The sequence below is a fragment of the Marinomonas transparens genome (assembly GCF_016463975.1).
Lineage (GTDB): Bacteria > Pseudomonadota > Gammaproteobacteria > Pseudomonadales > Marinomonadaceae > Marinomonas > Marinomonas transparens.
The window spans coordinates 113,360-171,030 of record NZ_JAEMNX010000001.1 but is presented as its reverse complement, the minus strand read 5'-3'; the positions used below and the strand labels follow the sequence as shown (position 1 = coordinate 171,030).

51 protein-coding genes (2 of these 51 running past the window's edge) are annotated in these 57,671 nt (G+C 44.8%); 28 read left to right on the top strand and 23 right to left on the bottom strand.

Annotation, left to right across the window (positions count from 1 at the left end):
- The 5 genes in view from I8J31_RS00810 to I8J31_RS00790 are tightly spaced (at most 37 nt apart) and all read left to right on the top strand, a layout consistent with a single transcriptional unit that may run on beyond the window.
- Positions 1–251 carry the 3' portion of an aromatic-ring-hydroxylating dioxygenase subunit beta gene (locus I8J31_RS00810; RefSeq protein ID WP_199466286.1) on the top strand. The gene continues 232 nt to the left of window position 1, outside the view, so only the last 251 of its 483 coding nucleotides appear in the window; the start codon falls outside the window, past its left edge; it ends in the stop codon at positions 249–251.
- A 10-nt stretch (positions 252–261) separates the two neighbouring features.
- The gene (locus I8J31_RS00805; RefSeq protein ID WP_199466285.1) at positions 262–1,008 is read left to right on the top strand and encodes an SDR family NAD(P)-dependent oxidoreductase; all 747 of its coding nucleotides are present in this window, start codon (positions 262–264) and stop codon (positions 1,006–1,008) included.
- A gap of 23 nt (positions 1,009–1,031) precedes the next feature.
- On the top strand, positions 1,032–1,991 hold the full coding sequence (locus I8J31_RS00800) for a PDR/VanB family oxidoreductase (protein ID WP_199466284.1): 960 nt from the start codon (positions 1,032–1,034) through the stop codon (positions 1,989–1,991).
- Positions 1,992–2,001: 10 nt separating this feature from the next.
- Entirely contained in the window at positions 2,002–2,502 is a 501-nt protein-coding gene (locus I8J31_RS00795) for a flavin reductase (protein ID WP_199466283.1), read from the top strand.
- A gap of 37 nt (positions 2,503–2,539) precedes the next feature.
- Positions 2,540–3,835 (top strand): amidase, encoded by a 1,296-nt coding sequence (locus I8J31_RS00790; protein WP_199466282.1) that lies wholly within the window; start codon positions 2,540–2,542, stop codon positions 3,833–3,835.
- On the opposite strand, the gene I8J31_RS00785 is transcribed toward I8J31_RS00790, so the two are convergent.
- A complete protein-coding gene (locus tag I8J31_RS00785) occupies positions 3,832–4,479 on the bottom strand; it encodes a LysE family translocator (protein ID WP_199466281.1) in 648 nt (215 codons plus the stop codon). The genes I8J31_RS00790 and I8J31_RS00785 overlap by 4 nt on opposite strands.
- Before the next feature lie 81 nt (positions 4,480–4,560).
- Between I8J31_RS00785 and I8J31_RS00780 the strand changes: the two genes are divergently transcribed.
- Positions 4,561–5,472 carry a LysR substrate-binding domain-containing protein gene (locus I8J31_RS00780; protein WP_325101155.1) on the top strand — a complete coding sequence of 304 codons (912 nt, stop codon included), beginning with the start codon at positions 4,561–4,563 and terminating at the stop codon, positions 5,470–5,472.
- 37 nt (positions 5,473–5,509) lie between these two features.
- Here I8J31_RS00780 and I8J31_RS00775 read toward each other — a convergent pair whose 3' ends face one another.
- The 3 genes from I8J31_RS00775 to I8J31_RS00765 form a co-directional block, all read right to left on the bottom strand.
- Complete coding sequence (locus I8J31_RS00775) at positions 5,510–5,980, bottom strand: GNAT family N-acetyltransferase (RefSeq protein WP_199466279.1); 471 nt, start codon at positions 5,978–5,980, stop codon at positions 5,510–5,512.
- A 145-nt stretch (positions 5,981–6,125) separates the two neighbouring features.
- Positions 6,126–7,274, bottom strand: a complete 1,149-nt coding sequence (locus tag I8J31_RS00770; RefSeq protein ID WP_199466278.1) for a DUF5666 domain-containing protein — start codon at positions 7,272–7,274, stop codon at positions 6,126–6,128.
- Positions 7,267–8,082 carry a DUF6502 family protein gene (locus tag I8J31_RS00765; protein WP_199466277.1) on the bottom strand — a complete coding sequence of 272 codons (816 nt, stop codon included), beginning with the start codon at positions 8,080–8,082 and terminating at the stop codon, positions 7,267–7,269. Before I8J31_RS00765 ends, I8J31_RS00770 begins: the two co-directional genes overlap by 8 nt.
- Positions 8,083–8,386: 304 nt before the next feature.
- On the opposite strand from I8J31_RS00765, the gene I8J31_RS00760 reads away from it, so the two are divergent.
- The 6 genes from I8J31_RS00760 (at position 8,387) to I8J31_RS00740 (ending at position 13,097) form a co-directional block, all read left to right on the top strand.
- Positions 8,387–8,944, top strand: a complete 558-nt coding sequence (locus I8J31_RS00760) for a hypothetical protein (RefSeq protein ID WP_199466276.1) — start codon at positions 8,387–8,389, stop codon at positions 8,942–8,944.
- Positions 8,945–9,033: 89 nt separating this feature from the next.
- Complete coding sequence (locus I8J31_RS00755; RefSeq protein ID WP_199466275.1) at positions 9,034–9,600, top strand: outer membrane beta-barrel protein; 567 nt, start codon at positions 9,034–9,036, stop codon at positions 9,598–9,600.
- A gap of 307 nt (positions 9,601–9,907) precedes the next feature.
- The gene (locus I8J31_RS00750; RefSeq protein ID WP_199466274.1) at positions 9,908–11,332 is read left to right on the top strand and encodes a bifunctional diguanylate cyclase/phosphodiesterase; all 1,425 of its coding nucleotides are present in this window, start codon (positions 9,908–9,910) and stop codon (positions 11,330–11,332) included.
- Positions 11,333–11,384: 52 nt separating this feature from the next.
- The gene (locus tag I8J31_RS20960; RefSeq protein ID WP_267905873.1) at positions 11,385–11,519 is read left to right on the top strand and encodes a hypothetical protein; all 135 of its coding nucleotides are present in this window, start codon (positions 11,385–11,387) and stop codon (positions 11,517–11,519) included.
- A gap of 26 nt (positions 11,520–11,545) precedes the next feature.
- Positions 11,546–12,085: a M48 metallopeptidase family protein gene (locus tag I8J31_RS00745; protein WP_199466273.1), complete on the top strand. Its 540-nt coding sequence runs from the start codon at positions 11,546–11,548 to the stop codon at positions 12,083–12,085.
- Positions 12,086–12,359: 274 nt separating this feature from the next.
- Positions 12,360–13,097, top strand: a complete 738-nt coding sequence (locus I8J31_RS00740) for an oligogalacturonate-specific porin KdgM family protein (protein ID WP_199466272.1) — start codon at positions 12,360–12,362, stop codon at positions 13,095–13,097.
- Positions 13,098–13,197: 100 nt separating this feature from the next.
- On the opposite strand, the gene I8J31_RS00735 is transcribed toward I8J31_RS00740, so the two are convergent.
- The 4 genes from I8J31_RS00735 to I8J31_RS00720 all read right to left on the bottom strand — a co-directional run bounded on the left by I8J31_RS00735 (position 13,198) and on the right by I8J31_RS00720 (position 17,604).
- Complete coding sequence (locus I8J31_RS00735; RefSeq protein ID WP_199466271.1) at positions 13,198–13,869, bottom strand: 7-cyano-7-deazaguanine/7-aminomethyl-7-deazaguanine transporter; 672 nt, start codon at positions 13,867–13,869, stop codon at positions 13,198–13,200.
- Between the two features lie 166 nt (positions 13,870–14,035).
- Complete coding sequence (locus I8J31_RS00730) at positions 14,036–14,893, bottom strand: PA4780 family RIO1-like protein kinase (RefSeq protein WP_199466270.1); 858 nt, start codon at positions 14,891–14,893, stop codon at positions 14,036–14,038.
- A gap of 128 nt (positions 14,894–15,021) precedes the next feature.
- Positions 15,022–15,933 (bottom strand): hypothetical protein, encoded by a 912-nt coding sequence (locus tag I8J31_RS00725; protein ID WP_199466269.1) that lies wholly within the window; start codon positions 15,931–15,933, stop codon positions 15,022–15,024.
- A gap of 405 nt (positions 15,934–16,338) precedes the next feature.
- Entirely contained in the window at positions 16,339–17,604 is a 1,266-nt protein-coding gene (locus I8J31_RS00720) for a DEAD/DEAH box helicase (RefSeq protein WP_199466268.1), read from the bottom strand.
- 270 nt (positions 17,605–17,874) lie between these two features.
- Between I8J31_RS00720 and I8J31_RS00715 the strand changes: the two genes are divergently transcribed.
- A complete protein-coding gene (locus I8J31_RS00715) occupies positions 17,875–20,442 on the top strand; it encodes an ExeM/NucH family extracellular endonuclease (RefSeq protein WP_199466267.1) in 2,568 nt (855 codons plus the stop codon).
- Positions 20,443–20,509: 67 nt separating this feature from the next.
- On the opposite strand, the gene I8J31_RS00710 is transcribed toward I8J31_RS00715, so the two are convergent.
- The gene (locus tag I8J31_RS00710) at positions 20,510–21,640 is read right to left on the bottom strand and encodes a Gfo/Idh/MocA family protein (protein ID WP_199466266.1); all 1,131 of its coding nucleotides are present in this window, start codon (positions 21,638–21,640) and stop codon (positions 20,510–20,512) included.
- A 106-nt stretch (positions 21,641–21,746) separates the two neighbouring features.
- Between I8J31_RS00710 and I8J31_RS00705 the strand changes: the two genes are divergently transcribed.
- The 8 genes from I8J31_RS00705 (at position 21,747) to I8J31_RS00670 (ending at position 32,368) form a co-directional block, all read left to right on the top strand.
- The gene (locus I8J31_RS00705) at positions 21,747–22,562 is read left to right on the top strand and encodes an AraC family transcriptional regulator (protein ID WP_199466265.1); all 816 of its coding nucleotides are present in this window, start codon (positions 21,747–21,749) and stop codon (positions 22,560–22,562) included.
- A 134-nt stretch (positions 22,563–22,696) separates the two neighbouring features.
- A complete protein-coding gene (locus tag I8J31_RS00700; RefSeq protein ID WP_199466264.1) occupies positions 22,697–23,200 on the top strand; it encodes a cyclic nucleotide-binding domain-containing protein in 504 nt (167 codons plus the stop codon).
- A 213-nt stretch (positions 23,201–23,413) separates the two neighbouring features.
- On the top strand, positions 23,414–25,771 hold the full coding sequence (locus I8J31_RS00695; protein WP_199466263.1) for a bifunctional diguanylate cyclase/phosphodiesterase: 2,358 nt from the start codon (positions 23,414–23,416) through the stop codon (positions 25,769–25,771).
- 159 nt (positions 25,772–25,930) lie between these two features.
- A complete protein-coding gene (locus tag I8J31_RS00690; RefSeq protein ID WP_199466262.1) occupies positions 25,931–26,956 on the top strand; it encodes a LacI family DNA-binding transcriptional regulator in 1,026 nt (341 codons plus the stop codon).
- Between the two features lie 151 nt (positions 26,957–27,107).
- The gene (locus I8J31_RS00685; RefSeq protein WP_199466261.1) at positions 27,108–28,139 is read left to right on the top strand and encodes an ABC transporter substrate-binding protein; all 1,032 of its coding nucleotides are present in this window, start codon (positions 27,108–27,110) and stop codon (positions 28,137–28,139) included.
- Between the two features lie 100 nt (positions 28,140–28,239).
- Positions 28,240–30,474 carry an ABC transporter permease gene (locus I8J31_RS00680; protein WP_325101154.1) on the top strand — a complete coding sequence of 745 codons (2,235 nt, stop codon included), beginning with the start codon at positions 28,240–28,242 and terminating at the stop codon, positions 30,472–30,474.
- On the top strand, positions 30,471–31,544 hold the full coding sequence (locus I8J31_RS00675; protein ID WP_199466260.1) for an ABC transporter ATP-binding protein: 1,074 nt from the start codon (positions 30,471–30,473) through the stop codon (positions 31,542–31,544). The genes I8J31_RS00680 and I8J31_RS00675 overlap by 4 nt, the downstream gene beginning before the upstream one ends.
- A 17-nt stretch (positions 31,545–31,561) precedes the next feature.
- Positions 31,562–32,368, top strand: a complete 807-nt coding sequence (locus I8J31_RS00670) for an inositol monophosphatase family protein (protein WP_199466259.1) — start codon at positions 31,562–31,564, stop codon at positions 32,366–32,368.
- Between the two features lie 60 nt (positions 32,369–32,428).
- Here I8J31_RS00670 and nosR read toward each other — a convergent pair whose 3' ends face one another.
- From nosR to I8J31_RS00620, 10 genes are all read right to left on the bottom strand, one after another.
- On the bottom strand, positions 32,429–33,790 hold the full coding sequence (gene nosR / locus I8J31_RS00665; protein WP_199466258.1) for a response regulator c-di-GMP phosphodiesterase, NosR family: 1,362 nt from the start codon (positions 33,788–33,790) through the stop codon (positions 32,429–32,431).
- A 21-nt stretch (positions 33,791–33,811) separates the two neighbouring features.
- Positions 33,812–35,302, bottom strand: a complete 1,491-nt coding sequence (locus tag I8J31_RS00660; RefSeq protein ID WP_199466257.1) for a sensor histidine kinase — start codon at positions 35,300–35,302, stop codon at positions 33,812–33,814.
- 11 nt (positions 35,303–35,313) lie between these two features.
- Positions 35,314–35,859 carry a heme NO-binding domain-containing protein gene (locus I8J31_RS00655; RefSeq protein WP_199466256.1) on the bottom strand — a complete coding sequence of 182 codons (546 nt, stop codon included), beginning with the start codon at positions 35,857–35,859 and terminating at the stop codon, positions 35,314–35,316.
- A gap of 229 nt (positions 35,860–36,088) precedes the next feature.
- Positions 36,089–36,496: a GFA family protein gene (locus tag I8J31_RS00650; RefSeq protein ID WP_199466255.1), complete on the bottom strand. Its 408-nt coding sequence runs from the start codon at positions 36,494–36,496 to the stop codon at positions 36,089–36,091.
- 109 nt (positions 36,497–36,605) lie between these two features.
- Positions 36,606–37,799 carry a TsoY family (seleno)protein gene (locus tag I8J31_RS00645; protein ID WP_199466254.1) on the bottom strand — a complete coding sequence of 398 codons (1,194 nt, stop codon included), beginning with the start codon at positions 37,797–37,799 and terminating at the stop codon, positions 36,606–36,608.
- 139 nt (positions 37,800–37,938) lie between these two features.
- A complete protein-coding gene (locus tag I8J31_RS00640; protein ID WP_199466253.1) occupies positions 37,939–39,654 on the bottom strand; it encodes a sensor domain-containing diguanylate cyclase in 1,716 nt (571 codons plus the stop codon).
- A 411-nt stretch (positions 39,655–40,065) separates the two neighbouring features.
- Complete coding sequence (locus tag I8J31_RS00635; RefSeq protein WP_199466252.1) at positions 40,066–41,361, bottom strand: endonuclease; 1,296 nt, start codon at positions 41,359–41,361, stop codon at positions 40,066–40,068.
- 350 nt (positions 41,362–41,711) lie between these two features.
- Positions 41,712–43,640 (bottom strand): B12-binding domain-containing radical SAM protein, encoded by a 1,929-nt coding sequence (locus I8J31_RS00630; RefSeq protein WP_199466251.1) that lies wholly within the window; start codon positions 43,638–43,640, stop codon positions 41,712–41,714.
- 70 nt (positions 43,641–43,710) lie between these two features.
- The gene (gene mtgA / locus I8J31_RS00625; protein WP_199466250.1) at positions 43,711–44,403 is read right to left on the bottom strand and encodes a monofunctional biosynthetic peptidoglycan transglycosylase; all 693 of its coding nucleotides are present in this window, start codon (positions 44,401–44,403) and stop codon (positions 43,711–43,713) included.
- A gap of 78 nt (positions 44,404–44,481) precedes the next feature.
- Positions 44,482–45,180, bottom strand: coding sequence for a transposase (locus I8J31_RS00620; RefSeq protein ID WP_199466249.1), 699 nt, complete (start codon positions 45,178–45,180; stop codon positions 44,482–44,484).
- Positions 45,181–45,604: 424 nt separating this feature from the next.
- Here I8J31_RS00620 and I8J31_RS00615 point away from each other — a divergent pair, with 424 nt between their 5' ends.
- From I8J31_RS00615 to I8J31_RS00605, 3 genes are all read left to right on the top strand, one after another.
- On the top strand, positions 45,605–46,204 hold the full coding sequence (locus I8J31_RS00615; protein ID WP_199466248.1) for an antA/AntB antirepressor family protein: 600 nt from the start codon (positions 45,605–45,607) through the stop codon (positions 46,202–46,204).
- Between the two features lie 208 nt (positions 46,205–46,412).
- Positions 46,413–48,137: a sensor domain-containing diguanylate cyclase gene (locus I8J31_RS00610; protein ID WP_199466247.1), complete on the top strand. Its 1,725-nt coding sequence runs from the start codon at positions 46,413–46,415 to the stop codon at positions 48,135–48,137.
- 149 nt (positions 48,138–48,286) lie between these two features.
- Positions 48,287–49,825, top strand: a complete 1,539-nt coding sequence (locus I8J31_RS00605; RefSeq protein WP_199466246.1) for a flavin-containing monooxygenase — start codon at positions 48,287–48,289, stop codon at positions 49,823–49,825.
- A 75-nt stretch (positions 49,826–49,900) separates the two neighbouring features.
- Here I8J31_RS00605 and I8J31_RS00600 read toward each other — a convergent pair whose 3' ends face one another.
- The 4 genes from I8J31_RS00600 to I8J31_RS00585 all read right to left on the bottom strand — a co-directional run bounded on the left by I8J31_RS00600 (position 49,901) and on the right by I8J31_RS00585 (position 54,590).
- The gene (locus I8J31_RS00600) at positions 49,901–50,050 is read right to left on the bottom strand and encodes a hypothetical protein (RefSeq protein WP_199466245.1); all 150 of its coding nucleotides are present in this window, start codon (positions 50,048–50,050) and stop codon (positions 49,901–49,903) included.
- An 8-nt stretch (positions 50,051–50,058) separates the two neighbouring features.
- Entirely contained in the window at positions 50,059–50,532 is a 474-nt protein-coding gene (locus I8J31_RS00595) for a hypothetical protein (protein WP_199466244.1), read from the bottom strand.
- A gap of 108 nt (positions 50,533–50,640) precedes the next feature.
- On the bottom strand, positions 50,641–53,376 hold the full coding sequence (gene polA / locus I8J31_RS00590) for a DNA polymerase I (RefSeq protein WP_199466640.1): 2,736 nt from the start codon (positions 53,374–53,376) through the stop codon (positions 50,641–50,643).
- Positions 53,377–53,489: 113 nt separating this feature from the next.
- A complete protein-coding gene (locus tag I8J31_RS00585; protein ID WP_199466243.1) occupies positions 53,490–54,590 on the bottom strand; it encodes a GGDEF domain-containing protein in 1,101 nt (366 codons plus the stop codon).
- 222 nt (positions 54,591–54,812) lie between these two features.
- Here I8J31_RS00585 and I8J31_RS00580 point away from each other — a divergent pair, with 222 nt between their 5' ends.
- The 4 genes in view from I8J31_RS00580 to I8J31_RS00565 are tightly spaced (at most 53 nt apart) and all read left to right on the top strand, a layout consistent with a single transcriptional unit that may run on beyond the window.
- Complete coding sequence (locus tag I8J31_RS00580) at positions 54,813–55,772, top strand: homoserine kinase (RefSeq protein WP_199466242.1); 960 nt, start codon at positions 54,813–54,815, stop codon at positions 55,770–55,772.
- Positions 55,769–56,338, top strand: a complete 570-nt coding sequence (locus I8J31_RS00575) for a DUF1007 family protein (protein WP_233402520.1) — start codon at positions 55,769–55,771, stop codon at positions 56,336–56,338. The genes I8J31_RS00580 and I8J31_RS00575 overlap by 4 nt, the downstream gene beginning before the upstream one ends.
- A gap of 53 nt (positions 56,339–56,391) precedes the next feature.
- On the top strand, positions 56,392–57,027 hold the full coding sequence (locus tag I8J31_RS00570; RefSeq protein ID WP_199466241.1) for a LysE family translocator: 636 nt from the start codon (positions 56,392–56,394) through the stop codon (positions 57,025–57,027).
- A 40-nt stretch (positions 57,028–57,067) separates the two neighbouring features.
- Positions 57,068–57,671 carry the 5' portion of a MarC family protein gene (locus tag I8J31_RS00565; protein WP_199466636.1) on the top strand. The gene runs 8 nt beyond the window's last position, so only the first 604 of its 612 coding nucleotides appear in the window; it begins with the start codon at positions 57,068–57,070; its stop codon lies beyond the right edge, outside the window.

The window sequence follows — 57,671 nt, the reverse complement described above, 5'->3', positions numbered from 1 at the left end:
TTTCTGCCGGCGCGGCAAGTGCCACGGTGCGGATGATGTCACGTGTTCGAGTGCTTGAAGAAAGCACAGATCAAGTTGTCGTGCGTTGCGCGATGACCTTGAATGAATTACGTCATGGCAAATTAGTTACCTATCCTGCTGACATGGAATACATATTAACGCCAACAGATGATAGCTACCGCATTCAGCGAAAAGTGGTGAAGCTGATGCACGCCGATGGCTTCCTACGTACCGTTAGCTTTATTTTTTAGGAGATATTCAATGTCTGAATCACAGGTTGCTTTAGTCACTGGTGCTGCGCAAGGTTTGGGTTATCAGATAGCGGGTCGATTATTGGCGGCTGGGTATCGAGTCGTATTAACCGACGTGGATGGCGAAGCGGTAAAAAAAGCGGCGCTTTCACTAGATAACACAGGCAATTGTGTTTTGCCTTTAACGCTGAATATTGCAAAAAAGGCCGACTTTGAAGCCGCTTTAGCGGATGTTTTGGCTTTTTGGGGTGGATTGCATGTGCTGGTTAACAATGCAGCGGTCACTAAGGCCACGCCTGTGATGGAGATTTCACCTGAAGAATTTAACCAAGTGGTGAATGTTAATTTAGGCGGTGCGTTTGTCGGTTGTCAGGTGATAGGCAAATACATGGCAGAACAAGGTTATGGTCGCATTATTAACATGGCGTCTTTGGCGGGCCAAAATGGCGGAACCTCGACGGGTGCACACTATGCGGCTTCCAAAGGTGGCATTCTCACCATTACTAAGGTGTTTGCTAAAGAGCTGGCCGCAAACGGCGTGACGGTAAATGCCATTGCTCCTGGCCCTATTGATTCTCCGATGGTGAAAGCGCTTGTTCCTGAAGAGCGTTTACCGACGTTACTCAGCGCTATTCCAGCAGGACGCCTAGGAAATGGTGATTTTATTGGTGATATGGTGGTGCAATTTGCCAGCCCAGAAGCCTACTTCACGACAGGAACAACTTGGGACGTGAATGGCGGCCTTTTCATGCGCTAACCCTCTCAAAAGGAGAAAAAGATATGCCTGACGCATTATTAAAGGTTGTGGTGCAAAAGCGTGAAATGCACACAGACTCGATAGTTGTTTTGGAATTGGTAGACCCACAAGGCAAGTCCTTACCTGCTTTTGAAGCGGGGGCACACATTGATTTACATTTAGGGGATGAGTTGATCCGACAATATTCCCTTTGCGGAGACCCGGCAGACACTTCGGTTTATCGCCTCGGTATTCTGAAAGACCCAGATTCTCGTGGTGGCTCGATTGCCGCTCATACCAAGTTACTAGAAGGCACTGAGCTGATGATAAGTCAGCCTCGTAACTTATTCCCATTAGTGCCAGAAGCAAAGCGGTCTATCTTGATTGGTGGTGGTATTGGTATCACCCCAATGATTTCCATGGCCCATGAATTACATCACGCAGGTGGCGATTTTGACCTTTGGTATTGTGGTCGTTCTGCACAAACAAGCGGATTTCTCGATGAGCTAAAAAACAGCGCCTTTGTTGAGCAAGTGTATACCCATTTCACCTCAGAACATAATGGTCAGCGATTAGACTTAGCTAAAGTGTTTCAAGGGGCTAATGATTCAGTTCATGTCTATGTATGTGGCCCAAATGGCTTTATGGAATGGGTGATTGAAGCTGCTAAAAAACAGGGGTTTGCTGACACAAATATTCATCGTGAGTTTTTTAATGTTGAACTTGAAACTGGCGGCGACAGTTTTGAAGTGTATGCCGAGCAAAGCGATGTCACCGTCACGGTAGGTGAAAACGAAAGCATCGCCGATGCGCTAAAAGCCGCCGGCGTTAAAGTGCAAGTGGCTTGTGAGCAAGGTACTTGTGGTACCTGTTTATGTGATGTCAGTGAAGGTATTCCTGACCATCGGGATGTGTATTTAACAGACGATGAAAAAGAAGACAATGACCAAATTACCTTGTGTTGTTCTCGTTCTCTTTCTCCTCGTTTAGTGATTGATATATAAGGAAACTGTCATGATAGAAACGAAATTATTTCGAGATGGAATGGCGCTATTGGGCAGTGCTGTTTCTGTTATCACCACAGATGGTGAGGCTGGGTGTTATGGTTTTACCGCTACCGCAGTGACCAGTGTGACCGATGAACCACCAACCTTATTGGTATGTATGAATCGAAACTCGTTTGCGAACCCGCATTTTAAGGAAAACGGTGTATTGTGCGTAAACGTCTTGCAAAGCCATCACCAAGGCGTGTCTTGGGATTTTGCTAATCGTGACTTAAGCAGTGAAGAACGTTTTGCTAAACACAGTTGGCAAACATTAAAAACAGGTGCTCCGGCCTTAGATGAAGCCTTGGTTAGTTTTGATTGTGAAATACACGAAACCCATGAAATGGGGTCGCACACGGTATTTTATTGCCGAGTCAAAGACGCCAAGGTTGGCACAGAAGGCAGTGGTTTAGTGTACTTTAATCGTGCTTATCACGCGTTGGATGAAAAGTCGGTCGCTTCCGCTTAATAGCCACTCTCATACTTTATCAGGAGCTCTATACCCTATGGCAATCGCAATGAATAAGATGAGCTTAGTGCAAATGCTGCACGCAATAGAGCAAGGTGAGTACAGTGCAGAAGCGCTCATCCATGCTTGCTTTGATCATATAGAAGCAAGAGAGCCAGAGGTTAAGGCGTGGCAATATCAGCTAGATAGATCGGCTTACCTTTCTCATTATCGTGATAACCAGTCATTCTACGAAGCCAGCCAATTGAAAGGGTTGCCGATTGGAATTAAAGACATTATTGATACCAAAGACATGCCAACAGAAATGGGCTCGCCTATTCATAAAGGTCGTCAACCTATTGAAGATGCCTCTTGTGTGGCGCTGATTCGTCAAGCTGGCGGCATGGTGTTAGGTAAAACAGTGACGACAGAATTTGCCTACTTCAAACCGGGTAAAACACAAAATCCGGCAGATTTAGCTCGCACACCGGGTGGTTCGTCGAGTGGTTCTGCGGCGGCTGTTGCCGATGGCATGGTGCCTGTGGCGCTTGGTTCGCAAACGGCGGCGTCGGTGATTCGTCCTGCGGCTTATTGTGGTTCTATTGGTTATGTTGGAAGCCGAGGTGAGTATTCACTTCGTGGTGGCCAGCCCTTAGCCCAGTCCCTTGATTCCCTTGGATTGTTTTCTCGTTATGTGGAAGACATTCAACTACTGCGTGCTATTTTACTGCGTCAGTCTGCCTCTGTAGCGAACGCAAACTTTGCAGCTAAAAAGCCAAAACGTATCTTATTTTGCCGAGGTGAATTGGTGGGTGAAACCTCTCCTGCCATGAACGAAGCCATGCAAGCGTTGGCAGATAAGCTGGTTGCACAAGGCGTAGAAGTGATTGAACTAGAGGCTGGCACACGTTTACAAGAAATGGTCGACCATCATGGCAATATCATGGCTTGGGAAGTGTGCCGTAACTTGGTACTAGAATCCCAACAACCTGACTTATTGAGCGCCCCTCTTAAACAACTCATTGACGATGGTCTGTCGATGGATCGTGAAACCTATCTATCGTCTTTAAAGGCGGCCGAAGCTTGTTGCGATTGGCTGTGGTCATCGAACTCTAATATTGATGCCGTGCTTGCGCCAGCCGCGTCCGATATCGCGCCATTAGGGCACGATAAAACCGGCTCCCCTCATATGAGTCGCCCTTGGCAAGCCATGGGTTTACCTGTCATTACCCTACCCGGCATGACAGATGACAATCACCTTCCTTTAGGCATTCAACTGATCGGTAAACCCCGTACCGATGACGAGCTATTGCAAGTCGCTAAATGGGTAGAGTCTCTGTTAGTAAAGGCTTAACTCGCCAATAACCGAACGCCGAGAGTGGCTAGCAATACCCCTGTGACTCTTTCTATCCATACTTTGCAGGCGGCCACCTTGTTTTGTATGGGGGCTGATGTGAGTAGACAGGCAACGAGTCCGAACCAAAGGAAATGCACGAAAGCGATGTAGAAACCGTAGCCAAGTTCCATCACGACTGAGGTGTTAGGGGAAATTACTTGGCTAAACAGTGACACGATAAATAGCATGGTTTTCGGGTTTAACGCATTGCAGGCGAAGCCCATCCAGAAAGACGATTTATTGTTTGCCAATGGTTCCGATATTGGGCTGGTGGCTGATGGTGGCGTTGTTGTCATGAACCATCTTTTGATGTCTGGCCACAGAGCAGATAACCCCAACCAAACTAGATACAAAGCACCAAGATAACGTAGCGTGTTTAATACCCAGACGTTGTTGGCGAATACAATGCCGAGCCCCAGCAAGGTGTAAGCCAAATGCACACCGATTGCCACGCTGATGCCAAGGGCGCACAAGATACCTTCCTTTCTTCCTTTTAATAGCGACACACGGGAGACCATGGCGAAGTCTGGTCCCGGACTAATGACCGCCAGCAAGGTAATGATGGCGACCGAATAGAGTTCGAGATTGTCTATGTTGATCATGTTTATAGTCTCTTGTTTGTGAATATAAATAGTATGAGATAGTCTTTATCACAATTAAATCGATAAAAAATGGTTAATACTGTGAATAATAATCACACAAATGACTATCCTCAAAAGAGAAAACTACCACCTTTGTCTGCACTGACAGCGTTTGAAGCGGCGGCTCGGCATCAAAGTTTTTCCCGTGCGGCAGAAGAGCTACATTTAACCCATGGAGCGATTAGCCGAGCCGTAGGGCAAATGGAAGAGCGTATCGGTGTGAGTTTGTTTGCTCGCCGTAATCGTCGAGTGTATTTAACGGTGGCAGGTCAAAGGTTGTTTAAAACCGCAACTGAGGCGCTGGATGCTTTGAGCCAGACGGTAGAAGAAATTCACCGCCATGACAGCGCGTCACCATTTCTTACTGTGTCCTGTGAACCCAGTTTGGCGATGCGTTGGCTAATGCCGAGGCTAGGAGCGTTTCGTGAGCTTCATCCTGAGTTAAACATCGATTTACGTATGGCAGGCGGCCCTATCGATTTATTGTCCGAGAATTGCGACATTGCGATTCGCCGTACCGATTTCGGTATCAGTGACGATTACTGTGTAACGCCCATATTAGAAGAGGTCGCAGGTCCAGTTTGCACGCCAGATTATTGGAATAACACCATAGGGAAAGATCTGGAAAAGGCGAATTGGTTACACAGTCGTACGCGTCCAGATGCTTGGCATCATTGGAAAATCGCCAATGATATGGTGAAAGTGAAGCCAGCCAATGAGCAATATTACGATCACTTTTTTTATACCTTACAAGCGGCGCAAAATCAGCTTGGTATGGCAATTGGCTCACAGCCGTTAGTGCATGATGACCTGAAGAGTGAACGCTTAATTGCGCCACTAGGGATGGAATCGACAGGCTATGATTATGCCTTGATTACCCTAGACAGCCCCAAACATGACCCTAGAATTGCTGCTTTTTGTGATTGGATCATGGGGAATTCCACTATCAAGTGAGGCTTCTTAATGGCGTTTTGAAAAGGTTTTTTAAGCATCATTTCGCAAAGTTTACTAAAGCCTCGCCTGTTAAGCGGTAGCTTGTCCATTCGCTTTGAGGCTTAGCGCCAATACTGTCATACATATCGATGGCGCTTTGATTCCAATTCAATACACTCCATTCAAAGCGCCCGCAATTGTTCTCTAGAGCAAGCTTTGCTAGATGTTTCATTAAGGCTTTGCCTGCACCCACACCACGTTTTTTTGGTGATACATACAAATCTTCTAAATAAATGCCGTGTTGCCCTAACCAAGTAGAGTAGTTGAAAAAGTACACGGCAAAGCCTATGGCTTCTCCTTCGTGTTCACAAATGAGGGCATGGGCTTTGGCATTGTCTATAAATAAGGTGTTCTCGATGATTTCCACTGTGTTGTGTACGGCGTTGGGCTCTTTTTCATAAATAGCGAGGTCGGTAATAAAGCCTAAAATGGTTGCAGCATCGGAAATAACGGCAGGGCGAATAATCATGAAAATATCCATTTATAAGTTGAGATAAGAGTTTAATTAGCTTTTTAAAGATAAGGAAGCAATGACTATTAAGGTGTTTTCTATACGGGCATCTTTGACCACATAACATGTCTGTATAAAAGTATAGGGCAACAACGAAGGCCAGTTACCATTTACCTCCACTGGAGTGCCCTCCTTTTGAAGGCCCACCTGAATGTCCTCCTCTGGAAGGGGCGCCTCCAGATCTTGATGGTTCAAAACCTCCAGATGGTGAGCGAGAATCGGAAGGGCTATTATTGCTAAAGCCTCCTCGACTGCCGAATCCGCTCTGCTGATTAAACGCAGGGGGATTGTTGCTTTTCCCGTTGAGGTTTTCCCAATTACTACTCCAGTCGCTATTGCGTCCCCAGTTATTATTGTTCCAACTGCCGTTTTCCCAGCTGCCGTTAAACGCCGGTGGCGGGTTACCAAGAAATGTTCCTGGTCCTGTTATAGGCGAACGCTCAAAGAAATTATTATTAAAGTTGTGCTGTTTTTGTTCAAAGCTGTCCTGAGTGTAGCGTCGATTTTGTTGTGTGTTTGAACCACGATCTTCCACTATGTATTCTCTGCTTTGGCCTTTAAAGGGAATGCTTTCTTCGTAGCGAATAAAGGTTAATTCACGGCCTTTTTTCGTGTATTTGCCTTTTAGTGTGAGGGTTTGGCCTTCTTTTACTTTCAAAATGGCGTCTGGTAGAGCTTGCCCTGCAATTTCCCAACCGTCTTTTTTGTCGTAGACGACAGGGGCCGTGAGTTGCCATAAGTTATCATTTTCGGTGGGCATGATATCCGTTGCATAGAATTTATCGTCGTGGAAGTAACCACTTACTTTTACATAGTCCTTGGTAGCTAAAGTTGGCCAATGGCCGGGTATATTGGGGTCTTGGTTAATCGTCATACCCTGTATTACCAAGCTGCCATCTAATATCTTGTCGATTCGTCCAATTACGGCATGATGAATAAGAATTTCTTTTGCAAACCAGGTGTCGCCTTCCTGTTCCGCAAGAACTTTGACTTGTTGACCAAGACGCAGAGCATCTTCGTTTGATGCTATGCCATCTACTTTAATCTGGGTGCCTTTATTTAACTCGACTTCTAGGCCATTAACCCAGATGCTGCCAAAGTTTGTGATAGTGCCAATGATGCCTGTGCCGCCGATTCCTCTATCATCAATATTTGCGTATTTACCTGTACCACCAATACCACGATCTTCGCCTGCCCAAGTTAAGGAGAGGCAAGTCAATAGAACCAATAGTATCGTTAAACACCTAGTCATTCTTAGAGTCCTTTTCTTGGTAGAAATAGCTACCAAGAATAAATCTATGGTCGTTGTTTTCGTTTACATCATCTTGTTTAGCTAGGCTTTGCGCGCGTTTATTGATGCGAATCAGCAAAGCTTTTGTTTCCTCATCTGCCAGTTTTTGTAACTCTATTACTGAGGCGTGGGAGAGATGGTCGTAGAAGACGGAGCGTTCTGGAAAAGCGTTTTGTTCGCCACGGACATTGTGCTCACAAGTGGCTATGTGGTCGGCTGTATTACGAGCAAAAAAAGCGATTTTTGTAGCTAGATCTTCAGATGGGAACAAAGCCTCAGTAATTAAACAATAACCTTCATCGTTACCTTCAATTATGCCTTTTTGTAAGCAATCATCGAGCATAGTTCGGGGTCGAATATCGGAACTAACAGAGCGGACCAAAAGCTCAAATGAAGACCGAGATAAGGTAATAGGCTTGCCTTGTTCATCTAGGTATTGTGAGTCGCCAAGCCAAAGGCTAATTAAGCGCGAAGTAAGAGAAGCTTTTTCTGATCGGCTGGAATTGACCTCAGGATTTAATTCTGTGAGACGTTTTACGTCTTTTCGATGCACACCACTGACCACACTAATTCGACTTAAGGTGGTGCGTTCTCCACTACGGGTTAGCTCTTTTTGTACTTCTTCTACGTAGGCATGTTTCAGGATTTCAGTAAATTCAACGAAGGTTACGCCTTGACGCACAACAAGTTTTACCAATGGACAAAGAACCTTATGTAAGGCTTGTGCGATAAGTTGCTTTACGCTACTGGTGGCTGAGTGTTCAGACATAATTGTCCATTATAAAGTGGTTCGTTGAGTGATCTTGCTAAGAAATATTGACACTGTTTAAGTCTTTTCGCTTATCTAAAATTCCTTTTCTTGACCCTATTAGGTTACCACAAAGCCTTTCTTATCGGCATGTTTCTCCGTGGTTTCTAGCATTTCTTCTCCCTATTCAAATAGCCCATTAATCGTAAGTAAAGAAAGCTATTGGTAAAAATGTAGCAAAAAAACATTGACGTGGGAATCTTTCACACGATACTGTTTGCTCTCTACGTGGGAAAAAATCCCACAATTAAAGAGGAGGAATACCATGTTGAAAGTGTCAGTGATTCGCCTGCTGTTTGGAGCGGTGATGAGTTTGCTTGCTATGACGCTGTCGGCCACAGCCGTTTATGCCGCAAGTGCGATGGATGAAGAGACCCGTTCAACGAACAGTGGAGGCACTACGAGTAGCTCTGCGTCTGCAATTAGCGAAGAGAGCGCTTCTACTGTCGAAGCTGTTGGTTCTGGAGGGAGCAGCAATGCGATGAGCGAAGAGCAAAAGGCCACATCCAGTGATAGTAATGCCGTGGGTGTTGACCGAGCAGAAAGTACCAGTACTGAATCGTCTAGCAGGCATTTTGGAGGTTCTGATGGAAATAGGCATTCTTTTAGCGGTAATCGTTTTAGCGGTAGTCGTTCTGGAGATGGGAATATGGGTGGTCATCGCTCTAGTAGTGATCATTCGGGAGGTTCTCGGTCTGGTGGTAACCGCTCTAGTAGCAATAATTCAAGAGGTGGGAATTCTGATGCTGGCCGCTCAAGAGGTAATCATTCAGAAGGCGGAAAGTCTGGTGGTAGCCGTTCTGGAAATGGTCGATGGCATTAAAAAAAACGCCAGTAAAACCGTCTTTAAGAAAGCTCCTCAGTCAATTGAAGTGGCATTTGAGAGAAATATTAAAAAATAGGAATCAGATTATGAAAACAATGTTAATAAACACAGTGCTTATCATGGGGTTAAGTGTTTCATCCTTTAGTTTTGCAGAGATTCATGCACAAATTGGCGCCGGTTCCCGTGGCAGTGATATTAAGAATAACAGTAGTAGCTATGATGGTGATTTTACAGCCCCTGTTTTTTCTGCACGGCTATTACCCAGTAATCATTTCGTTATCGAAACGAACTATTATTTCGCTGGTGGCGGGAAGTTCAGCCAAGATTCAAATCCTACTTCGAATCCGTCAAATTTTGAAACATCTGGGTTAGAGCTTAATTTATTGTTGAGTACAGACATGGTCAGTGATGGATTCTATGCCTATGCAGGTATTGGTTATTTTAGTGAGCGCTGGAAGTCGATTACCAGTGGTAATAAGTATAATGCGAGTGGTTTGCAAGTTCCTGTTGGCGTGGGCTATAACTTCGGAAATTTTTCGGCGGACCTACAGTATGCTTATCGTGAACCTGATGCTTATAAGGGAGAGATTTTCGATACCGATAGTGATCCAGAAGCGTCTATTTATCAGTTTCGCCTACTAACTAATTTCTGACATTGTGCTATTCCAAATGGGCGTGTGTATTGAGCTGTAAGCTCTTATACATTCGCCTATTTGTATGTTTTGGCTCCTGACACTTTATTCCTTTCGCATTGTAGGGTTCTGTTTACAAAATTACGACAATATAAAGTCCTTACGTTTGTACGACCGATTTCATGAGAATAATTATTCTGTATGATTATTAGACGGTTTAATTTCATATTAAGCTTTAATTTTGTCCGGTATTGATAAACATGCGTAATAACATAACGAATATATTGTCGTTTCATGTCGTTGGCTTGGTTTAAAGAGGTATAGTCCAATGACGCAGGAAGCTAACCAACATCAAGAATGTGAAATTCAATTAGAAGACTTTCTCGATTCCACTCCGGTTGCCGTTGCTTGGTCTAACATTTCTACTGGACGCATCGAATATATCAATAAAGCATTTGAGCAGTTCTTTGGTTATACGTTAGAAGAGATTTCTGATATTGAAATCTGGTATCAACGTGTTTGTCCTGATCCAGAGTATCGTCAGACAGTGATCGAACCTTGGATCATTGATTTCCAAAAAAACGCTCCTTCACAAAAAAATCTGAAAACACGAATTCTCTGCAAAGACGGCTTTTCTCGACAGGTGAGCATTTGTTTTTCTACGGTGGGTGATATAAGGCTGTGGCACTTTACCGATATTACTGACTATTGGGTGGCTGAGAAAAGGCTCAGGGCGCGTAGTGAAATGCTTGAGATGGTGTCAAAAAGTTCTGCTTTGAAAGACATTTTGAATGTCATTGTTAAGCAGGTGCAGCTGGAAAGCCTTTCTTCTGTTTGCAGTGTCTCATTGTTTGATAGTGAAACTCAGCGCTTGATGTTGGGGGCGGCCCCAGATTTGCCTAATTTCTACAATCAGGCAATAGAGGGTATTGAGATTGGTATGAATGTTGGTTCTTGTGGAACGGCTGCCTATTTGAATGAACGAGTCATTGTTGAAGACATTCGCACTCACCCCTATTGGCAGGATTATGCTCAACTAGCTAAAGATGCTGGCGTTGTTGCTTGTTGGTCCGACCCTATTCGTTCTGCGAAAGGTGAATTATTGGGAGCATTTGCTATGTACCATGCAACACCAAAACTGCCAACGGAAAAAGATCTTGAGCTAATTAATTTTGCTAGTAGCTTAGCCAGTATTGCTATAGAAAACCATAATAGTCATCAGGAACTAGAGCGTCGAGCCTATTGTGATTCTCTCACCGGGTTAGCTAATCGTCGCTCTTTTTTTGAATTAGCGGAAAAGGCATTGTTGCAGTGTCTAATGTCTCAAAAGCACTGCTCTATGCTGATGATGGACGTGGATCATTTTAAAAGTATAAATGATGCTTATGGCCATGCTTCAGGAGATTTAGTGTTGAAACAACTGGCTAAAATGCTCGAACAAGCGCTGCCTGACGATGCTATTTTGGGGCGTATAGGCGGTGAAGAGTTTGCTATTTTACTACCTGATAGAGATGGCGATATGGCGACTAGGGTGGCGGAATGTATTCGTGAAACGCTTGCCAATTCAGCGGTAAAAAGTTTAGATAATCAATCCCTGCATTTTACAGTTTCTTTAGGCGTGTCATTCAAGGTTGGTGTTCATTGTAACATTGATGAATTACTCAGATTAGCAGATAAAGCACTCTATCAAGCAAAGGAAACAGGTAGGAACCGAGTGTGTGTTGCTAACTGTTTTCAATCTAGTTTTTCCTAATTTATTCCCTTCAAGCAATTGTCCCATGGTCGAATTCAAGGGGCTCTTTTTTGTGCATCAAGAGTATGAGCGCCGAGAATGGACAAGCTTAGACAGTGCCGCTCAGTGGTTAATGGCTTTCACTATTGGTGGGTATGCAGCGATATTGAAAAGTAACTATAATGCTTTGGTGATTTTGACGGGTTAATTTATAAGTCTTTTAGGAGATCTGAAATGGGTCGGAAGCGTCAGCCTAGTTCGTTTAAAGAGTCTCCAAAGGGCTACCTTAATGGCTATAGTGAGCAGGTTCAGCAACAGGTTATTGCTTTGCTTGATGCTGAAAAAACCGGCGACCTATTACTTAAAAAATACCCATCCGCTCACGGTTTAAATAACACACGCCAATTATATGATTACGCCATGGATATAAAAAACACCTTCATGCGTAGTTCTTCTCCCATCAGTAAAATCATTTACGACGATAAAATCCATGTGATCAATAATGCCCTTGGTCTTCATACTTATGTGTCCCGTGTACAAGGCAATAAGCTTAAAGCAAAAAATGAAATTCGTATTGCCTCTATGTTTCGACGTACACCAGAGCCCTTGCTTAAAATGATCTTGGTCCATGAACTGGCTCATCTTAAAGAAAAAGACCATAACAAAGCCTTTTATAAACTTTGTTGTCATATGGAGCCTGATTACCATCAGTTAGAATTCGATCTACGACTTTATCTTACCCATAGGGATCGTTTTGGTGATCTTTGGTGTTAAAGGGTTTTATTTTTCAGAAAATTCTGAATACATACCTTCCAGACGGTCAAAATTGCTGCTATTTAGGTTAATTCTTCCCTTTTTTTAAAATATTTTTCTTTCTCTTAATTTTGCCTTAAGCCGCATTTTTTCTCGGCTACAAGCCGTTTGAGTGTAAAAGTTTTTTAAAACATCGTTTCAAAAGTGTAAAAAATGCAATCAACCCCCTTCCAAAATGAAAAATAAGAGGTTAAATTAAAATCTCAAACCTACAATAATAAAACGGTGTTTCAAAATGAAAATAAAAATAATTTCCGCTGCCGTCCTAGTTGGGCTAAGCAGTGCAGCAGCTAATGCAACCTCAATTAACCTTCGTCATGAATTCTCTCCTGCCTATGACGGCCAATCTGCATCCCACTCTGACCGTATTGAAGTCGGCCATCGCTTTAAAAATGGTATTGGCTTTGGTGTCGAAGCGAAGTGGAAAAGTTTAAACGAAGATGCCTTTGGTGAGCAGGTGGGCAATAACCAGCAAACGAACATCAGCTATAGATATAAGGTATCGGATACGATTACTTTAACGCCACAATACAAGTGGGAAGCAAGTTCGAGTAAGTTAGATCATCAATTTAACTTAAGTCTTGGCTATAAAGTGAATAGCGATTGGTCTGTGGGCTTCCGTCATCGCTATAACTATACCAATAATGTAGGCAAGGCCAACTCTCATTATAATCGCTGGACCTTTTCTGCTGGCTACAAGGGCCTTGAAAATTGGGCGTTAGGTGCTAGCGCCGATTATACCTTTAATCAAGAAGCATCCGGGCCTAGATTTGAAGATAAGCAAGCTTGGTTCTCTGATTTTAACTTCAAGGGCGAATATAAAGGCCTGAAAAATGGTTGGAGTCCATTCGCTGAAATTGGCCTGAAGCCTTATAAATCCGGTAAGACTTACAATTATGATAATGGTGGATCAGGTTCAGTTAATGATAAGTGGCGTCCACGTTATCGCCTGGGTATGAAGTACAGCTACTAATCGTTAGGTTCTGTAGTTTGTAGGTAAAATAGCAAAGGCCTATTTTCTTCCCCTTTAAATAGGCCTCTTGCTTTAACCAATTTGATCGGTATACAAAGAGCTAGATGCTGGCTTCTTTCATTTGATTTGTTGCATTGATGGTGGTGATTTTCTTTGTTAAATACGCCAGTAGAACGCCATACATTGGGATAAATAGCCCTAGGCTGATAAGCAACTTGAAACCATAATCCGCTAATGCAATTTCCTGCCAATGCTCTGCCATAAAGGCGTCAGGGCTCTGATAAAACGCAATCCCAAAGAAGGCTAGCGTATCTAACCCATTGCCTAGCAAAGTCGATGCTGCTGGTGCTACCCACCATGTTTTTAGTGAACGAAGTCGATTAAACACCTGAATGTCTAGCACTTGTCCAAGTAAATAAGCCAATAAACTCGCTATTGCGATACGTGCCACAAACCAATTTAATGACCCTAAAGATTCGAAGCCTTGAAACTGCCCTTGATAGAAAATGACAGACAATACGTAGGATACGATTAGCGATGGAATCATGACCCAGAAGATGATTCTGCGTGCTAGCGGAGCGCCAAAAATCCGTACGGTAAGGTCGGTTGCTAGAAAAATGAAGGGGAAGGTAAACGCGCCCCAGGTGGTATGCAGACCAAAAATCGTAAAGGGAATTTGTACTAAATAATTGCTGGAAGCAATAATGAGTAAGTGGAAGGCAGCGAGATAAAGCAGTGCCTTGCTTTGTTGCTCAGGGGTAAAACTATTCATTATGTGACCTTTTTAATTTCGTTTGGGGTTAGGGAACCCAAATAGAAGCCTCTATTTTTAATAGGTTAGGCTTCCATAGTGAATTTTGATACGTTCGGTCAGATGACCGAGCGGTGCGCATTATACAGAAATGGTTTTTACTGTCTATTAATTGATCGAAAAGTTTTTAGCCCTCTTCGTCAGCATTATTGATGCGCGCGAGGCGAGCTTGTTCTTCTTCGTAGGCCTCTTGGATTTCGACTAACACAGAATCCACATCGGCTTCTTCTGTTGGTTCATCAAATAAGCCCGTGAGTTCGGTTTCGGGGGTCAACTTTCCCGCTTCATATATAGACCAGATCTCTTTAGCGTATTGGGTGTCTAATAGTTCTGGTGCAAACATGCCGTAGTAATTTCGCATGTTATTGACATCTCGCTCTAGCATCCACTCGGCATGGTTATTCGCAACGGCATCGACGGCCTGCGGTAGATCAATGATGACAGGGCCGTAGTCGTCCACGAGGACATTGAATTCGGATAAATCTCCATGTACCAAGCCAACACAAAGCATGCGTACAACGTCTCTGATGATGTCTGCGAAGTCTTCCCGAGCCTGTTCTGCTGACATAGATACATCATTCAGACGCGGTGCGACTTCACCGTCATCGTCAGTGATGAGTTCCATCAGCAATACCCCATCAAAGCAACCATAAGGTTTAGGGACACGAACACCAGCATCCGCGAGTTTGTAGAGTGCTTCTACTTCAGCGTTGTGCCAAAGGTTTTCTTGTTCATCGCGACCAAATTTTGAGCCCTTCTCCATGGCTCTAGCGCGGCGGCTATTTCTAACCTTGCGCCCTTCGCGGTATTGGACGGCCTGTTTGAAACTACGTTTAGCGGCATCCTTGTATACTTTTGCGCAACAAATTTCTGACCCACAACGCACGACATAGACTGTCGCTTCTTTGCCGCTCATGAGCTGTCGAAGAACTTCGTCGATTAAACCATCTTCAATAAGCGGTTGTATTCTTTTAGGGATTTTCATGCTGCTCCTTATACGTGGAATAGATGATAGAGGAAACCGCCGACAATATAAAACAAAGATATTAATGATTTTTAATCTTGCTCAGGCTTATTTAATGGCCTTTCATTAAACTGGCTTTAATTGCGGTTTTATTCTTTCTCTTCGACACGCTTTTTGTATTCATTACGAATAAGGAATTCGATCATTTCATTGATTTTTAATCCTTTTTCTGCTGCTAATGCATTGAGTTTTTGTTTGGTGTTGAGGGTCATGCTAATGCTATAGGGTTTTTTTCCGCTGGTTTTTTCGCGGAACTTTTTTTGACTCCAGGCTTTCTTCATTTTATCAATAACGAGGGCCTTACGATCTTGGTTGTCTGCTAGATCGAAAGTAGTGATAACCGCTGCTTTTTGATCTTCGGTTGTTACTGGTAGCCAAGCTTGTTTCAGCGGTCTTTGGGTAATGTTTTGCAGGTAGGACCATGCCCACGCCCATTGGGCTGTATTGGAGTCATCAAGCCAATTGATAACACTATTATCGAGGCGAACCTCTTTCCATTTACTTTTTATAAACTCAATGGCTTCAAGTTGTTGTTCAAGGCTTGCTTCCCCATGGTGAAAGGCATCGATAATATCGTTGCATCTGTCTAATACATTATCTCTTTCCGAGGCAAATGCTTGAACTGACAATTTTGCTAGCAAGGCTTCTTTTGTAGCGGTAGGAGAAGGGGGTGTTTCGGTTTCTTCTGTTTTACGCTTTAGATAACACCATGCCCAGTTGCAGAGCCGCTCATCTTTTTTATCAAGCCATTTAAAATCATTAGAAATAAGCTGAGTGGCCTTAAAAGCAGCGCGCATTTGAGACGTTAGATTTTTCACTGCTCGATTTTTATTAACCAAGCTATCGATTTCTATATTGAGTTTTTCTACTCGGTCGCTTTTTGAGCTTCCCCGCAAGTTTCTAATTGATACACCCTTTACATGGTGAGTGAGGTAGTCAATGTAAAAGTCATATTCTCTTTCAGAAGCTGCTTCAAGAAAGTCTGGATTTCCTCTCAACATGATTTCAATTCCTTTTTAACTAATTAATATTAGTAAAATAATATTTACTACTGCGTAGAGTGTTCTCTAAATTTACGTTTATTTTTGTAATTTATCAATAAAGTAGCAGAGTATTTTTAGTGAATTTATATATTTATTTTAAAACATAAGTTTTTTCTAATCTATCTGTAGAAACTTATTTGAATCAACAATGATTAAAATTGGTATTTTTAAATAGAGTACATAAAGGACATAGTTAGCAAACAGTGTCTTGAATAGGGCGCAAAAGCCATGTTTAGAGTGTTGTTAGGGCGTTGAAGCTATGGTTGGTGGAGGGGCGTTATAGTTAACGCAGAGATGGCTTGAAGAAGGGCCGGGGTTGAATAGGGTCTTTTGCATTATGGAGTGAGGAAGCGCTAAGCGTCGCTAGCGACGCTTTCTGCGGTTTTTATTTGATGAAGACTTATCTCGTGAAGAGTGTAGACCTAGTGCTTTAGCTCGTAAGGCTTTTTTAGACGGTTCGCGTTTCTTTGTCGTTTCTTCTGCTGTATTTAGGTCGGGTTCAAACCCTGGGAACCATTGCGGAACAAAGCTCTCTCCAAGTAGCTTTTCAATGTCGGCTAATAGGTAGTTTTCCTTTGCTGATACCAGTGAAATGGCCACCCCTTCTGATCCTGCACGGCCGGTGCGGCCAATGCGATGGATGTAGTCTTCTGCGTTATAGGGTAACTCATGATTGACCACGTACTGTAATTGTTCGATGTCTAACCCTCTGGCGGCTACATCAGTTGCCACAAGAGCACGTATTTTTCCTGCTTTGAAGTCGGCTAAAACTCGATCTCTGGCTCCTTGGGATTTGTCGCCATGGATAGATTGAGTCGCGATGCCGTCTTTTTGCATTTCTTTAGCGAGTTCATCGGCACCCTGTTTTGTGCGGGTGAAGATAAGCACCTGCTGCCAATTTTTTGAGCCTATCATGAAAGACAGTAAGGCACTCTTACGGTTTTTATCCACTGTATAGATAAGCTGCTTCACTTGATCTGCCGTGGTGTTTCGACTGTCAACTTCGATCAGTTTTGGTGCTTTTAACAAGGTTTTACTTAAGGCAAAAATTTCGTCATTGAAGGTGGCAGAGAAAAATAATGTTTGTCTGTTGTCAGTGCTTGGTAGATTTTTAAGGATTCTTTGGATATCTATAATGAAACCCATATCCAGCATACGGTCGGCTTCGTCCAATACCAGAGTCTTTAATGCACTTAAATCCACGAGTTGTTTCATGATTAATTCAAGTAGGCGTCCAGGTGTGGCAACTAGAATATCGCAGCCTTTATGTAACGCATCGAGTTGCGGATTAATGCTTGCGCCACCGTACACAACAACGGATCTAATCGCTAAGTTTTGGCTGTATTTAACAAAACTGTTATATACCTGCTGGGCCAGCTCACGGGTGGGTGTTAATACTAAGACGCTGACTTCATTTGACTTTATTTCATTGTTTGTCAGTAGCTTATGCAGCAAAGGCAAGGCGAAAGCGGCTGTTTTCCCGGTTCCAGTTTGTGCGCCTGCCATGATGTCTGCTTGAGTTAATACCGCTGGAATTGCTGCGACTTGAATTGGTGTTGGGGTGGTATAGCCCAATACTTCGACTTGATGAATGATGTCTTGATGGAGCCCTAAAGACGCAAAACTCATTTTTTTCTCGCTTTACTAATAAGAGTATTGAATAGTATGCATTGTAACATTTCAAATGACGGTTTTTATTTCTTCTTGGGGCGTTTTATTTATTAGGGACTTTATTAGGGAGGCACCCTTAGCAAGGGTGTGGAGAAATATTGTCGTCATTCAAATGTCACGATTTTATATTAGCGTTTGTAAAGTTTGGAACACATGTTGCTTGTATGAAACCCCAATAAAATGTCATTGGCATCTATATAAAAACAACCCTAATAATAGGAACTTTGAATGAAACAGACTCCTTTAGTGTTATTCGCCCTCTCAGGTTTAGCCATTACTCCTGTTGTGCACGCGGATCTTTTGATCAGTGAGTACGTTGAAGGTAGCGGTTATAACAAAGCATTAGAACTTTATAACTCGGGCTCTAGTAGCGTGAATTTATCGGACTATGAGTTAGTCCGTTATATCAATGGAAGTACAACGAATTCCGTTACTATTGAATTACCAGATACTGATCTTGCCGCTGATACAACCTATGTCTTGGTTGAAACGAACAGCAATACTTCAGCTGACTTAATTGCCAAAGCGGATTTGAGAAAAGCTTTGGGCTTTAATGGTAATGATCCCATTGCCCTAATCCGCAAAGCGGACGATAGTACGATTGATTTTTTTGGTAGCTACGGTGGTTCTAATTTTGCCAAAGACAGCACCTATGCTCGTCAGCTATTAACCCCATACGATAGCACGAGCTGGACAGCTTCAGACTGGAGCATTAGTGCAAAAAATGATTTTTCTGGGTTAGGGTTAACACCTTCTGGTGAAGACAACTCGACGCCAGTGGTTGCCTTCTCCTGTGAAGGTCAAACGCTTACACCTATTTATGACATTCAAGGCAATGAAGCGACTAGCCCACTAAAAGGCGAAACGCTTTATACCTCAGGTGTCGTGACTCAAATCGTCTCTAGTTTGTATAAAGGGGCCTTCATTCAAGACCTTGATGGGGATGGCGATAGCACCACTTCAGATGGGCTGTTTGTCTATAGCACAAGCTTACCAGCGGATGTACAAGTCGGTGATCTAGTTTGTGTAGAGGGTGAAGTAAAAGAGTATTTCAACTTTACCCAACTAGCGTTAGAAGACAGCAACATTGAAGTGCTTTCTAGCGGTAACATGGTTGAGCCAACTTATTTGTCTTTATCGGATGATGAGTTGTTACATGATCAATTAGAAGCTTACGAAAGCATGTTGGTGACAACGTCGGACAGCGGCCTTGTGGTATCAAGAAACTTTAGCTTTGATTATGACTCCTATCGCAACAACATGGTGCTTAGCTTAGGCGAGCCTTTGTATAAATCGACCCACCTCTATGTTGCTGGTTCGGATGAAGAACAGGCGCTTGCGGCGGCTAATACGAAAAGTACCTTATTTGTTGATAGCGATGCGAAAGCCAGCGATGGGGTTGTGCCTTATTTTTCCGGCTTTAATGCGGAAGACGGCTACATTCGTGTAGGCGATGAAGTAGAAAACTTAGAAGGGGTGATTGGTTACAGCTACTCTCAGTATCGATTAGTGCCGACAGTGGACGAAGATTTGGATAAATCTGACTTTGTTCATCGCTTTACTGAGCGTACCGCTTATGGTCCAGAACTGGATAAAACGGGTGACCTACGAGTGGCGAGCTTTAACGTACTGAACCTTTTCAATTCTCCTTTTGGTGGCGCTGCGAATGCCTTTGGGGATAACCGAGGTGCGACAGTACTGGAAGAGTACCAGCTTCAATTGACTAAAATTTCGAATGCAATCAGCCAGTTAGATGCTGACATCATTGGCTTGATGGAAATCGAAAACAATGGCTTCTCTGAAAACAGTGCCATTGCTGCCTTGGTTGATAGTGTCAATATGACACAACCAGCAAGTGCACATCCTTATGCTTATGTGGCGGTAGAAGGTGTTGAAGGCATTGGTACCGATGCAATCAGTGTGGGAATGCTTTATCGCCCTGCGGTTGTTCAACCAAAGCATGCTCCTAGATTGATCGAGATGCCAGAGCAACATGGTGTTGATGCTGAGGGCCAGCAATTTGATAAATATCAACGTACGGCATTGGCTCAGACTTTTGTGCATATGGCATCACACAAAAAAATCACGGTTGCTGTGAACCATTTTAAATCTAAAGGTTCTAGCTGTATCGAAGATTCGAATGCGATAGAAGCGAGCCCACAGAGTAACTGTAACGCGTTCCGAGTCTCTGCTGCGATTGCATTGGGTGATGCTCTTAAGCGACAGGCGCGTGGCAATGGCAATGTATTGATTTTGGGTGACTTAAACGCCTATGGGAAAGAAGACCCAATTCGTGTATTAACGGATTACGATGCTGCCAATACGGCACTCCCCATTTACACGGCTGAGCAGGTGACACTAAATGGTGTTGCTGTGGATGACGGCGAGTCTGTTGAAGTAACGCGCAATTACGGTTACACCAACATAGTGCCGCACTTCCAAGGAGATAAGTCTTTCTCTTACTCTTACGATGGTGAACTGGGTGGATTGGATCATGCCTTGGCGAGCCGTGCACTCATGCGCCATATCGTTGCGGCGGATGATTGGCACATTAACTCTGTAGAGTCTAATTTGTTTGAGTACTCAAGCCGGTTTACCGGTGATCTAATGAAGTCTGAAAATGCTTATTCCTCTTCAGACCATGATCCAGTGGTGATTGAACTGCAAATGAAGAAGCGTAAGAAAGTGAAGCATTTTTGGGGACACAAACAACCCCATAGAGGCTTTGCTTTTGGACATGGATACTACCATCATGACCGTTTTAACCGCTCATCAGCATGGGGCTGGTGGCGTTAAGCACAAGCTTTAAATAATGCTCGATATAAAGCCAGCAGGGTCATCTCTGCTGGTTTTTTTTCATTGCCTATTCATGGCTCAAAGATACCCAGCGAGCTTCCTGATAAGACGTCTCCGCCGCATCACAAACCTGATTAACCTGATAGGCAGCGCGAAAATCTGGCCATAGGGGAGCTTCTGTCAAAATCCCTTCAATCAGGTCTCGAACCTCGACGGCTTTCATGTCGTTATAGCCCAAACCATGTCCCGCAGAAACACAAAAGTGAGCATAATCCGGGTGGTCTGGCCCTGTCAGAATACGACGGAAGCCTTGGCGGTTTTTTGCCTCGTTTTGGGTATAAAGTTGTAATTCAGAAAGGCGTTCTTGATCGTAAATTAAGCTACCTTTGGTCCCCGTCACTTCAAACCATAAGCCATTTTTTCGCCCCCAAGCAATGCGAGAGGATTCCAGTGTACCGATAGCACCATTGGCAAAACGCACCATCATATGCACCTGATCATCATTTTCTACCTCGCCCATTTGCTCGGTCGTGCCAGCGATGGGGCGTTGCTTATGAACGGTTTGTAAATCCGCACAGACCTGAGCAATGGGGGCCACCAGATAGTGAGCCATGTTGATAATGTGAGAGCCCATATCGCCTAATGTACCTGAACCAGAAAATTCACGTTTTAAGCGCCAAGTGAATTCACTGTTAGCGTCTGCAAGGTAGTCCTCATTAAAGGTGCCGCGAAAATGCACCACCTCACCGATTTCACCATTAGAAATAATTTCTTTCGCGAGTTGCACGGTTGGATTTTTGACGTAGTTAAAACCGACCAAGGTTTTCACTCCCGCCGCCTCGGCGGCCAGCGTCATTTCTAGTGCATCCTTTGCATTTAAGGCCAGAGGCTTTTCGGAATACACATGTTTTCCCGCGGCAATCGCAGCAAGGGCCATTTCTTTATGAAGGTGATTTGGTGCGCAAATATCAACCACATCTATTTTTGGGTCATTCACCAGTTCTTGCCAGTTCCCCGTGGAGCGTTGAAAACCAAACTCTTTGGCCTTGCGCTCGGCCAGTTGAGGGTCGAGCTCGGCGACCATTTCACAGAGCAGCTCGCCGCTTAAGGGGAAAATCGCCCCAGCCGTTTTAAAAGCAATAGCATGGGCTTTGCCCATATAGCCTGTGCCAATGAGTCCAACTCTAACTTGTTTCATAATGGGTTCTCTTATTATTGTTTTAGATACCTGTTGCGAATAAAGTGGTAACGAAATTTATTCACTTGGCGTTATATAATATAGGCTTTGTAAGAGTATTTGGTACATGACTGAAATTTATAAAAAATTGTCTGAAATCACTGCCCATCATTTAACTGAAGTCTACTTTGGCTTTGCAAAATACCCTAAAGGTGGGAGGCATGGACCTCGGGTGCAAAGAGGTATCCAGCTGTTTCATCTGCTAAGTGGTCAGGTGACCTTGATGATTGATGGGACAAACTTGATTCTTAATCCGGGGGATTTTGCTTTGTTAGTACCCGGCCGACATGAATTTCATCAGTTTAGTCTAGCTGATGAAAGTGTTCATACCTGGTGTCAATTAGACTTCTCTGGACAGCAAGATAGCCTGCAATCTCATCTCGCGGGTATTCGCCCAGTGGTGGAGGCAAATTACGATATCCAAGCTTACATGGATCTAGGATTAGCTTTAACGCGGGCCCCTAGCATACCCACTGGCCATGCCCTTCTCGACCTAGGGCAATCCCTATTAAATTATTACCTTGCTTACGCCAATACTTACTCAAATAAGCATAAAGATTCACATCCAGTACCTAGGTCTGTGAGAATGGCATGCGACTATATGAGTCGGCATTTAGAGCAAACCTTGAACTTGAACACGATTGCGCAGGTGAGTCATGTTTCTACTAATCATCTGATTCTTTTGTTTAAGCAGTATTTACAGATTACTCCAAGTCGCTATTTGTGGAAATTAAGATGCCAGCATGCAGCGACGCTTTTGCGTGATACTAATATTCCGATTGCCTTAGTGGCTGAGCAAGCTGGTTTTGCCTCGGCTTTTCATTTTTCGCGTTTGTTTAAGCAAGTTTATGGCGAGTCTCCAAGAGCTTTTCGGAATAAGTAAATGATGCAGTAAGAAAAGAAGGAAAGTATTGGATTTATTATGTATTTCCAGCGAGCTTTGCTAAGTTTAGGGTATGACCTTTACTAAGGTATGAGGTGTAAAAAAGTCTTTGTCGTATTTTTACAGGGTAAAAGATGGAAACATTCAGTGTGACGCAATGTCCTTATGACCTTAGTCTTGCGAGATTAAAAACAGGGTCAATTTTTGGCGCATTGAGCGATGGTGCTATTGAGTTTCTATTGTCCGAAGGAGCATTAGAAGCGTATCGCTCTGAAGAAATCGTCTTTTCCTTAGGTGATCAAGCCGATAGTTTTTATGTTGTTTTGCATGGCTCTATTGGTTTATTTAAGCAAACCAAAGACAAGTCAACATTCATTCCGTTCGGGGAAGCTTCCATCGAATTTGGTGATGCAGTCGGTTACACCACAATGATTGCCTTAGACCCAAGAGCCGCCGATGCCCGTGCGATAACAACATCACTATTGCTTAAAGTGGATAGTTATACCTTCGGTAAATTTCACGATGAGTTTGCCTTTGATTTTGGCATCTTGATTCTCAACTTATCGAGGGATATTGCACGTAAGTTTCGTCTCTTAAGTGATGCCATGGCGGAAGCCGATTTATCGGTAAAAAGTTAACAAAATCGTGTTATTGGTTACAAAAGTGAACCAACTCTACAAAAGTCAACGAACTTATTCGAAAACATTCTGTTGGCTTCAAATATACTGAAAAGGTTCCCCCTATAAAAATGGACTTGGCTGAAGGGTTACCCAAGTTTTCAGGCTGGTGAAAAATGAAGCGTTATTTTCGAGCATTAGGACTAATGCACTTAATTAGATGTAGATATTAAAATGTTAAATACACTCAAAGGACGACTGTATCTACTCGCATTTTTGATCGTTGCTCCATGCTACGTGTTTATCTATTTGAGCTTTGATTACAGTCGTTCAATCGTCAAAGACGAATTACTACAGGTCGCCGAAGTGATTTCCAGTCAGGCGGCGGATAACCAAGAAGCTCTCATTGAATCTACTCAACGCTTTCTAATCTCCTTAGCATCTCTGCCCCAGTTACAACAACCAGACTCTACTGCCTGTCGACACTTTGTGACTGAACTCACAAAGCTGGACGAACGTTATGTCAACATTGGGGTTCCGAATGCACTGGGCATTCTAACCTGTAATGGCATGCCCCTATTAAAACCCGTGGATGTGAGTGACCGAGACTACATTCGTGAAGCCTTGGATAAACAACGTTTTAGCACCAGCGGTGTGCAAATTGATCGTGCTGTAGGTCGCCCTACTATTAACTTTGCTTATCCTGTTCGTCATTTTGAGGATGAAAATACTGTTGTCGGTGCGGCGGTTGTTGTTATTTCATTGGATTGGTGGAATAAACTTCTCGATAAAACCAGTTTACCCAAGCAGAGTGTCGCTTATATTCTCGATGCAAATGGCAATGCCATTGTGGGCTATCCATTAAGTGCCGTTTTGGATCTTCCGACAAAAATCAATCAAGTTTGGCGAGGGGAGGATGGTGTCGGACGGGTATTTACGGAACATAAAGTGTTAGATTCAGAAGGCAATCTACAGCTTACCTTTTTAATGGGAATTGGCGTAGACGACGCGCTAGCCGCGGTAGATAGGCACTACACTCTTATTATTAGTGTGTTTTCGCTGATGGTGGCCTTTGTTCTAATATTGTTCCGCTTATTTTTTATAAACTCAATATCTGGTCCTCTTAGCACCTTGTCAGAGCTGGCTTTTAGGTTAGGACGAAATGAGAATGTGTTGGCTTCGCCATTGACTGGCGTGCAAGAAATGGATGATTTACAGGATACTTTTATCGAAATGGCTGCGCTTAAGCGGCAAGCTGAGCAGAGAATTATCCAACAAACTCAAACGGATGGTTTAACCGGAATTCCCAATAGGGATGCCTTTAACCGACAACTTGCTGAATCCTTAAGTCATCTAGATGCAGGTGATCATAAACTTGGCATCATTCTTCTGGATTTAGATAACTTCAAAGAGCTCAACGATACCCGTGGTCATGAAGCTGGCGATGATGTACTTAAGGTGATGGCTACACGCTTAATTGAGCATTGTCCAACAGCCAAATGTATTAGTCGCCTTGGCGGTGATGAATTTGTTTTCTTATTTGCAGGGGATGACGCGGAAGAAACTCGGCTGTTAGAAGTATGCGAAGAGATCAGAGGCTTAGTTAAGCAGCCGATTGATGTATCACCATCCTATGGGGAGATGATAGTTACCTCTAGTATAGGCATTGCTGTCTACCCAGACGATGGAGAAAACATAAGAGAGCTGATGGGGGCCGCTGACCAAGCGATGTATCATGCTAAGAAATGCGGACGAGACTCTGTTCGTCGATTCTCGTGGAGTTTAAAAGATGCCCTAGTACAGCGAATTGAGCTGATTAAAGATCTACGCCATGCGATTAGCAATCAAGAATTTTATTTGGTTTATCAGCCGATCATAGACAGCAAGGGTAGCGTGGTGAAATTTGAAGCACTGATTCGATGGCAGCACCCTGAGAAAGGACTGATTCCTCCGGATCAATTTATTCAATTTGCAGAAGAGTCGGGACAAATCATAGAAATAGGTAATTGGGTTATCAGTGAAGCGAAAAAGGCTCTGATTGATATCCGTCGAGTTTATGGTGATGACGTGCAAGTTAGTGTCAATGTGTCGCCCATTCAGTTATCTAACCAGCAAGGTGGAATCTGTGTTTTTTTGGAAAGCTTGCTAACTGACCCTGATGGGTTAAAAGATGCACAGCAAAAAAATGGCTTGGTGGTAGAGATAACCGAACACCTTCTGATGAACCTAGATGAAAACACTCGTAAAGCGCTACTCGATTTCAGAGAAAAAGGCATTCAAGTGGCTTTGGACGACTTTGGCACTGGTCACTCCTCACTGGCTTATGTGATGAATCATGATATTGATTACTTAAAGATAGATAAAAGCTTTGTGCAAAAATTGGATGACGAATCTTCTGCATTGTCTTTATGTGAAGCCATCATCTTAATGGCCCATAAATTAGGGGTATTGGTTATTGCTGAAGGGGTAGAGACACAACATCAGGTGGATTTATTGCTGGGTTATGGCTGTGACTATCTACAGGGCTTTTATTTCTCTAGACCCATTTCACTTGAGCAAGCGCTGACTTATCAACAAAACAAGGTAATTTAATTCAATTGGCTTTTTCTAGGAGCTTAGCGTGTTGGCTCGGTTTCATACGTCCTCTTTTTTGAGCAAGGCATCATCTTAGGATAAGTGTTAATCTGTGAATAAATATAATATTTCTGGTTTACGATTAACCTAATACCCTGAAACTTCTTTGAGCAAATAATGGATAAACCGAGTGTCACTTCTGCGGATGTTGCCCGCTTAGCAGGCGTCTCCCAATCTACCGTATCGCGGAGCTTTGATTCAAGCAGTCGCATTTCCGATGGCACTCGCCAAAAGGTGTTCGCGGCGGCAGATGAATTGGGGTATCAGGTTAACAAAGCCGCGCAAACCATGATCAAGAAACGCAGCGACTTGGTTGGTTTAGTGACGGCCGGATTAGCTGACCCTTTTCGTTCAGAGTTTTTAAATAGTCTTGTTCTAGAGATCCAAAATAATGGTCTTAGGCCGATGGTGATCGACGTCTCGGATACGCATACGATTGATGTGCAATTGCAAAGTCTTATTCAATATCAGCTGAGTGGTGTCATCATTACTTCCGGTACCCCAAGTGAAGCGGTGGCCAAAACCTTTATTAAACGTGGTACACCCGTGGTGTTAGTGAATCGTGCTGATCACTCTAGCGAGGCTGACATTGTAAATTTAGATAATGAAAAGGCGGGGGCACTGGCTGCCGAAGCCTTAATGAAAGCTGGTAAGCGTAAGCTCATGGTGGTTCGTTCAAAAGTCGCGAGCTACAGCAGCGTTAAACGAACCAAAGGATTTTTAGACAAGCTTTCACCCTTTGTTAAACAAGGCTCTATTAGTCTAGAAGAAGCCTTCTGCGAGACGGGAAATTACCATGGAGGGGCTCAATTCGGTGCCGATCTCTTAGCCTCCAAGCATTACCCTGATGGTGTGTTCTTTTGCATGGATTGCATCGCTTGTGGCTTTTTAGATGCGCTGAAACAGTCAAATACACTTGCTGTCCCCACTGATATTGCCGTTATTGGCTGTGATGATATTTCAATTGCGCGCTATCAATCTTACGATTTAACCACAGTGCGACAATCGCCACAGAAAATGGCCGCTGCCGCAGTGAGCGCGTTACAAAAACGCTTAAAACAACCCAATACCAAGCCGATTCAACAAAAAGTCTCGGTAGAACTGGTATTTAGAGGCACGCTCACAGAGTCCAATACGCTTTAACTCAGAATTCTCCCAAAGGTATTTTGGAATTTATTTTCCATTTTTATTCATTTTCACTTTTTTCTTTCATAAAGCCCATATCGAGCGTATGCTTTTGTTGTTGTTCATACGTATGCACAAAAATAAAAATACATTCGGAGGCAATACAAAAATGAAAAAATCTTCCTATCTTCTCGGCCTGACACTAGCCACTGTTGCCACTTTGGGCGCAACACCTGCGTTGGCAAAAGGCAAACTTAATGTGCTTTGTTCCACCGACACCGATTGGTGTAGCTTAATGGAAACCCGCTTTGAAGCCGAAACAGGCGTCAAGGTTTCCCTTATCCGTAAAAGCTCAGGTGAATCCTACGCACAATTACGCGCAGAAAGAAAAAATCCAAAAATTGATATCTGGTGGGGTGGAACCGGTGACCCTCATCTGCAAGCTGCGGCTGAAAAACTCACCCAAGTGTATAAACCTAAAGCTTTGCCAGAGTTAAACGATTGGGCGCAAAATCAAGCTAAGGTATCAGGCTATCGTACCGTGGGCATTTACGCTGGTGCATTAGGCTTTGGCTACAATGCTGACCTACTGAAAGCCAAGGGCTTACCGGCACCACAATGTTGGAAAGATCTCACCAAGCCTATTTACAAAGGGGAAGTGCAAGTGGCTAACCCGAATTCATCGGGCACCTCTTATACGGCGCTTGCCACTTTTGTGCAAATAATGGGTGAAGACCAAGCGTTTGAGTTCTTGTCGAATCTGCATAAAAACATTAACCAATACACCAAGTCTGGATCAGCGCCGATCAAAGCCGCGGCCAATGGTGAAACGGCCATAGGCATTACCTTCATTCACGACATTGTCAAACAGGTGAAAAAGGGTTACCCAGTGAAAGCCGTTGCACCCTGTGAAGGAACAGGCTACGAAGTCGGTTCTATGAGTATCGTGAAAGGCGCTCGTCACTTGAAAGAAGCGAAAATGTGGGCCGAGTTTGCACTACGTCCAGATATTCAGACCCTAGCGGCAGAAGCTAAGGCTTATCAAGTTCCTTCTAATAAATCGGCCACCACTCCTGACGGTGCGCCAGACTTCTCTACCCTAAAACTGATCGATTACAACTTTGCCAAATACGGTTCAGCCGAAACACGTCAGCACCTGTTGCAACGTTGGGACGCGGAAATCAAATCTTTACCGCGTTAATTCACGGGTAGAGCTATTGATGACATATTGAGATCTGTTGGGCCACAAGGCCCAGCAGAAACTCACATCACTATTTGAGTCTCTCTTTGGAGTATTGATCGTGAAGCACTCTTTTATTCCTTGGTTAATATTAGGCTGGATTGGTTTTTTACTGATGCCTTGGTATTTGTTAGAGGATGGTTTTTGGTCTTTTATTTGGTTGACGGACGGTTATCCGACTGACATGGACTATGCTCCCGCGATATTACAGGGCATGCTTGCTGAGCGTCTATGGTTGTTGCCTTTGGCATTACCATTGTTACTTCCCTTACGGCTTATTCCGCTGACGAAAAATGACCCGCGTTACAGTCGCTACCTGATTATTGCCGGTGCTTCTGGCCTTATTTACATGCTTGTTCAAGGCTTTGCCATTGGCGTGAGCGGTTGGCAGTTTGTCAGCTTAGACCTTCTGTTTGGCGAGCTAGAACAACAGCAATATGGCATGGGTTATGGTGCGGTCTTGTGTGGTCTTTCATTCTTAATATTACTTACTACTGGCTTGGCCGCATCGGGTTTCTTAAAAGGCGATGTGTTTGTCACCGGTAGTATCGGTTTAGTCGTTACGCTGGTGGGTATCTTTGTTTTCTTTCCTGTTAGCCAAGTATTGTTTAGTGCGTTTGTTGACAACGACGGTAGCTTCGCGCCGGTGGCGTTTGCTAATAAACTGTTTAGCGACAACATTTGGTCGGTATCCTGTTTAAGCAGTGGTTATTCCTGCGGCATTGCTTGGAACTCCTTAGCACTAGCGATTTCTACGGCTTTCTTGACGACCTTATTAGGCTTAGCCTTTGCCTTGGTGGTAACCAGAACCGGCTTTCGCTGGAAAAAATCTCTGCGCTTATTGACCGTATTACCCATCATCACACCGCCCTTTGTTATTGGTCTGGCGCTGATCTTATTGTTTGGTCGTTCTGGCGTGGTGACACAATTTTTTGCAGATGTGTTCAATATTGAACCGGGTCGTTGGTTGTATGGTATGCCCGGTGTTTTGTTTGCCCAAGTCTTATCTTTTACACCGATTTCTTTCCTAGTGTTGATTGGCGTGGTTGAAGGCGTGAGTCCTTCCATGGAAGAAGCCTCACAAACGCTGCATGCCAACCGTTGGAAAACTTTTGTTAATGTTTCCTTACCCTTAATGCGCCCCGGATTAGCTAATGCCTTCTTGCTCGCCTTTATTGAAAGCTTGGCCGACTTTGGTAACCCCATGGTACTGGGCGGTGACTTTGAGGTACTGTCGACGGAAATATTCTTTGCCATAGTGGGCGCCCAAAATGATCAAGGCTACGCTGCGGTACTGGCGATGGTGTTATTAGCATTCACCTTAAGTGCCTTTTTTTTACAGCGCCGTTGGTTGGGTAAAAAATCCTATACCACGGTAACAGGCAAGGCCGAGTCGGGTGCTTATATGGGCTTGAACGATGGCATGAAGGTGGCTTGTTACATGGCCGCGTTACCTTGGGCCGCATTAACGGTGGTGATCTACGGCATGATCATGTTTGGTGGTTTTGTGCAAAATTGGGGCTATGACAATAGCTTTACCTTGCAGCATTACACCGATGCCTTCGCCGTTGGTTGGGGCGACTTTGGGGTGATCTGGGAAGGCGCAGCGTGGGATTCGCTGTGGACCACCTTAAGCATTTCGGCGATTGCGGCACCTTTCACCGCGTTGGTGGGTTTGCTTACCGCCTACTTGCTAGTGAGGCAGCAATTCAAATGGAAAGACACCTTTGAATTCGGCACCATGTTGAGCTTTGCTATTCCTGGTACCGTGATTGGTATCAGTTACATCTTGGCGTTTAATGTGCCGCCGTTTGAACTTACGGGTACAGGCGTTATTCTGATTATCTGTTTTGTCTTCCGTAACATGCCGGTGGGTGTGCGTGGTGGCATTGCCGCGATGAGTCAGCTAGATAAGAGCTTGGATGAAGCCTCGTTGACGCTAGGGGCAAACAGTCTAATGACCTTCCGTCGAGTAATTTTACCCCTGCTGAGACCGGCGATTATTGCTGCTTTGGTGTACAGTTTTGTGCGTGCTATTACCTCGGTCAGTGCGGTTATCTTCCTCGTTAGTGCCGATCATAATATGGCGACCTCCTATATTATCGGCTTAGTGGAGAACGGCGAATTTGGTATTGCCATTGCTTACTGTAGCGTACTGATTCTCGTCATGTTGAGCGTCATCATAGGCATCAATTTAGCGGTAGGCCAACGCCGTCTACGCCGTACCGATTCCATCTCTATCACACCGACTAAAACTTCTTTTTCTGCCCCTTCTTTAAAGGAGAAACAGGCATGAGTCTTAATTATCGAGCTGGCTCTGTGAGCTTTGAAAATGTCACCAAAACGTTTGGTGACGTCAATGCCATCGATAAGGTTTCCTTTACCATTGAGCCCGGTAATCTGGTGACCTTATTGGGGCCAAGCGGCTGTGGCAAGACCACCACCTTACGCATGATTGCGGGACTTGAGCATCCGACCTCAGGGCGCATCATGATAGGCGACAAGGAGGTGACTCACCTGCCTGCAACCGACCGTGATGTGAGCATGGTGTTTCAATCCTATGCGCTATTTCCACACATGACCGTCGCGGAAAACGTTGCTTATGGACTGACGGCCAGTGGCATTAATAAGATCGAAGCGAAAGAAAAAAGCGAAGAAGGGCTAGAACTGGTGGGCTTGGGCGGTTATGGGCAGCGCCTGCCGAGTGAGCTTTCTGGCGGACAGCAACAACGGGTAGCGGTGGCTCGTGCCTTGGTATTGGAACCGGAAGTCTTGCTATTAGATGAGCCTCTGTCTAATCTCGACGCCAAACTGCGTCGTCATGTACGAGAAGAAATTCGCGAGCTACAGCAAAAAATTGGCTTAACCGCTGTGTACGTGACCCATGATCAAGAAGAAGCTCTTGCGGTGTCGGATCGCATCATAGTGATGAATCGATCTGTCATTGCCCAAGAAGGTAGTCCACGTGAGCTTTATGAACAGCCGGCTTCGACTTTTATTGCTGACTTTATTGGCGATGCGAACTTGGTCGATGCGGATATTATCGACATTAAGGGTGACACCGCAGAAGTCGCGGTTGGTTCGTTTCGTTGTTTCCTACCGTTACGAGACTTTAGCAAAGGCCGAGTAAAGCTTGCTGTACATCCAAGCGCGATACGCCTATCAAAACGCGATAATCAATCCTCTGGCTTGACAGGGAATGTTCGTCGAGCCACTTATCTAGGCAGTCAAATGCAATATGAAGTGGACTCTGAAGTAGGCCGTTTATTTGTTGTCGATTTTCATGTTGATCAAGCCATTGCCGTTGGTTCTGATGTTGCCATTACATTTTCAGACCGTGGTCTTGCGTTCGTCAAAACCGCCTAAATGGAGAGTATGTACCTATGTTTTTAGATTCTAAATTAGTTAATGCTGACATCTTGAGTCGCTATGAACAAACTGAGCGCATCATTGGTATCGCAGGGAAGCAAGCGCTGGAGTATTTCAATAATCGGGATCAGCTGATTGTTGAAACCAAAATGGAGCCGCAAGATGTGGTCAGCATTGCCGATCGTAATGTGGAAGTGACCATTATTGAAGGCTTGCAGAAACACTTTGCGGACGATGGTTTTCTCGGTGAAGAACAAGGCATTACCGCAGGAAAGAATGACTATTTATGGGTAATTGACCCGATAGATGGTACCGCCTGTTTTCTGAATGGTATGCATGCTTGGTGCCTTTCTATTGCCCTAATGGTTAACGGCAAAATTGCATTTGGTTTGATCTTAGACCCGAACAGCAATGAGCTATTTAGTGCGATAGCGGGCAAAGGCTGTTTTGTAAATGGCCGACAGGTCAACACACTAAAGGTCAATTCAGTCAAAGAAGGTGTGATGGGGGTAGGGACTTCTCAACGAGTACCGGCCTCATTCTGTGTCAGCTTTATTGAACAATTGCTCGATCAGGGCGGCATGTTCGTGCGCAATGGCTCTGGTGCGTTAATGCTTGCCTACGTGGCAGCAGGGCGCTTAATTGGCTACTACGAGCCCCATATTAACTCCTGGGACTGTCTAGCCGGCTTGATCATGGTGGATGAAGCGGGTGGCTGGACAAATAACTTCCTTGCAGGCGAAGGCCTGTTAAAAGGCAATCCACTTCTGGTTTCTTCGACTGACCTCAAAGACCAAGTGAAAAAAATGACAGGGCTTTAACCAGTAAGACGGTGAAATAAATGGGCAGGGTGATTGTTCACCCTGCCTCCTATCGGATTGTTACTTGATTGTTGCCTTGAGAGTGTCGAGTAAGGTTTTAGAAATGTCTAGCCCATCAGGAATATGCACAGCAAAGGCAAACTGCATCTTTAGGCTTTTCTCTAATTTCATTAGTTTCGCAATTACGCCTTCAGATAGAGTGGTGCCTTTAGTAAGCAAGAAAGCGCCATTATGACCTTTCAAGTCTCTTGCCAGTACCATGTCAGGAATAAGTTGTTGAGAGTTGAGGTGATATTCAGGTATCGTCTGTTCGGTTTGCAGCGTTAATAATATCGCGGTAAGTGCCTCAACCGCGTCGGCGGCGTAGTAAGCGTTATCACCTGCCCTTGAGTCCAAATAACCAATAGCCTCTAGATGACTAAGCGGCTCTTCCAGCATACGTCCTGTTATTAGTTCTAAATAGTCATTGGCTACCGTAAGTATTTGAGCTGGCCGAGAAATAAATTTTTCCCATTCTCCATTCGGGTAGCCTCGGCCATTTAAATACTCTTTATGTTGAGAAATAATGTCTGCCACAGGACGTAGTGAAGGAATGCTGGTTAGTATCGTACTCCCGGTTAAAGGGTATTGTTCATATTCGTGCTTTTGTTCTTTAGAGAGCAAAGCATACGGAGTATGTAGTATGGCATCGGGCAAGCAAACCTGACCGATGTAGCGCATTTTTGCCGCTCCTTTTAAGACAAAATGTTGCTTTTCTGGGAGGGCTAATGCCATGGCCATTTTTTTCACTAAAACGAGAATATCGGGAACGTCTACCTCAGATTTAGGTTGGCGCATGTCCAAAAGACCGGAAAATAAATCGATGGTTTGCTTATAGTTTTCTTTCAAACTCTCATTGATTTGAATAATTTTGTGGGTGCGTTCTTTTACCGTGGCTTCTAACGTCTCATTGATCGTTTTGAGTTTTTGATTTTGTGATTTGACCACAGCTTGTAAATGTTCATTTTTTTTCTTGAGGTTGATGGTCGTAAAGGCCTCAGTTACTAGCGCCAGTAATTTTTCATCGTCCCATGGTTTTTCGACGTAATGGGAGACCTTGCCTAAATTTATCGCATCGATGATGGCTTCCATTTCCGCATAACCCGTTAATAAAATACGGATGGTGTTTGGGTATTGTTCCGCTGCTTTTGATAGGAATTCAGGCCCTGTCATCTCTGGCATACGGGCATCGGAGAGGATGACGTCAATGGATTGTTGTTCTAATATCTCTAGCCCTTCTTGACCACTGTTAGCAATGAACACATTGCAATTGGCCTTGCGAAATAGGCGCTTTAGAGACGACAAAACGTTTTGTTCATCGTCGACCAATAACAAGCCTGGAAGCGTTTCCGTCGTCGGCTTTTCTAATGTAGATGCATTCATCTAGCTCCCCTTTTTTATTTGTTAAGCGACTTTTTCGTAAGGCAACCAGATGTGAAATTCGGTGCCTTTACCTGGCTCACTTGTCACTCCAATAGTTCCTTGATGGTCTTCAATAATGCCGTGGGAAATCGATAACCCTAACCCAGTGCCAACTCCCACTTCTTTGGTGGTAAAAAAGGGATCAAAAATGGCGTCCAAATGCTTTTGATCGATACCACAACCATTATCGGCCACCTTTATGCTTACTCCTCCTGCGTTTTCAGAGACATGAATCGTTAATTCACCTTGCTCATTCATAGCATGGGAGGCATTCACAAATAAGTTTAAAAACACCTGCAAGAGTTCTCCACTATTCCCGCTAATGGGTTGTACCGGTGAGACTTCTTTGCTTACAGTGCCTTTGAACTTCAATTCATTATGGGCCAGTTTTAGCGCTTCATCTATGATTTGATTAAGGTCGCAGGACTCTTTTTTATTGTCCGATTGGCGAGAGAAGCGCTTCAAGCCTCCAACAATATCAATGATCCTTTTAATACCTTGCTGCGACTCATTTAATAGGTGCTGGCTGTCTTCTATTAAGAAGGGCATATCGACATCATTCCATATCTTGTTTAGCCCTTTGGCAGCGTTATTAACCTCGTTGTCACTGGATTGAAGAGATTGCTCTGTCAGCGTTTTCGCCGTTTCGACATAGCGAATAAAATCTGTAACATAATCATTTAAAGCGCCCATATTGCCTTTGATAAAGCCCATTGGGTTGTTAATTTCATGAGCAATCCCTGCAGACAGTTGGCCAACGGTGGCCATTTTTTCTGATTGCATGAGCTTTTTCTGGGTTTGTTTTAGGGCTGCATTGGTAGCGCTAATTTCCTCGTAGGTGGCCTGTAATTTGTCTTCTTGATACCTGTGCTCCATGATGATGGCGAGTTGCTTTATGCCCGTTCTAAAAACGTTAAGTGCCTGATTTTGTTTACTCGTTAATTCCTTCGTAAAGAGAATAATAATGCCGCTCAGCCGATCAAGGCAGATGATGGGTAGAGCAATCATGGTATCAATAGGTCTATTATCGATAACCAAGTCTAGTACTTGTAGGTGGGTTCTACCGCTTTTTCTAATAAGGGGCTCTACTTCGGTAATGAGGCCTTCAACCTCGCTGCTTTTTATTTCAAGTGTTTCTCCATTTGCTATATCAGGGTTTTGTAATAGATAAGAATGGAAGTTTCCTTGTTTTTCATCAAAAGGAAAATGACAGTAGGCAGCAAAAGGAATCTCGCTTAACCGCATCATGTCGTTGACAATAGTCGGCAGGAAGTCGCGAAGTCGTGGTCGTTCAATGCCATATCGACCAATGTGAGCCAGAAACTTATTTTCCAGCACGGAAAAGTGCAAAGAATCAATATTCTCTGTTAAAGAAAGGTTCGTAAAATGAAGCTCTCGGCTTTTTTTCTCAAGGACTGATTCCGCATTTTTGCGGGCTTTTCGTTCGCGTAGAAAGGCCGCTTCGTAATCCATAAATCCCCCAGTCACTCGATATATTCAACCAGTAATGAACAGTGATCCGCACCTTCATTCATGCAGCAGGTATGCTGAATGGTAACTGGGGTGCCGAAGCTTTCAGCGGCTTTATGTACCAACCCGATGGCCAATAAACACATCTTTCGTGGTGATTGGTAATACAGGGTGACGCCGTTATCGTGTTTTTCGGTGACAATTATCTTTGGTGTTAGCGCGTCTGGATAAAGCTTATTGACCTCCACGTGAATAACCGAATCGACGGCTTCGAGTAGTGACCAAAGGTCAGGGTAGGTCATCATAGAAGGAGGCAAGCTATTGGCTAAACCGTCATATAAATAGCGCCCAAAGGCTTCCACTAGACTTGGTACTGGGGTGTTACTGTATTCCGATAAGGCACCCACAAGCGATAAAATTTCTTGGTCGTCGTAGGTACTGGCACTGGTGTAAATGCCACCACTAGGTAGATCACACTTTTCCAGTAGCGCTTCCCAACACTCCATACCAAATTCATCTTCGATCATTTCTTGAAAATTAGTAAAAACGGCTCCTTTCATGCTTCTCCCCCTCATTGCTAAATGCTTTCTAAAGAGTAGACAAGAATGATTCAGATGCTTACAGATAATTGGTTTAGGTTAGTAATTTTTTGTGGGAAGTCGCGTTGCTTCAGGTAAAGCGCTAATTAGAGAAAGCAAAACAAGGTAGTGGTGAGCGTGGGTTGAATCTGAAAGGCGTCAAGCCCCTTTCCCTACCGATCAAAGAGAAAGGAGTGTCCTAAATAAAAACTTAACTTGGCATAGCTTCAAAAGCAGGAATGTCTGCAAAACCTTCATCCCAATTGCCTTTGCTGTCAGTAAAAATATGCGCATCAGGCGTGATATCTACATCGCAATCTAAACAGCCGGCGGGAACCACTACTAAGCCTCTTGATTTTGCATCTACGGGGACATTAGAGCCACAGCTAGAGCAAAAACTGCGTGCGAAATTGGTGTCTTCATGCCGATAAAAACTCACCTTGTCTTCACCGCTTAACCAGTTTAACTTGGCACCCGGAGCGAATAGATTGGCACAATGGGCGCTTCCAGAGGTTTTTTGACAACGGCTACAGTGGCATAAAAAGAACTTCTTAAACTCGCCTTCCAGTTCAAACCTAACGTCGCCGCATAAACAAGATCCAGTATAGAGATGACTCATAATAATGTGCTCCTGATGGTGTCATTTTAGTATAAAGTGCGGATTCCTTATCTTAAGGATTCTAGCCTATTTGTAATACTATTTTTCATCAGATGCGACTCTTTACTGATCAAACGTGCGCCAGCTTAGCCGGTGATGGATAGCGCAATAGCTTGTGGGTAAGCTTTAACAGTGAAGCGATGGTGATCACTTGAATGACAAAGAGCACAGCAATACCGACCCAATACGCAGGACTGAATGGTGTGACAATGCCTGTTTTAACCCAACCGATATGCCACCAGAACATGCCCATCACGAACAGGGCCACACCGGGGCACACCAAGCCGAAACTGATAGGGCTTTCCTTGTCTCCGTGTAGGTAAGAGGCTAAGTAGTTATTGGCTTTCATCACCTTATAACCCAATGTTAAAACCCCCAATTGCAGCATGAAAATAATCGTAAGAGGCAAGAAGAGTGAGCCAGCACTGCCTTCAACACCAAAATGATGCTCGAGCCCGTGGGACAATCGAACCCAAGTGATGCCTAACAAGGTTAAAATAGGGACAAGCATCCATAGGCTTGGAGAGGCCGGCTCCGCCAAACCGTGCTCCATCATAGCGCTGATGCCGTGACTCAAGACAATCATGCCCAGTAGCAAAGAAAAAGCTAAGAACGCGATACTCAATGTGGTTGCAATCGCCGCAGTAATCGCCGTGTGAGACATGGCAGAAGCGGCGGCAAAACCGACTGCTAACATGGCAAAAGTGAATACACTAATTAAGGCCGAAAGATGATTATGTTCGGCGCTTCGGTAGCCACCACCACGCACCATCTTTGCCATATAGCGAGCAAATTGACGAGTCGCATAAAAGGCAATTAAGGCAAATGCCGCTATTGCACCGGGGAAAAGAAATTCGACCAAATGCCACAAATTAGGGACAAATAAAGCGCCAAGGATAAAAAGCACATTGACGGTCATCGCAAGCGTAACGGGGATGGCCATGCGCTGCAGCTCTGCGGGGGTATTATCTAACGTTTCTAGATCTTTTTTATGCTGGTGGCTTTCAACAATATTCCAAGCAAGTAAGGCAAAATGCATTAACGAAAAAAGAATCACACCCACTAAAGCGACCAGAGTGATACCAGCAAGGAAACCACCAGTGTTTAGTTGAGCGCTCCAATCGGCAAAGGTCGGGATAGGCGTGTTTTTGTGAGGCACCATCCACATAAGGTACATAAAGAAACTGACCGCCGTGCCGCCGGCGCCGAGAGCAGCGAGCCAGTAACTTGGATGATAAGTCGTATTTGGGTTTCTGCGAAGCATGACATTGCCCTCCTTATTAATATTAGATAAAACTAATGTATAGGAGAAAACGACTATATGCGTAAAACAATGAGTGTTTCTTGATCGATATCAATCTTTGATTTGGCTAGGGAAGGTGGGAAAATTCTCGTATTGGCTGCTATTCGTCATGATATAAACAGGATCTATTACGACCACTGTTCTTCGCTTCATACAGGGCGTCATCGGCAAAGGCGAGCGCTTTTTCTATACCATTTTGTCGTTGCGCGACGGCAGAAACACCTGCACTGATAGTGAAGGTTAAATTATTTTTTCCTTCAACCTGCATGACCATCTCGCCTAGCGAACGACGAATGTTTTCGATAATGTTAAAAGCATCATCAGCCGCCGTGTTTGGCAATAAGACAACAAACTCCTCTCCACCGAATCGGGCAACAATGTCCTTAGTGCGACAGAGTTCTTTCAGAGATTTTGCCACTTGAATGATGACCTGATCACCCACCGCATGGCCATAATTGTCATTTACTCTTTTGAAAAAATCGATATCTAAAACAGCAATAGAAAGTGGTTGCTTTGACTGCTTAGCAAGCTCTAGTTGGAAATCGGCTTCGGTATTAAAATAGCGGCGATTATAAAGCTGAGTCATGGGGTCTGTGGCGGCTAGGAGCTTTAACTCCTCTTGATTGGCCTTCATGCTTTCTAGCAGTTTAACGCGATACGCGATAATAGTGGCGAGCACCAAGGATTCCAGCATGACACCGACACCAACACCATGACTGGCTAGGTAGCTAAACTCAGCAATGCCTTTATAAAACAAAACGGCCAAACCACTGAAAGCGACAAACAACATATGACCAAATAAGAAATAACGGGCAATAGGGTTCTTTTTAATTTGCAGAGAAATGCCCACAGAAGTGGTGACAACCATCATTAATGCCGCAAGAGAGCTTGAATAGAGCAATGCGCCACGAATATTGAATATGCCATAAACAAATTCTATGGATAACAGTGCCATCATGAGACACAGCGCCCAATGCTCTAGTGGATATTTTGTTTTCGTCTCAAACACATTGATCATGAATAGAATCAAGAAGATGGGCATTCCCATCAGCGTCAATTGCCAGTACAAAGCAACCGAGCCATAAATGCCAAACCAATTCGCCAGTAGCCCATATGACAGTGCGATCCAAATACTGCTGGACACCAAATAACAGGCATAAAACAGGCTTTCTTTGCGCCGCGATGAAAAGAACAACAGAATGTTGTACACCACCAAAGCCAGCAACATACCAACCATTAAAGCAATGTCGCTAAAAGAGTCCTGCAAAGCACGTTTTGATTGCTCTTCATCGTATAAGAATAAAGACAACCACTGATGGGAAAAGGTTTCGCTTTTTACATATAAAGTACGCAGCTCTTGTGGTTGCAACTCAATATCGAATATCCCAATGCCTCGATACATCCACTGATGCGTCGCTTTATCATCGCTATCTAGAAGGCGCGTTCGAATCAATTTTCCGCGTGTAACTTCATATAGGCTAAGCGAGCGATTGTGATAGGTCTGAGGGTGGTGAAGGTAAAGCTTAATGGGGTGCTTGTTGGTATTTTGAAGTTTAATTTTGACCCAAGTGAAATGGGCTTTGATACCTAAAGAGAGCTTATTCGAAGACGCCGTGAAGGATTGATCTTTCACTTCTTCGAATGACATTTCGCCAGTGGGATCAATAAAATAGCCAGCATAAAAATGCTCAATATGAATAGGGTTACCACTAACCAAAACGGTTGGAATATAGGCAGCAAGGGTCACACTCGAAAAGAGAGATAAAAGGGCCAAGGAGGCCAAGAGCAAATAATGCTTAAAAAATCGCCCTTTCATCAAGATGTCACCCATTAAAAATAATTGGTGGCTAGTATGCCACAGGCAGAATGGCCAAGTAATATAAAAGGGACAGAACTTTCAATCTAAATATGTAAATATAGAGCTCAAGTAGTATGGTTAAAGCACTCATCTTTTGGGGCACTGAGATGAAGATGGTCCCAGCGCTCTCATGATGTTCAGCACAGGTTTATTAAAGATAGCTAGAATTTAAAGCATGTAAAAAAGACGCCATCACCTCTAAAACTCACTGAACATAGGCATGACATGGAAGCCCTTATACAAGCGGCTGACAGCGCCATGTATCAAGTTAAAAATCGAGGTAAAGACGCTGTCAAATACCAAGGCCATAACCGAAAAGGCCAGAACACTTTAAAGCATAAAGGTTCTGGCCATTGTCTTTATGGCAGGTTAGTTACAACGGTTCCCCCAAATACTGTCAACCCACTGAGGGTTGTCGATAAACGGGTTGCGGTTGCCCTGTCTTTCTGCAATGCGATCATTACGGCGTTGCTCGTAAGCATCAACAGGATCGGTTTTATTCCACTGGTACAAAGCACACAAGACACCAATATTCGGATCACCGGTCGAAGTGCTGGTACTATTGATGATTTCTAAATTTGGCATATTACCGTCACTGCCGTCGTAGCGGGTTTCCATATAGAAAATCATCCGTGCTACATCGCCTTTCACCACATTGCTGGGTTCCCAAGAATCACTATCGGTAAAGGTATTGGCGGCTTCACCTTGGGCACTGCCACCATTATCGAAGCTTTTATTACCGCGGGAACTGTTCACCGTTTTATCGGCGGGGCGTAAATGATGAATGTCGGTATAGCCATATTGTCCAGTACTCGGAAAGCCCAACGACTTGGCCCAAACATGTTCTCGGTTCCAACTGTCGTTATCGGACCCAGAAGTCCCGTCCCTGTCGTCCTTATCGGCGCTGCGTTGTGAATAAAAGAGAATCACATTATTGGTATTGTTCGGATCTTCATCCGTATACTGCAAGGCCGTCCATACTTCACTGTAAGTCAGTTTAGTATGATTCGCGCTGATAATATCCTGTAACTCCGCTTTGAGCGCCGCACCAGATAAACCGATGGCATCGCTGTAATAGTCCGCTTCATTCACCACAGTGCTGGTGTCGTCTGTGTTGCCACCAGAATCGCTACCACCAGAGTTACCGCTGCAATTTTGGGTTAATGAACCTGTTCCGGGGGTATCTGAACCACTGACGCCCCAGTCTGAAACGGAATCCGTATCAACACTGCTGATACGATAGATGGACACATCCTTAGCGTTAATATCCCAACCCGACACCTTGTTTTCCCAGGCCACCATATCAACCGTGCCTGAGCCATTGCTTAACTCAACCCAGTCACCGCTATTACCTAATGCCAAAGACATACCGCTAAGCGTTGGAGACGAGCCATACATGGCGCTAAAACCGCTTGCGTTACGAGCAATGGTTAAATAGCCTCCCGCAGGAATAGAGCCAGAAAGTGTAAAGCTAGAACCGTTATCTGCAATGCTATAGCCGCTTAGGCTAATAGACTCACATTCGGGGTTGTACAGTTCAATCCACTCCTCGTTACTGTCCGTCCCTGGAGTGTCGTACAAGACCTCAGAAATCAACAAATCCGCATGGGAGAGAGAAGAATAGAGCATTGCCGCAGGCAGCAGCCAAACTATGGGTCTTTTCATTGTTTTTCCTATTTGTCTGTTATTTGGGAGTGTGCCGGTCAATCCATGTGCATTTTTACCGTCATCCATGAGTATAAAAATCAGTTATGACAATTAAGGGACAACATTAAAATGATGCATATGAGTACTAGCACCCTGACCATACAGTCAAAAATTGGGCCAATCCATGAAGAGAAAAAAATAAATTGATAAAACATAGGGTTACGGTGCTTATGGGGGGGAATTAGCGCTTATTGATAAAACAGCGGGTGCGAGATAAGGCAAAAAATGGCAATAAATGTACAAAAAAAGTGCAAGATTGGTTCTTTTTTCTAAACGTTCCCGTGAGGTTTGACCTGAAAAGCATTGAATTAACTGTGGGCAATCAGGTCGTTGATGGCGTTAGAGATCAGGGTTTTCTTCACCAGCGTGTCTGTTACTGGTTGTTCAAACCAAAAGCTCATCGGCTGGTCATAACCAATGCCATGCATGTAGTTATACAGCGCCTTACGTAACCCTTCCCCCAGCATGTCGTGGTCGGTCCCCGTCGGATCGGTGAAATCCACATCGTTTTCCGCGAATAAAATTTCCGGGCGCTCGGCCAGCGTGATGCCAAATTCCTCAGGATGAATGCCAATCGGGCTGTGAGCCGTGGCCGCGAAGCGATGCCAAAACGCCGACTGGAAACAGCCTTGCTTCATCATCTGGCGTACCATTTCCAGAGAGTCGATGGTTTCTTGCTCGGTTTGGGTCGGGAAGCCATACATCAAATAGGAATGCACCAGAATATCCGCATCGCTAAAGGCCTTAGTCACACGGGCGACCTGTTCGACGCTGACGCCTTTTTTCATCAGCTTTAGCAATCGGTCAGACGCCACCTCAAGACCGCCACTCACCGCGACACAACCGGAATCCGCCAACAACTGGCAGCGTTCTGGGGTAAAGGTTTTCTCAAAACGAATATTGCCCCACCAGCTGATCACCACACCGCGTTCGATCAAACGTCGTGCCAGTGCAAACAACGCCTTTGGCGGCGCCGCTTCGTCGACAAAATGGAAACCGGTTTGTCCGGTTTCTTCGATGAGTTCTTCAATGCGATCCACCAGAATATCCGCCCCAGCGGCATCGTAGCGGTCGATATAATCCAGCGTCACATCGCAAAAACTGCACTTACGCCAGTAACAACCGTGGGCAATGGTCAGCTTGTTCCAGCGGCCATCACTCCAAATGCGGTGCATAGGGTTGAGCATTTCACACAGGGAAAGGTATTCGCTTAATGGCAAGCCATCGTAAATCGGCGCGGCCACATCGGTTTGCGGAATATCGTGCAGCTCAGGGTTTTCATTGTAATGCACATAGGGCAAGCCATTGTCGTCTTCCGCGAGGAAGTAAGTACGCACCAGATCGTCTATTTCCCGTTGTCCGTCAAAGTATTCTAGCAGTGTCATAAAAGGCCGTTCGCCATCATCCAGACAGATAAAATCGACAAACTCAAACACACGAGGGTCTTTTAACGCCCGTAATTCCGTGTTCACAAACCCCCCGCCCATTACGATAGGAAGGTCAGGGTTAATCGCCTTACAGGTTTGCGCAATACGCAAGGCACCCAGCATATTACCGGGAAAAGGCACGGTTAACGCCACCACACTGGGTTGGGTTTCTTCCAGATACAACTCGACCAACTGTTCCAAAATTTCAGAACTGAAACTCGGCTCACCCATTAGGGTGTCGTAGAGATTATCAAAACTCGGATTCGCCGCCGCCAAACGCTCCCCATAACGGCTGACCTCAAAATACGGGTCAACGCCCTGGGTAATCACCGCTGACAAATCATTAATAAACAGGGTCGCCAAATACTTGGCTTTGTCTTGCACCCCCAAACTGCCAAAGGCGGTTTTCAGAATATCGCCAGACACGGCTTCCATCTGACTAATGGCATCAAAGGCGGGGCCTTCTGGTAAAAAACGACGGGACACAATACGTAGGGCAAGGCTTGGGTCTTTACCCTGTAAAAAACGGATTACAGGTTCTACACACAGGCGGTAACGGTCAAACTCGGCGAGAAAAGTGTGGATCACATCGGGCAGTTCATCGTCGTCAAAGGCTTCGAAATTGTCTTCCACATGCTGACGGATAATATCCAGCGCAGGCGCCGTCATCATCTCAAGAAACAACTCAATCGCCGGGTCACGCTGCACCGCCTCATAACCACGCGAGCGTAAAAAACCCGTTAAATACGCCGTCGCGGGATAGGGCGTATTTAACTGCGTCATCGGTGGGGTCATCAGAAGAACCGTCATAGCCTGCCTTGCGTGTAACAGCGGATAAAAATAAGGCTGCATTCTAGCATTTAAAAAGGGACAGAACTCTTTAATTATCAAGGATTGGGGTTAAATAATCAGGGCCAAGTTGGCGCATTTGCCGTTCCACCCACGCCACTCTTTTACGAAGGTAAGCGGTTAAATCCTGTGGGTCTCGGGTACGTGGGCTGGGCAAGATGATTGCCAGACGGGCGGCTTGATTATTGGTGATATAGCGCGCCGATTGACCAAAATAATACTGACTCGCCGCTTCGACACCGTAAATGCCCTTACCAAACTCTGCCACGTTTAAATACACCTCTAAAATGCGCTTCTTACCCCACAGCGCTTCAAGGCCCACTGCCAAACCCGCTTCCAGCCCTTTACGAAGTAAACTTCGACCCGGCCATAAAAACAGATTCTTCGCGGTTTGTTGGGTAATCGTACTGGCACCACGCATACCATCGCCATCACCTTGTTGGCTAAGTACCTTACTAATGGCGTTACTGACTTCCAGAAAATCGACACCGAAGTGATCAGGAAAACGCTGATCTTCAGCGGCCACCACCGCCAACGGCACATACGGCGGCAACTCATCAATACTTATCCAGTTTTGGCTAACCGGATAATCGCTTTGCAACATAAAGGCCGTCGTCGGCGGTGGAACAAAGCGAAGCACTAGCAAGCATAGAACCAGCAACAGCAAAACACGCCACGTGACCCGCCATGCCTTACTGAGAAAACTTCGTCTGTATCTTGCCATTCAATGCCTCTTGTTGGGCTAAAAGGGGTCAGATCCCTTAAAAATAAGGCCAATATTAGCGGCGACCTACGCAGGTGTTTAAGGGATCTGACCCCTTTTAGACGGCCTGCCCTGTCTATCTTGTCCTACTTTTTGCTGTAGTCGTTGTTCAATACTTTCTTTAAAATAGTTATCGCCAAGTGGTGTTCCCGTTTGCCAAGCATTGTGGATAGAAACTGACTCGCTGGTCTCTTGATGATGTTCAAATAAAGAGAGATAGTTGTGTGTTCTCTCTTCAAGGTTACGGCCCAGGACGTTATAGCTTGAATGGGGCGTGATAAACGAAAACTGTTTTGCTCCACTATTGTGATGAAAACTAGACCAAGGATACAAGACTGGATGCTCAACCATTTGTGCTCTGACAGGGTTAAGCTCAATATAACGCATCACCGCTAAGAAGTAGCGATCTGATTGAACTAGGCTACTTTTAAAACGCCCTTCCCAAATAGAGCCACTACGTCCGTATTTATGATTTACAAATGGCACATATCGTCGTCCGATATGTTGCATAAACTGGCTTACACCGGTTCCAGATTGAGCGGTTAACAAGATATGGACATGATTCGTCATCAATACAAAAGCATGAATAGCGACTTGGTATTGCTGCGCGGCTTCCTTCATCCAAAAGGCGTATGCCTTGTAATCTTCCTCTTCAAAGAAAACAGGGGCACGAGACGCGCCACGCTGAACCACATGTACGGGAATATTTGGCAAAAAAAATCGCGGTTTTCTTGGCATCTTTTCCTCCATGAAGAGAAACCATGTGTGTACGATTATCTTAAAGGGGTCAGATCCCTTAAACAATAGTGATGTGAACAACTGCTAACGGAGTGGTTTTTTAAGGGATCTGACCCCTTTAATTGAAGACTGACTCCGAGAAAGCAAGCCAACCCTCCATTGACCCTTTTCCTGTCTTGCTCTACCATTCCTCTTGCACTGGCAAAATCCAGTGCCGGGTTCACAACCCCGTTTTCACAGCGGCTAAAAACACGCAGCGCGTGTTTTTTTATGGCCGGAGTCCGCCTGTTATGGTGGGTCTTTGTTTGGGCTAGCTTCGGCTAGGCCGTTCCTGTGACGGTTGTTGTGACTCGGACTTAGACCCACCACCCTTTAAGTTCACAACCTTAAAGTGTGGTTAGAACTATTTCACAGGAGGCCATAGATGGCTACGCAATTGATCCCGCTTTATACTTGTTTACTGAACGAGCGCCCCACCGATACGGTGAGTGCCCGAGACCTGTATTCCTTTCTGCAACTCAAGCAAGACTTCACCCATTGGATAACCTCGAAGATAAACAAGCTTCGCTTTGTCCGTGGACAAGATTTTATTCTAGTCGATAATCTGATTCGGCCCACACCGCACATCGCGCCGACTAGGGTGCAAAAGACCAAGGATTACTTCATCAACCTCGATATGGCCTACGAAATGTCGATGGAAGAAAACAGTGATCTAAGCCGACAAGCCAGTGACTACCTTAGAACCTGCGATACCCCACAAAATCGATACCTACCGAAACCACCGCTTGCGGCTCAACTTGACCCCAGCAGCCTAGAGGCTTATCAACAACTGAACAAGATGGCCCGCGATATGAGCTTAGGCAGCGAACCGACCGTGGTGCCGGCCGCGAAACTGCGTCATATGATCCGAGTCATTCGCTTTTCTCAACAGAGAACGGATGAACTGAGAATGGTCTTACATGGCGTGAATGACAGCATAGAAAGCCTAAAACACCATGCTAATAACCATTTCTTAGATGGCTAAGTCGGCGCTGAAACGAGTTCAGGTCCCTTAAAATAAGGCTTAGGTTAGCGACTTAAGGGGCCTGTTTTTTTTGCTTCTAGCCCAAAATATTTGAATTCTTGTATACCCATCCTTTAAACGATACTCTTTCAAACAATATAAAAATATTGCATGTAATGATTACTCATTATTGCTTTTCTGCATTGCAAGTTTCTAGTAAGGGACCTTAATGACTAAACTTTCCCTCAGATCGGTTCTCATTTTTCCTTACGTGGCGCTGATCATTTGTTTGGCGCTTGCGATTGGTCTGCTGTCTTACAATACCGGTAGTCATGCCGTTAAGACGGTCTCCGATCATTTATTGAAAGAAACCGTAAGTCGTTTAAGCCAAGCCATAGATCGGCATGTAGTGGGTTCTGTTGCGGCGCTTGAAACGGCTTTCCCAGCGGGAATACCTGTTTCAAAAGATATTCAAACCGATTTGGAACAGATTCGCACGCGTTTATGGATGGCGTCTTCCTTGTATTTAGACCCAAATAATTATGTTTATTATGGCAATAGGGCAGGCCAAGCGATTGGGCTTTTTCGCAAGTCCATTGATTCCGGCGAGCTGAGGGTAAAGTTTGATCCCGATGAGCACCGAACTTTTTATAAGGTGAATGGGATCGACAGTGAGCCTGAGTTTTCGTTAATAGAAGATAAGAACTTTGACCCCAGAGTAAGGCCATGGTTTCAGGCGGGCTGGAACAGCTTGAATGACATTTGGACGTCTGTTTACATTGATTTTGGCACTCACAACTTGGTTGCTACGAGAGCTCGCCGTATTCAAAGTGAAAATGGTGAGTTTGAAGGGGTGGTTGCGACCGATATGTCTCTGCAATCGTTAAATGATTTTCTTGGCAATATTGATATTTCCGAAAATGCGATTTCTTTTATCATAGAGCCCAACGGGATGCTTATTGCTTCATCCCATAGCCCTAATATTATAACAGACGACAATGGATTTAATATCAGGGTCGCCGCCGATGACAGTGGCAATGCCTTGCTCTCGGCTGTTTATTTGAAAATAGCGCCGTTAATCTCTGGGGGCATGGAGAACCTTAAGCCTGAAAGCTTTAGCTTTACTGATGAACAGAATAGAAATATCCATGTTGCCTACAATAAATTCGAAGATAAGGCCGGGCTAAAATGGATTAATGTCGTCGCCATTCCGAGTGAAGACTTCATGGAGGGCATCAAAAAAAATGTCTATCAGACGGTATTTCTGGGTATTTTCGCCACGGTGCTTGTGGCGGTTATTGGGTTGATGATCTTGCATTGGGTGGCTAAGGATCTGAATATTTTATCGTATGCCGTAAACCGGGTTGCCAGTGGTTACCTTGAAAAGCCAATTAACATTCAAAGAAACGATGAAATAGGCGACCTTGCGAAGAATTTTTCAGCCATGCAGACAAGGCTACATACCGACTACCTTACGGGGTTACCGAATCGATATGCTTTTGAACAGCGTTTAAAGGCAACGATCGAGAAAGGGGTGCTAACAAACCGGATAAAACCTTTCACTGTGTTGTTTTTTGATCTCAATGACTTTAAACGAATCAATGATGTATTTGGTCATGATGTGGGCGATCAAGCATTGAAAGAGTTTGCGTTAAGGCTAAAAAATACCATTTCTTCGAATGACTTGGCGGCCCGCTTTGCGGGTGATGAATTTGTCGTCATATTAAATAGCGTACAGGATGAAAACGCGTTAGATCTTACTATTCAGAAAATTGCAGAAACCTTGTCAGAGCCGCTTGAATTATCTGGGTCACGGAAATTCAATTTAGGTGCCGCAATTGGCGTTGCCCATTACCCTGAAGATGGCGTTAACGTAGAAGATCTGCTTATTGTGGCAGATAAAAAAATGTACACGAATAAAGCAGATGCTAAGAACGATGGCGCTCGTTCTTAGCGGACTCCTTTTCAATTCCCCTCTTTTGACTGCCCCCTTTTGCAAACTGTAATTTTGTGTAAGTGTTTGTTCTAAGGCGTAAATGGCGCTATCTCTTGCTAGAAGGCAATGGCTTTATTTTTTAACCTAAAAATGGATGTTTAAGTACGATGGATTTATTAAATAAGAGTGAACAAAAAATTGCGATCATCGGAGCGGGAGTGTCAGGCATTGCGGCAGCGAATGTTTGGAAAAAATGTGGTTATAACGTCACTATTTACGACGCCTCTGACAAGATAGGTGGCCAATGGAATATGACTTACCCCGGTGTCAGTTTGCAAAATACCGCACCTCAGTATCAGTTTTCAGAGTTCCCTTGGCCATTTGAAACCGACCGCCATCCCACAGGGGAAGACGTATTAAAGTACCTTGACGCGGCTGTCGAGGTTTTTGATCTGGAAGTGAAACTAGGGACGAAAGTGACTAAGATGGTCACGGATGAAAGCGGTTGGCAGTTAACCTTTGAAAATGGCGAAACAAGCCAGTTTGCCTATGTCGTCATCGCAACAGGGCAATACCCCGGTGGCGATGAAAAGAGAAAACCGCGCTTTAAAAACATGGACTTGTATCAGGGCGATATTATTACCAATATTGATTCTAAAGCGGTGTTTAAAGACAAAGAGGTGGCGGTGGTTGGCTTTGGGAAAACCGCGCTTGATTTTGCGACATGGAGTGCCGAAGACGCCAAGAGCACCAAGCACATTTTTAGAACACCACGCTGGACCATTCCTGATTATCTATTGGGTGTCGATTACACCAGACCATTTTTTGCCCGGTTTGGCAGTGACATGATGACGTCATGGGGACACAGCACCTCAGTGCAAAAATTCCTACACAATAAGCTCTCTTTTTTTGTAGAGGGTTTTTGGCGTTTTATGGCCTCTGTGTTTTTGTTTCAACACCGTAGAGATGCTAAGTTGGGGTCGATCGATAAAAGTGTTTTAGATGTGGTGATGCCACCAAAGTCACAATTTGTTGCCGATTTTAGAAGCGCTTCTGCACTGGCTCCCAGACGCTATTTCGAATTCATTGCTCACCAAAAAATAACGCCCTATCGCGGGGAAGTGTCGGAATTTTATGAAGATGGCATTGTTTTATCCGATGGTAGCAAGGTTGAAGCCAACCTTGTTTGCCTGTGTTGTGGTAATGAGGCGCCGAGCTATGGATTTCTGCCAGAAGAGTATGCGCAACATTTAAACGTGAATGGTGGGCCGTCTCTGTATCGGCATCAAATTGACCCGAGGATTCCTAATCTAGGGTTTGCTGGCTATAACCACGGTTTTCTGCACATCGCGCTGGTCGAGATGGGGGCCTTATGGCAAATCGCCGCCCATGAAAAATCCATTCAGTTACCGTCTCAGGAAGAGATGCTCGCTTCTGCGCAAAGGGTCACCCAGTGGAAGATGAAACACTCTTCCTACGAATCGACGTTTAACATTGCGGTGAATACCAGATACCAACAACATCTGGATATCCTCTTGCAGGATATTGGCGTTTCCCAGTGGCGGAAATTACCGAATGTGTTTGCCGAAGCGTTTGTGCGCTATGACCCGACGGACTACAAGGGCGTGGTAAAAGAATATTTGCTGCAAAGTGAAAAACGCAAAGCGCAGGGTAAAGTAAAACATGTGATGGCGGTGGATGCTTGAGTCATCAACTTTAATAAAAGGGATCAGGCACTTTTAGGTCTGCCCCCTTTTTTCTAATTAACTCCTGAAATAAGCTTAATGCGCCTCGTCCCAGTTGTCTCCAACCCCCGCTTCTACCAATAACGGTACGTCGATTTTGCTGCTGTTTTGCATGATGTCGACGATGTTCGCTTGGGCGGTTTCTAGGTCTTTTTCGGCCACTTCAAAGATATATCCATTATACAAAGTTAAAATTATTCATTTTCTTTTTTTAAATTTTGGATTTCCTTCGCTGTGCGAAAAAACAAGAATGTAGTCAGTAGAGTAATAAAAAAACTGAAGAGAAAAAAATAAAAGCTGTAGCTTTTTCCTATATGTTTTTCGTACCGATCATTGTAAATATTTGAGAGTCCAGAATAGACAATAGTTAATTTATCACCGAGTTTAGGAGGGTTATTTATATAGCGTTTTACAAAGCTACCATTAACCATTGAATTGTTTGTGCTCATGAACGAATAGGAGATGTTTAACTTGTCAGGGCTATATGGATTTTTCTCTATATGAAAAATTTGCGCATCACTTTTATTGAAGCTTGCCTCAATCATAGCATAAGAAAGTGCATCGTCGAATGTATAAGCAGCGAATAAGCATGCGAATACAGAAAACGATAAACATAACTTGTATTGCTTTTTTAGCCAGTAGCTTCTAGTTGTTTTTTGGTTGAACATGATTCCCTCTTTTACTGAAAATATTGTTTATTTGTAAAATGAACAAATTTTTCTGTAGGTTTTACAAGCAGAGGTTTTAGCTCCGCCTGTGTTTCCCTTTATATGTAATTAATGCGCCTCGTCCCAGTTGTCTCCAACTCCCGCTTCGACCAATAACGGTACGTCGATTGTGCTGCTGTTTTGCATGATCTCGACGATGTTCGCTTGGGCGGATTCTAGGTCTTTTTCGGCCACTTCAAAGATGAGTTCATCGTGTACTTGCATGATCATTTTTACGTCTAGGTCGGTGTCTTGTAACCAGTCGTGCATTTTGATCATGGCACGTTTGATTATGTCGGCAGCGGAGCCTTGCATGGGGGCGTTGATCGCGGTGCGTTCGGCGGCTTGGCGCATCATGGCGTTTTTCGCTTTGATGTCTGGCAGGTACAAACGGCGACCATAGAGGGTTTCTACGTAGCCTTTTTCTTTTGCGCCTTCGCGGGTGTTTTCCATGTATTGCTGTACGCCCGGGTAACGCTCGAAGTAACGCTTAATGTAGCGGCCCGCTTCTGGGCGGCCTATGCCGAGTTGTTTGGCTAAGCCAAAGGCGGACATGCCGTAAATAAGGCCGAAGTTGATGGCTTTGGCGCGGCGGCGTTGTTCGGTGGTGACCTCCTCTAGGCTGACTTCAAAGACTTCGGCGGCGGTGGCTTTGTGTACGTCGGCGTCTTTTGCGAAGGCGTCGAGTAAGCCTTTGTCTTGTGACAGGTGGGCCATGATGCGCAGTTCGATTTGTGAGTAATCGGCGGCGATCAGTTTGTAGCCCTCTGGTGCGATGAAGGCTTGGCGAATACGGCGGCCTTCGGCACTGCGAATGGGGATGTTTTGCAAGTTCGGATCGGTCGAGGATAAACGCCCCGTGGCGGTAATGGCCTGATGGTAAGAGGTGTGAATGCGGCCGGTTTTTTGGATCATTTCCGGTAGCTTGTCTGTGTAAGTGGATTTGAGCTTAGACAAGGTGCGGTGTTCCATGATCAAGCGCGGCAGTTCATGGTCTTGCGCCAGTTCTTGCAAGATAGGCTCGGCGGTAGAGGGTTGGCCTTTGGGGGTTTTCTTAATGACTGGCAAGCCTTGCTTTTCAAATAGGATGACTTGCAGTTGCTTAGGGGAGCTTAGGTTGAAGCTTTCCCCTGCTTGTTCGTGGGCTTTTATTTCCAGTTCTTGGAGTTTGCCGGCAATTTCGGTGCTTTGGATGTGCAGTAAGTCGGGGTCGATTAAGGCCCCCGTTTGTTCCATATTCGCTAAGACGGGAATCAGTGGGCATTCGATGTCTTTAAAGATGCTGACTAATTCGGGGGTTTTCTCGACGTTTGGCCAGATGGCTTGGTGAAGGCGCAGGGTGATGTCGGCGTCTTCGGCGGCGTAAAACGCGGCTTGTTCTAGGTCGATTTCATTAAAGGTTTTTTGCTTTTTGCCTTTGCCGGCCAGTTCTTCAAAGCTTACGCAGGTGTGGTTTAGGAACTTTTTGGCTAGGGTGTCCATGTCGTGGCGGGAGCTGATGGAGTTGTAAACGTAAGACTCCAGCATGGTGTCGTAGGCGATGCCGCGTAAGGTAATGTCGTAGTTGTTCAGTACGTTGGCGTCGTATTTTAGGTGTTGGCCAACTTTTGCTTGGCTGTCGTTTTCTAGCCAAGGCTTGAGCTGGGCGAGTACCCAATCACGGTCAAGTTGTTCTGGTGCGCCTTCGTAGTCGTGGGCGAAGGGCACGTAAGCCGCTACGCCAGCCTCTACACAGAAGGATACGCCCACCAGTTCTGCCGCCATGTAGTTGAGGCTGGTGGTTTCGGTATCAAACGCGGTGATGTCGGCGGCTTGAATTTTTGCCAGCCATTGGTTGAAGGTGTCTTTGTCGAGTACGGTGTCGTAGGCCACTTCTATGTTGGAGGCGGCTGGGGTGGCTACTTGGCCTTCGCCGTCTGTTGCATCGTCGCTTGCGGTGTCACTTGGGTCTTTGTCCAGTTCGGCAATCCAGCGTTTGAATTCGAGCTTGGTGAACCATTCTTTTAAGGTGTCTTTATCGGCGTCGCCATTTTTCAGTTCTAGGGCGTTAAATGGCAGTTCTACGTCACACTTGATGGTGGCTAGGGTGTAGGACAGTTCGGCCATTTCTTTGTTGTCTTCCATTTTTTGTTTCATGGTTTTAGAACCACGAAAGCCCAGCGCGGCGATCTCATCTAAACGCTTGTAAATGTCTTTGATGCTGCCCAAACCTTGCAATAGCGCGAGGGCGGTTTTTTCCCCTACGCCGGGTACTCCGGGGATGTTGTCGACTTTATCGCCCATGAGTGCGAGGTAGTCGATAATGAGTTCTGGGGGTATGCCGAATTTGTCTTTTACGCCTTGTATGTCCATTACGGTGTCGGTCATGGTGTTCACTAGGGTAACTTTGTCGGTGACCAGTTGCGCCATGTCTTTGTCGCCTGTGGAGACGATGACGTCTCGGCCTGCTTCGCCGACTTGTTTGGCTATGGTGCCGATCACGTCGTCAGCTTCTACGCCGTCTATGATAACCAGTGGCAAACCCATGGCTTCGACCATGCGGTGGATGGGTTCAATTTGTGGGCGTAGGTCGTCCGGCATGGGCGGGCGTTGTGCTTTGTATTCGCTGTAAATCTCGTCGCGGAAGGTTTTGCCCTTGGCATCAAAGATGATCACCATGGGGGAGTCTGGGTAGCTTTTGATGAGGCTGCGGATCATGCTGATGACACCGCGGGTGGCGTTGGTCGGGTGGCCGTCGCTGGTGCTCATGGGTGGGATCGCGTGGAAAGCTCGGTACAGGTAAGATGAACCGTCTACCAAGACCATTGGGGATGTTTGTGTGGATGAATCCGTAGCCAAAATAAAACCTCTGTCTAAATAGGGCGATAATTGGAATCTATTCTATGTGTTTGAGGGATTTTTTGCAGTGAAAAGGGCAATTAATCTGTACTTTGCCCTTGGCTAGGATTTTCAGTGAGGGTATCTGTATAAAGAATAACTTGGTCGCGGCCGTTGGCTTTGGCGAAATAGACGGCGGTATCCGCTTCTTCCACCATGGTGGTGAAATTCGCCGCTTGATCTATTCTGGATGCACCAATGCTGGCGGTGATTTTACCCACGTTTTTGTAGGGCAATTGGCTAATGGTATTTCTGAAGGTTTCCCCAATAGCAGTCGTCTGGTTGGGGTTAACGATCACCATAATGAATTCTTCACCACCCCAGCGCGCCAAAGCGTGCTCCTCAAAATAGACAGTACGTAGGCGCGAAGCAAATTCGACCAGTACATGGTCGCCAGTAGTATGACCAAATTTATCATTGACGCTTTTAAAGTGGTCAATATCAATGAGCAGTACACTTAATTTTGTCGTTGGGTCTAGGTGGCTTAGCCAGTTTTCTAGGCCCCGTCGATTGTAAACATCCGTCAAAAAGTCTCGGTCTGCCTCGGCTCTAGAATGTTGTAGGTCAAAGGATATTTCATCCATGTATTGTTTGATGCTGCGTTGGTAAGGGATGATCAACACCACAAGTAAGCTTGCAGGACCAAATAGAAAGAGTAGGTCATAACCGCGTGGTGTTTGTAGTTCTTCTGGGTGAGTAAACAATAACAGTAGAACGGGAAACGCATTGAGTGACCAGGTGATGACGACAAGTTTGTTGAGTCTTTCTGGCAGCATTAGCAAAATTAAGGTGGTGCTTAAAATGATCATGCCTGAAACAGGGGGGAACATTTCCACAAACAACCATTGGTTTTGCCAAGCGCCAATAACGAAATATAAGGTGTTGGGTACGGATGTGATGAGCATTATGCCACCATAGGCATTGATAACTTGATGGATTCTCTTTTGGGGGTTGTTAAATAAATAGAGAAGTAGGACGAGGTGCAGGGTCGTAAGAATCAATGGTTGAAAAGAATGAACCACAAAGGGGGTTGAGTAAACATTAAACAACACTGTATAAATGCAACTCGCTAAAATAGTGACAATCAGTAATCGATAGGTTGCAGGTATTAAAATGTGGTTTTGGTCGTTGCCGCTCGTCATTTCAAAATGCTCGTTATTCCGCTTAGTTTTCTTATGCTTTAAATTATATACACGTTATCAACAAATGCTGTTGTTTCTTCGTGAAGAAATAGCTCTGTTGGGCAGGGGAGAGGAAGAATCGCGGCGGATTTACACGGAACGAATTGACCTTTTGTCGCTTATTGTGGAGCATAGGCGTTTCTTGATACACACCCTCTTTTTTTGACATCAATAGGTAGAAACTTGGCTGTTTACACTTCCCTTTCTGACTCCGACATGCGCGCTTTAGTGGCCGATTATTATTTAGGTGAACTGGTTTCTTACCAAGGTATTTCTGGCGGTGTTGAAAATACCAATTATTTTGTTAATACCACCACGGGTAAATACGTTCTTACTTTGTTTGAAGAGTTTGAATTTGACGAAGTCCCTTACTTTTTGGATGTGGTTGCCCACCTTAAGCACAAAGGTTTTAACGTGCCTGCTGCCTTGATCGATATTCATGGCGAGCGTTTGCGTATGGTGAATGAACGTCCAGCTATCATGGTGGATTGTTTTTCTGGTAGTGAATTGAAAACGACCAATGAAGCCACCTGTAAGGAAATGGGCGCGGCCTTGGCTAAGCTGCATATTGCTGGCGAGGATTTTCCACAGCACAGAGAAAGCCATCGTGGCGTGGCGTGGTGGCATGCGACGAGTCAGTCTATTCAATCTGAGTTAGAGCCAGAGCAGGCGAATTTGCTGTTATCACAGATCGCTGAATTTGATGATTTCATGGCCGACCATGCGGATTTACCGAAAACCACCATTCATGGGGATTTGTTTTATAACAATACTTTATTTGATGGTGAAAGCCTGTCTGCGATTATCGATTTTTATAACGCTTGTCATTCTTGGGTGATGTATGATTTGGCTATTGTGGTGAATGATTGGTGTTCTGATATGACAACGGGAGAGCTGGACATGGCTAAGTATCGTGCGTTGTTAAAAGCCTATCTTTACGAACGTGAACCAAGCGCTGAAGAAGTCGTAGCTTGGCCTTATATGTTACGCATTGCCGCTTTGCGTTTTTGGCTGTCACGTTTAGAAGCTTGGCATGGTGCTAAGCATGACCCTGAACGTTTAGCACAACAACATGATCCACTTGAGTTTCAGCGCATTTTAGAAGCTCGAGTTCGATATACGCCAACCTTGGAGGTGTCATGATTATGCGTCACTTAGTGTTCTTGTGTTTAAGCCTCTTATGGGCAAGCAATGTGTTGGCTCATCCCCATGTTTGGGTCGATTCTCAATATCGTGTCAAGGTGGATGAACCAAGTATAGAGCGTATGGAAGCGACCTGGGGATTGGATCTTTTTACTTCAACCAGCTTGATTGCGGAATACGACCTTGATTCCGATGGTGAATTTACAGGCCAAGAAAAAGTCGAGATGGTCGAGGTGTTAAAAAGCTTTGAAAACTATGGTTATTTTATCAAAATGAAGCAAGATGGTACGGATATTACGCCTAAAGCTGTGGATGTTTTGGATGTGCGTATTCGAGATCAAATGATCTGGATTCGCTTAGGTATTGAATTACCATCGGCCATTGATTTGACGACGTCTAGGTTAAGTTTCGCTTTTGGCGATGATGAGCTGTATTTTGCCATGGTGCCGTTAGAAGAAGGTTTAATGAGACTCTCTGGACGCTGGTCTGAAGCTTGTACGCCAGTGAGCCGTGAGGCAGAAGAGGTGTCGGTGGAAGAGTGGGTGGATCTGAGCTGTAAAGCTTAAAATGAGTCCGCATTCGTTGGGTTTGTTCGTTTTTTTCTGAATTAGGGCGTCCTATGTTAGAGCATTTTCAATGGTTCCCTTTTTTGGCTGCGATTACGGTACTGACCATGAGCCCCGGTGTGGATACCATTCTTGTGATGCGCAATGCAGCGGCAGGTGGCTGGCGTTTAGGTTTTTTGACTAGCTTGGGCATTTGCATGGGCTTGTTTGCTCATGCGACTGTTTCTGCCTTAGGGCTGTCGGTGATTCTATTGGGCTCTGCCGGCTTGTTTACTGCTTTTAAGTTAGTTGGTGCAGCCTATTTGGTGTATCTTGGTGTGCAGGCGTTACGTAGTGGGATAAGGTCAAAAGAGCTGACTTTTACTGACGCCAAGTCGCCAATCACGATGACGTCAATGGGCAGTTTTCGGCAGGGGCTGTTGTCGAATGTATTGAACCCTAAGCCGATTATTTTTTATATGGCGTTTTTGCCGCAGTTTATTGATCCGAGCCATTCGGCGTTGGCTCAATCTCTCTTTATGGCCACCCTTCACTTTACCCTAGCGATGGTGTGGCAAACGTTTCTGGCTGTTATGGTCCATAAAGCTCGGATATGGCTTGCGCGACCAAAAGTAGCGCAAGTGTTGGATAGCCTAACTGGCGTATTGCTGGTCGGCTTTGGTGTAAAACTGGCATTGAGTCAAAGGTAATCCCGTATGATTTTGTGTCATCTATTGAGTCACGTTCATGATAAGTTTATTGATCTCCACTTGGATTAAGTTCTTTTTCCTATTCGCTCCTTTTTTTGTGTTGTCTATGTTCTTGGCGCTAACCCGTGGAGAAAGTTCTGCTTCCCGTAAGCAGGTAGCGAATAAGGCCATTATTGCTTCGTTAGCGATTTCCTTGGTGTTGTTGTTTTTTGGTGGTGCTTTGTTTTCAGTACTGGGTATTACCTTGGATTCGTTTCGTATCGGTTCGGGTATTTTGTTGTTTTTATCGGCTTTGAGTCTGGTGAAAGACGGTACACGTAATCATGCCGTTGGTATGCCGAGTGAAGAGCGTGATGATGTGTCCGTGGTGCCTTTGGCTGTGCCGACTATTATTGGTCCTGCCACCATAGGGACGATTCTGGTGTATGGTGCAGAATTACATGGTTGGGAACTGGTGATGGGCATTTTGGGGCTGTTACTGGCTTTGCTCTCTTTGGCTGTTATTTTGTATTCAGGGTCTTTAATTGAAAAAATGCTCGGTCGAACGGGTTTGAATGTGTTGTCAAAAATTACCGGTTTGGTATTGGCGGCTATGGCATCGCAAATTTTTATGGGCGGTGTGATGGGCTTTTTACAGCCTATCA

What these genes read in the sequence shown, in the direction of transcription:
- I8J31_RS00805 (WP_199466285.1), top strand. Translation starts at nt 262, where the DNA reads ATGTCTGAATCACAGGTTGCTTTAGTCACTGGTGCTGCGCAAGGTTTG.
- I8J31_RS00800 (WP_199466284.1), top strand. Translation starts at nt 1,032, where the DNA reads ATGCCTGACGCATTATTAAAGGTTGTGGTGCAAAAGCGTGAAATGCAC.
- I8J31_RS00795 (WP_199466283.1), top strand. Translation starts at nt 2,002, where the DNA reads ATGATAGAAACGAAATTATTTCGAGATGGAATGGCGCTATTGGGCAGT.
- I8J31_RS00790 (WP_199466282.1), top strand. Translation starts at nt 2,540, where the DNA reads ATGGCAATCGCAATGAATAAGATGAGCTTAGTGCAAATGCTGCACGCA.
- I8J31_RS00785 (WP_199466281.1), bottom strand. Translation starts at nt 4,479, where the DNA reads ATGATCAACATAGACAATCTCGAACTCTATTCGGTCGCCATCATTACC.
- I8J31_RS00775 (WP_199466279.1), bottom strand. Translation starts at nt 5,980, where the DNA reads ATGATTATTCGCCCTGCCGTTATTTCCGATGCTGCAACCATTTTAGGC.
- I8J31_RS00770 (WP_199466278.1), bottom strand. Translation starts at nt 7,274, where the DNA reads ATGACTAGGTGTTTAACGATACTATTGGTTCTATTGACTTGCCTCTCC.
- I8J31_RS00765 (WP_199466277.1), bottom strand. Translation starts at nt 8,082, where the DNA reads ATGTCTGAACACTCAGCCACCAGTAGCGTAAAGCAACTTATCGCACAA.
- I8J31_RS00760 (WP_199466276.1), top strand. Translation starts at nt 8,387, where the DNA reads ATGTTGAAAGTGTCAGTGATTCGCCTGCTGTTTGGAGCGGTGATGAGT.
- I8J31_RS00755 (WP_199466275.1), top strand. Translation starts at nt 9,034, where the DNA reads ATGAAAACAATGTTAATAAACACAGTGCTTATCATGGGGTTAAGTGTT.
- I8J31_RS00750 (WP_199466274.1), top strand. Translation starts at nt 9,908, where the DNA reads ATGACGCAGGAAGCTAACCAACATCAAGAATGTGAAATTCAATTAGAA.
- I8J31_RS00745 (WP_199466273.1), top strand. Translation starts at nt 11,546, where the DNA reads ATGGGTCGGAAGCGTCAGCCTAGTTCGTTTAAAGAGTCTCCAAAGGGC.
- I8J31_RS00740 (WP_199466272.1), top strand. Translation starts at nt 12,360, where the DNA reads ATGAAAATAAAAATAATTTCCGCTGCCGTCCTAGTTGGGCTAAGCAGT.
- I8J31_RS00735 (WP_199466271.1), bottom strand. Translation starts at nt 13,869, where the DNA reads ATGAATAGTTTTACCCCTGAGCAACAAAGCAAGGCACTGCTTTATCTC.
- I8J31_RS00730 (WP_199466270.1), bottom strand. Translation starts at nt 14,893, where the DNA reads ATGAAAATCCCTAAAAGAATACAACCGCTTATTGAAGATGGTTTAATC.
- I8J31_RS00725 (WP_199466269.1), bottom strand. Translation starts at nt 15,933, where the DNA reads ATGTTGAGAGGAAATCCAGACTTTCTTGAAGCAGCTTCTGAAAGAGAA.
- I8J31_RS00720 (WP_199466268.1), bottom strand. Translation starts at nt 17,604, where the DNA reads ATGAGTTTTGCGTCTTTAGGGCTCCATCAAGACATCATTCATCAAGTC.
- I8J31_RS00715 (WP_199466267.1), top strand. Translation starts at nt 17,875, where the DNA reads ATGAAACAGACTCCTTTAGTGTTATTCGCCCTCTCAGGTTTAGCCATT.
- I8J31_RS00710 (WP_199466266.1), bottom strand. Translation starts at nt 21,640, where the DNA reads ATGAAACAAGTTAGAGTTGGACTCATTGGCACAGGCTATATGGGCAAA.
- I8J31_RS00705 (WP_199466265.1), top strand. Translation starts at nt 21,747, where the DNA reads ATGACTGAAATTTATAAAAAATTGTCTGAAATCACTGCCCATCATTTA.
- I8J31_RS00700 (WP_199466264.1), top strand. Translation starts at nt 22,697, where the DNA reads ATGGAAACATTCAGTGTGACGCAATGTCCTTATGACCTTAGTCTTGCG.
- I8J31_RS00695 (WP_199466263.1), top strand. Translation starts at nt 23,414, where the DNA reads ATGTTAAATACACTCAAAGGACGACTGTATCTACTCGCATTTTTGATC.
- I8J31_RS00690 (WP_199466262.1), top strand. Translation starts at nt 25,931, where the DNA reads ATGGATAAACCGAGTGTCACTTCTGCGGATGTTGCCCGCTTAGCAGGC.
- I8J31_RS00685 (WP_199466261.1), top strand. Translation starts at nt 27,108, where the DNA reads ATGAAAAAATCTTCCTATCTTCTCGGCCTGACACTAGCCACTGTTGCC.
- I8J31_RS00675 (WP_199466260.1), top strand. Translation starts at nt 30,471, where the DNA reads ATGAGTCTTAATTATCGAGCTGGCTCTGTGAGCTTTGAAAATGTCACC.
- I8J31_RS00670 (WP_199466259.1), top strand. Translation starts at nt 31,562, where the DNA reads ATGTTTTTAGATTCTAAATTAGTTAATGCTGACATCTTGAGTCGCTAT.
- nosR (WP_199466258.1), bottom strand. Translation starts at nt 33,790, where the DNA reads ATGAATGCATCTACATTAGAAAAGCCGACGACGGAAACGCTTCCAGGC.
- I8J31_RS00660 (WP_199466257.1), bottom strand. Translation starts at nt 35,302, where the DNA reads ATGGATTACGAAGCGGCCTTTCTACGCGAACGAAAAGCCCGCAAAAAT.
- I8J31_RS00655 (WP_199466256.1), bottom strand. Translation starts at nt 35,859, where the DNA reads ATGAAAGGAGCCGTTTTTACTAATTTTCAAGAAATGATCGAAGATGAA.
- I8J31_RS00650 (WP_199466255.1), bottom strand. Translation starts at nt 36,496, where the DNA reads ATGAGTCATCTCTATACTGGATCTTGTTTATGCGGCGACGTTAGGTTT.
- I8J31_RS00645 (WP_199466254.1), bottom strand. Translation starts at nt 37,799, where the DNA reads ATGCTTCGCAGAAACCCAAATACGACTTATCATCCAAGTTACTGGCTC.
- I8J31_RS00640 (WP_199466253.1), bottom strand. Translation starts at nt 39,654, where the DNA reads ATGAAAGGGCGATTTTTTAAGCATTATTTGCTCTTGGCCTCCTTGGCC.
- I8J31_RS00635 (WP_199466252.1), bottom strand. Translation starts at nt 41,361, where the DNA reads ATGAAAAGACCCATAGTTTGGCTGCTGCCTGCGGCAATGCTCTATTCT.
- I8J31_RS00630 (WP_199466251.1), bottom strand. Translation starts at nt 43,640, where the DNA reads ATGACGGTTCTTCTGATGACCCCACCGATGACGCAGTTAAATACGCCC.
- mtgA (WP_199466250.1), bottom strand. Translation starts at nt 44,403, where the DNA reads ATGGCAAGATACAGACGAAGTTTTCTCAGTAAGGCATGGCGGGTCACG.
- I8J31_RS00620 (WP_199466249.1), bottom strand. Translation starts at nt 45,180, where the DNA reads ATGCCAAGAAAACCGCGATTTTTTTTGCCAAATATTCCCGTACATGTG.
- I8J31_RS00615 (WP_199466248.1), top strand. Translation starts at nt 45,605, where the DNA reads ATGGCTACGCAATTGATCCCGCTTTATACTTGTTTACTGAACGAGCGC.
- I8J31_RS00610 (WP_199466247.1), top strand. Translation starts at nt 46,413, where the DNA reads ATGACTAAACTTTCCCTCAGATCGGTTCTCATTTTTCCTTACGTGGCG.
- I8J31_RS00605 (WP_199466246.1), top strand. Translation starts at nt 48,287, where the DNA reads ATGGATTTATTAAATAAGAGTGAACAAAAAATTGCGATCATCGGAGCG.
- I8J31_RS00595 (WP_199466244.1), bottom strand. Translation starts at nt 50,532, where the DNA reads ATGTTCAACCAAAAAACAACTAGAAGCTACTGGCTAAAAAAGCAATAC.
- polA (WP_199466640.1), bottom strand. Translation starts at nt 53,376, where the DNA reads ATGGTCTTGGTAGACGGTTCATCTTACCTGTACCGAGCTTTCCACGCG.
- I8J31_RS00585 (WP_199466243.1), bottom strand. Translation starts at nt 54,590, where the DNA reads ATGACGAGCGGCAACGACCAAAACCACATTTTAATACCTGCAACCTAT.
- I8J31_RS00575 (WP_233402520.1), top strand. Translation starts at nt 55,769, where the DNA reads ATGATTATGCGTCACTTAGTGTTCTTGTGTTTAAGCCTCTTATGGGCA.
- I8J31_RS00570 (WP_199466241.1), top strand. Translation starts at nt 56,392, where the DNA reads ATGTTAGAGCATTTTCAATGGTTCCCTTTTTTGGCTGCGATTACGGTA.